Source organism: Micromonospora arida (assembly GCF_003857035.1).
Classification (GTDB): domain Bacteria; phylum Actinomycetota; class Actinomycetes; order Mycobacteriales; family Micromonosporaceae; genus Micromonospora; species Micromonospora arida.
Genome location: NZ_QGSY01000148.1, coordinates 1 through 55702, shown reverse-complemented (window position 1 = coordinate 55702; position 55702 = coordinate 1). Strand labels below are relative to the sequence as shown.

Sequence of the window (55702 nt, the reverse complement as noted above, 5' to 3'; positions counted from 1 at the left end):
CCATGCGGCGTACGGGGCCAGCGCGGCGGCCGCGACACGGTCGACACGGGAGGCGCGGCGGAGCAGCATGACGTTGGAGGCGTTGAGCGCGGCGATCTCGGCCAGCGCGACGGTGGGTCTGTGGGCCTTGAAGAACAGCGCGCTCCACCCGAAGTTGAGAGCCAGGTTGAGCCCGTAGGCACGGGTGAACGCGGCGCGGTCGGTTTCGCTGGTGCGGTCCAGCACCCGGGCACCGGCCACCGCGATCAGGGCGTACAGCGGCGTCCATACCAGCGGGAACGCCACGGGCGGGGGTTGCCAGGTCGGCTTGCGCAGTCGCTGGTACCAGCGTGAGGAAGCGTCAGTGACCGTCGCCCCGGCGGCGGCCGTCGCGGTGACCGCCGCCGCGGTCTTGACCAAAGTTGGTACTCGCATGCTGTTCAGCTACCCGACCTACGACGGATCAATCGCGCCCCGTTCACCGGCCGGCGGGCGGTGGAACGAGAGCGAAACGCTGTCGGAGTGTTCAGTTAGCCTCTGCGCCATGCCGATGATCACAATCGCCGATGAAGTGACCGGAGCGCCGAGTGGTCCTGAGTGGACAATGGACGTCTTCGAGGAAGAGGTACGCCTCGGCGAGTTGATTCGGCGGCGGGTCTTTCTGGAGGTCGCGGAGTCCGGCGGGCACGTCGATCCGGAGGAGCGGACCCGGGCGACGCTCGAGGCGTTCGGCCGCAACGGCTTCGTGGTGCTGGTCGACGACCGGCAGGTGACGGCCCTGGACGACAAGGTCCACCTGCACGCGGGGTCCCGGATCACGTTCCTCAAGCTCGTCCCGCTGGTGGGTGGCTGATGAGCGACTTCGATCCGGAGCTGGCGCTACGCGAGCTGATCGCCACCGCCACCGGGTGGTGCGAGCAAGGCGACGGCACCATCTCGTGGTACGACCGTCGGGAGTACGCCAGGCAGGTGGCGGCGCTGTGTGCGTTGGCGCCAGCCGGCAGGGGCCCGGTGCTGCTCGCCGCGCTCAACGACCCGGACGGCCCGTACGATCTCGCACCCGCCCAGCGGGAGCTGCTGCCGGAGGCCACCGAACATGTCCAGGTGCTCGGCGCCGCCCTGGCAGACCTTGATGATGCCGACGCGGATCCGGATCGGTGGGTCGCCGCGGCGCTGACGCTGATCAAGTACCGGCCGCAACGGCCGTACATCGGCGAACCGTGGGACGGTGCCCGTCGGGAAACGTGGGCCCGGGCGGAGAAGTTCCTGGCCGGGCGGCCGGTGTCGGTGCGGCAGGCGGTGTTCGACGCGTTGACGGTGCCCGGGGAGGACAGCGACGGGCGGATCAAGCTGATCAAAATTGTGCTCTCGGGCGGCGGGCTGGACAGTGCCGGATGGCTCGACCGGCTGAGCGGTCAAGCGTGGCTGGGATTCAACTGGTGGAGCTGGCACCTCAACGACCTGACCTGGGAGTCCATCCAGGCCGAGGCGCGGGCCGGACGTACCCACCCGGCGGCACTGGCGACCTGGCGTCGGACGCGGATCGAGCGCAGCATGTCCGACCTGAGCGACGAAGGCGATCGGATGTGGCCGATCCCCAACGTCGGCGAGCGGTGGGCGGACCGCGCCGTCGCCGACATCGAGGCGATGCCGGAGGAGTGTCGGGCCGCCTGGCACGCGCTGTTGGTCCACTGCCCGCTCGGCGCGGACAAGGCCAAGCCGACGACCGCCTGGCGCAAGACCGCCCGGTCCCTGCTCGACGCGGTCGGCGGCGACGAGTTCACCGCGCGTCTCGACGACTGGCTCCCGCTGGTGGGTCAGGCGCGCACCCTGCCGCTGCGCATGACGACGTGTTGCCCAGGCCACCTGGCGGATGCCTCACCAAGGACGATCGACCGCTACAACGTCGGGCTGCTGTGGGGGCTGATCTGGATGCGGGCGATGCTCCCGCCCTCGGAGGAGACCCTGCGCAGCCTCGGCCACATCGCGGAACGGGCCGCCCGCAAGATTCCCGGGCACGGCCCGGCGAGCCCGAAGCTGGCGAACCTCGCCGCTGCGGCGCTCGTCGACACCGATCACCCCGCCGCCCTCGCGCAACTGGCTCGGCTGGCCTCGCGGTTGACCTACAAGAGCACGCTCCGCATCGTCGAGAAGGGCCTGACCAAGCACGCCGAGGCGCGCGGCATCGGCCGGGAGGACGTCGAGGAGATGGCGCTGCCCGGCTTCGGGCTGCCGCTCGCGGACAAGCTGGGTGACAGCTCGTACGAGGTCGAGGTGCGCGGCATCGATGCCACCGTGGTGTGGCGCAACTCCGACGGCAAGGTGGTCAAAGCTCCGCCGGCCCAGGTGCGCAAGGACCACGGCGAGGAGTTGAAGGAGCTGAAGGCGACAGTCGCGGACATCGGCGCGACGCTGATCGGGACCCGCGACCGCCTGGAAGGGCTGCTGCGGCGCGACCGCGCGTGGACCGTCGAGCAGTGGCGGGAGCGGTTCCTGGACCACCCGCTGGCCCGGACCCTGGCCCGACGGCTGATCTGGACCGTCGACGGCGTCGCCTGCTGCTGGGGCGGCGACGCCCTGCGGACCGTGGACGGCACGGTGTTCGAGCCCGCCGGCGACGCCACGGTACGGCTGTGGCACCCGGTCGACGATCCGGCGGCGGTCCCGGCCTGGCGGGACTTCCTGGCCCGGCACACGATCACCCAGCCGTTCAAGCAGGCGCACCGCGAGCAGTACCTGCTGACCGACGCGGAGCGGGCCACCGGCACGTACTCCAACCGGTTCGCCGCGCACATCGTGCGCCAGCACCGTCTCATCGCGCTGCTGTCCCGGCGGGGCTGGTCGCACGTTCGACACCGCAACGACGGCGCCACCTACCAGGACCCCCGGCTTGCCCTTCCGGACTGGGAGATGCGCGCCGTGCTGCACATCGCCGGGATCGAGGATCAGGGCGACGACCTGATGTTCGACACGATGGGGACCGACCAACTGGTGTTCCTCCGGGGGGAACGCACGCCGGTGCCGCTGGAGGAGGTTCCGGCTGTCGTGCTGAGCGAGGTGATGCGCGACGTCGACCTGTTTGTTGCCGCGTCCGGGGTGGGCAACGACCCGAACTGGTACGACGGTGGTCCCCAGGGCCGGTACCGCGACTACTGGTCGCAGAACAGCTTCGGCGACCTCAATCCGCCCGCCAGGACTCGTCGGGAGGTGCTGGCCGAGGTGATTCCCCGGCTGGCGATCGCCAGCCGGTGCACGTTCACCGACCGGTTCCTCGAAGTGCGGGGTGACCTGCACACGTACCGCATCCACTGCGGCTCGGGCAACATCCTGATCGCCCCGGACGACCGGTACCTGTGCATCATTCCCGACTCGGCCAAGGCGAAGGAGCCGGAGATGTACCTGCCCTTCGAGGGCGACAGCCGGCTCGGCGAAATCATCAGCAAGGCGTTGCTGCTGGCCGCCGACAAGAAGATCAAGGACTCGGTGATCCTGCGCCAACTGTAAGGCGCCGAGTGACGGCGCCGGGCTGAGGCCACGGCGCCGTCACCCGGCAGGTCAGCTGGAGGTCCGCCTCGGGAGCAGCAGCTCCTCGTGATCGAGTTCACGTTCCAGGACGCGGAGTTCCTCGTCCGGCAGTCGGCCGGAGTCGCGCCAGCGCACCAGTTCCTCGCGCTGCGCGTCGATGGCTGTCCGTCGGACCCGAAGCGCCGTCTCGTACGCCGGTGAGGTGGGCAGCTCGGATGAGCCGCTCTGCTCCAGAAGGTCCAGCCGCCCGCGGTAGCGCGCCAGTCGGGCCAGCAGTTGCGTACGGGTGGTGTTGACGGCCACCGCACTGTCCGGTTCCATGGCGGCGACCTCGTCGAGGCGGGCCAGGGCGGCCTCGACCGCCGCCGAGCGGGCCTCGTTGCGTACGCGGGCCTGGTCGGTTTCGTTGGCGCGCAGGCCCAGCATCCGCACGAGCGGCGCGAACGTCAGGCCCTGCCCGACGAGTGTCACCAGGACGACCACGAAGGTGCAGAACAGCAGGAGGTCACGGTCGGGAAAGGGTGCGCCGCTGTTGGTGGTCAGCGGCAGGGTGAAGATCGCGGCCAGGCTGATCACGCCACGGGTGCCGGACCAGCTCAGTGCCACCACTTCCCGGGATGTGAGTCGGCGGGCGTTGCGGTCAGCGCGCTCGATCTGCCGGGCACTCGCGGGTTCGTCGGGGTCGTCCTGCTCGGAAATGCCGCCCAGCCGGGTGTGCAGCGACCGGGGAAGGGACTGGGTCATCACCAGCCACGCGGGGCGCAGCAGGAGCACCACGCCGACCGATATGGCGACAGCGGTGACGATGGTCGACGTGTCGTACTGACGTAGGCCCTTGACGACTTCGGGAAGCTGCTGGCCGATGAGCAGGAAGACGAAGCCTTCGAGGAGGAAGTCGACCAGCCGCCACACCGCGCTGGTCTGCAGCCGGGCGGCCCCCGAGGTGAGCTGCGGCGTCTTGTGACCGACGATCAGCCCGGCGACCACCACGGCGAGCACCCCGGAGACGTGCAGTTCCTCGCCCAACAGGTAGGCCACGAACGGTGTCGCGAGCGAGATGGCATTCGACAACAGTGGGTCCGCGGTGAACGGTCGGGCCAGACGTACCAGCCAGGCCACGGCCGCTCCCACGGCGACCCCGCCGACCGCCGCCAGCACGAACTGGGCAACGGCGGACGGGAACGAGAACTCACCACCCACCGCGGCGGCCACCGCGACGCTGAGCATCGTCAGCGCGGTGGCGTCGTTGAGCAGCCCCTCGCCCTGAATGATCGTGACCATCTTCGGTGGCAGGTTCACCCGGCGGCCCACCGCCAGGGCGGCCACCGGGTCGGGCGGCGCGATGGCGGCGCCGACCGCGATCCCGGCAGCGAGCGTCGCCCCGGCGACGAACAGGTGGAAACCGATGCCGACCAGTACCCCGGTGAGGAGCACCAGCAGCACGGACAGGCTGACCACGATGCGGAGGTTCCGGCGGATGTCCAACAGCGAGGAGTCCAGTGCGGCGCTGTAGAGCAACGGCGGCAGCACGATCATGAGCACGAGGTCGGGATCAAGGCCGACGTTGGGGCCGGGTAGCAGCGCGTACACGATGCCGATGAGCGGCAGAAGCGCCGCGGCCGGCAGCCCGGTGCGGGCCGCCACCCACCGCACGACGACGATGACCGCGACAGCGGCGAGCACGAACAACAACATCGAATGGGTGCTCACCTGGTTGATTCCCCTGGATCGGCGCGAGGTTGGTCGGAGCCACCGCGGGTTCGCGGCCGAGCCGGCCGAACGGCGCCGTCGGCGCAGCATGCAGCAGTGACGAGCGTACCCGCCTGGGCACCGGACCTGGCCGGCTGCTGAACACGGCGGCGGCGCGCCACTGACGTTCCCCGGCCGGGCCGGGGACGCCGTCTTCGTCGACGCCACCGCCCCCGGGATCGCCGACCGCTGCTCGCCATACGGGCTCACCGATGCGACCGACCAGGTGATCGGAGGCGGCTGCAACATCAACGGCGTCGGGTACATTGACCGCGTCGACCTCACCGCTGCCGGCACGTACGCCGTACGGGTCGCCGCCGCCCCCGGCGACACCGGACGAGCCGCCATCCGGGTGTACGTGGCCCGGGACGTCGACGGCACACTGCAAGCGAACGGCCCGGAGGTCACCGCGACCCTTGACCACCCAGGCGCGTGGGCCCGGTACCGGTTCACCGGGCAGCAGGGTGAACGCGTCTTCGTCGAGGTGCCAACGAGCACACTTCCCCACCAGTGCTCCCCGCTGGAACTGCGCGACACCGAGAACCGGCTGCTCAGCAGCGGCTGCGTGATCAACGGCGTCGGCGAGATCGACGGCACGCTGCTGCCCGCCGACGGGACGTACACAGTGGTGGTCGATCCGACCGGTCGCACCACCGGCGCGACCACACTGCGGCTGGTCAGCAGCCGCGACCGGGAGGCGACGATCGCCGTGGGCGGTCCGCCGGTCGTCGCCACCGTCGACCGACCCGGCGCGGTCACCACCTACCGTTTCACCGCCGACGCCGGTTCGTCGGTGAGTCTGACCGCGACCGCCTCCGACCTAACGGACCAGTGCGGTGTGTTGGAGCTACGCGCCCCCGACGGCAGCCCGATCACCAGCGGCTGCGTGATCAACGGCGCTGGTGACATCGAGCCGACGACGCTGCCGGCCTCTGGCGCGTACAGGGTGGTGGTGGACCCGTCCGGAGTCGCAACCGGGCAGGTCACGCTGACCCTGCGGTGAGGCGCCCCCGCCCGGTCCGAGTCGATCATGGAGTTGTGGTGGGCCGAAAAGGTCTCCTACCAGGCATAACGGTAACCACGACTCCATGATCGACGGGAGGGACGGGGCTTCGCACTGTCGCGAGCGCTCGTGTCGGGTTCGGGGCGTGCCAGCGTCTCGTCCCGCTGTCAGCGAACGCCGCCAGCTCAACTGGCAGAGCAGCGCACCAGTCAGGTGGCCGTTACCGGCACGGGCCGGTAACGGGCCAGCGTGCAGGCGAGTCCCGCGACCACGGCGACCACCGCGATAAGTCGAGCCGCAGGAGTTGCCAGGGCGGCGGGACCCGACACGGTGAGCAGTTCGACCGCGAGGTGCCCCGGATACAGCCCGACGAAGCCCGTCATGGTCAGTTCGAGGATGGGCTCCAGGACCATGAGGTAACCGAGCACGACCGCCACGGCTCCGATCTGGGCCTGCGTGACGATGGCGAGCGCTGCTCCCAGCAGCGCCCAGGAGCCGGCGGCCACCGCCGAGGCCAGGACGAGGGTCGTCAGCCGACCCGCGGGAGGAGCTACGTCGAGCGTCGCCCACCAGGTCGCGGCGGTGAGGACGCCACCGACGGCACCACCCACCAGGCCCAGGCCGAAGGTGACCCGAAGCATCCGCAGCGTGTACCGTACCGGGCCGCCCAGGGTGAGGACCTCCCCGGCCAACGACCCGAACCGGGCATCCGCGCCGCCGGTCAGAGCACCGAAAAGCCCGGCGAGCGCCGGCACGAAGCCGAGTGCGAGAGACGGGCTCGGATCCAGGTGCAGGAACGCTGTGGACAGGCTCACCATCACGGCGAAGACGACCTCCAGCGCCAGCAGGATCCACGGCCCCGGTACGGACATGGCCCGCAACACGTCACGTCCCAACGCGCTCACTGGATCCGCCCCTTCTCTGCGCCTGGTCGACCGGCAACCGTGACCAGATCGTCGAGGGCCGATCGCAGACCGTCCGACGATGGCCCCGCCATGGAAAGCAGCGGCACCTGGTGAGCGGCGAGCAGTCGCCCCAGTTGAGCCGCGTCACCGTCGTGCACCGTGACCCCCAGGTCGGGCTCTTCGCTGAAGCGTGCGCCCGACTGTGCCAGGACCCGCCGGAGCAGATCCGGTTCGCTGGAGCGCAGGTGCACTGCGACGGCCCGTTCACCGACGAATCCCGCGACGGGACCGGCGTAGGCCAGTCGTCCTTGGCCGAGCACGGCTATCTCGTCGGCGCTGCGCTCCACCTCGTGGAGGTCGTGAGAGGACACCCAGACGCACCCCCCGGCCGCCGCGTACCGTCGAAGCCGGTTGCGCAACCAGTGGACCGCGCCCGCGTCCAGCCCCACGGTCGGTTCGTCCAGCACGAGCAGGCGCGGCTGACCCACGAGCGCCGTGGCGACGGCCAACCGCTGCGCCTGGCCCAGGGAAAGGTCCCCGCAACACACCCGGGAATCGGTCAGTCCGGTATCCGCCCAGGCCCGGTCGAGGTCAGACCGGTCACCGCCGATCGCCGAGACCCGTAGTCGCAGCTCGGTTCGTACCCTCCTACGCGGGTGGGTCAGGCGGGGGCCGAACGATGCCGAGGCCCACCGCGTCGGGTACGGCGGCGGCGTACCAGCCAGTCGGACCGTGCCTGCCAACGGCCGGAGCAGCCCGAGCGCGGCGCGCATCAGCGTGGTCTTTCCGCACCCGTTCGGCCCGACCAGCCCGAACCATCCGCCAGGCGTGAGTCGCAGAGAGACCTCGGACAGGATCGTCCGCGACTTCATCCCGACCGTGACCGCGTCCAGCGCAAGCAACGGTTCCTTCACGTCACGCCCCGGCTGGCACGGTCGTGGGTCGGGGCCGGCTCAGGGTGAGGACGGCGTAGGTGATGACGCCGACGTAGGACAGCACGATGGAGGCGACGATCCAGCCGAACTGGCGGTTGCGCCACTGCACCGAGACGGCGGACACCCAGGAGAGCAGTCCGAGCAGTGAGCCGATCATCATGAGCATCGGTGCGGCCGGTGGCTGACCGTGCACGGCCCGCGCCGCGTGGACGGCCGAAAGGTAGTCGGGCGCGGCGATCAGCCCGCACACCAGGGCGGCGGCGGCTGCGACGAGGGTGACGACCATCCTGATTCTGACGCTCACGTTCTCCTCCTTCAGGAAGCCCGGACACGCCGGTGCTGGGACAGGCCGGGGTTCTGCCGACCGAGGAACTCACCGAGCCGCCCGTCGTCCTCGAGACGGTAGAAACCCGCCCGGCCGCCCCGGTGGTAGAAGGCCACGGCTCCAGCGACTGCGCCCGCTAACAGGACCAGCGGCGCCAGCCAGGTACGCGGGGCGTAGGCGATGCTCAGCACCAGACCCAGCAGCACGACCGGAAGCAGCACCACCGCAACTCGACGGCGGGACCGCTCGGTGACGAACACCGTGCGTCCGCCACCCGTCTCGGCACCGGTCGGGATCCAGATCGCGTGGGCCATCAGGTCGGCGGGAAGGCGGGTGGCCGCGTACCTGCTGGTGTTGTCCATCAGTGACCTCCATGGTCGGGCGGGCTCGACGTGGATCCGTCGAGCGGAACAGTCCGGGCAGCGGGGAAGCGCGCCGCCACCTCGTCGCGGTGCTCGACGTAGACCAGGCTGCGGCCGATGGCGGCGCGCTCCCGCAGGTGTCCACACCACAGCGCCAGGGTTTCGTCGTCGAGACCGTCGACCGCCTCGTCGAGCAACAGCACGCACGGATCGTGGGCCACCGCGAGCAGCAGTGACAGTTGTTGCCGCATTCCGTGCGAGTAACGCCGGACCTCCATGTCGAGGTCGCTCACGACGGCCCAGCCGGCGAACCGGTCCAGCAGTTCGACCTCCCGATCGAGCGGGAAGCCGTGCACCCGGCGGGCGAGTCGCAGATGTTCACGGCCGGTGAGGTAGGTGAACGGCCCGGAGCCAGCCGAGTAGCCCAGATGCTTGCGAGCCGCCACCGGGTCGGTCACCAGGTCGTGGCCGCACACGGTGATGCGTCCGGCCCGGGTCGGTACGATCCCGGCGAGGCACCGCACCAGAGTGCTCTTGCCCGCGGCGTTGCGGCCGGTGACACGTACCGTCGAGCCGGTCGGCACAGTCAGGTCGACGTCGACAAGTACGTCTTTCTGGTCGTATCCGGCGGTGACGCCGTACGCCTCGATTGGTGGGTCCTCTCCCTGCCGTCCGATCGGCCCCTGGGTACGGACGGTGCTCGAACTAGACATGTGAGACGTTCGCCTCCACCAGAGCCGCGACGATCAGCAGCACCAGCGCGTACGCCTGAACGCGGACCCAGCCCGCCCAGGGCACGGGGCGCTGCGCCGAACGGCGTCGTAGGCGCCCGGCGATGTCGAGGCCGAACCGGATGCTCGCGGCGGCGCTGATCAGGTAGGCCGTGATCTCGAAGGGCAGGTGCGGAAGCATGCCGGTGAGGAGAGCGGCCCCGTCGCCGGCGGCGAGTTGCTTACCCACCACCCAGCCCAGCAGGATGCCATTGAGGCCGAGGACCGCTCCGGTGAGCAGGCCGGCCGTGCAGAGTCCACCTGCCAACCACACCAGCACGCCCATGTTGTGCAGGAGGAGATCCCAGGTGGAGGCGTCGCTGGTGCGCGGGGTCAGCGGGGTCGCGGTGTCGGCCCAGGCGGTCCATGCGGCGAATCCGGCCAGGACAAGGTAGATGGCGGCGCTCGCGACAAACGTCAGGCCGAACGGCGCCGGCCGCGCGCGGGGTGGCGCCGTGGTGGGCGCTACTGTCATCGGAAACTCCTTGTCTGGTGGCGGACGAGCAGGTGGCCGGCCAGGGCGATACCGAGGTCGAGTGCCAGCAGTGTGACGGCGACCGATGGTGGGCAGCCGATGACCACCAGCACGGCCGCGGTGATCAGGCGTAGGCCGGTCAGCGCGCTGAGGGCCAGGTAGGCCAGGATCCGACGGCCTCCCCGCGCGTTCGCCGACAGGGCAAACCAGCCGGTGAGGACGAGCGGCGAGAGGACGATCATGGCCAGGCAGGGCCCGGGCAGCCCGACCGCGGTGATGGCCAGCAGTACCGCGAGGAACACCGCCACCGCCACCGCCGCCCCTGCGGTCGCCACCAGGTGTCGCCTCCACGCCAGGGTGCCGGGGGGTAACGGCAACGTGCTGATCCACTCCAGCGTGGGCACGTCGAGTACGGTTCCGGCCCGAACCTGGCGGTAGCCCAGCGTGCTGGCGGGTAGCGCGAGGCCGGTGACCGTGAGCACGGTGGCGGGCAGTGGACCGTCGTCGGCAGCCGCCAGGGCGAGCGCGGCGACCGCCCCGAGAGCTGCCGCCAGCAGAACCACCTCGGCCACGTCGCGTGGCCGGAGGCGGTGCAGGACGAGGTCGGCGCCGACCCGGCGACCCACCGGACCGGTGCCGAGTCGTCCCGCCAGCGGAAGCCGGGCCCCGACGGTGGTGGTGTGCACCGCCCGATCGAGGCGGGTGAGAAACCAGCCTGCCGTGGCTGTCCAGACAAGCAGTACCGCGACGGCGGTAGCCGGGTCCGTGCCGCCCAGCAGGGTGACTCCGGGCGCCGCCAGCACCCGCGCGACCACCGCCAGGGCGCCGTGCGGATCCGGCAACGGTACGGCCGTCGCGATCGTCGCGACGCCCAGCGGGACTGTCACGAAGCCTGGCGATACCGGACCCGACCGACGCGCACCAACCCAGAGCCCGGCCGCCACCGGCAGCAACGGTAGTACCAGCGCCGATATCACGATCTCTGCCTGGTTGAACCAACTGTCCCGGGCAAGGAAAGCGCCGGTCGCGGCGGTGCCGACCAGTGTCACTGTGAACAGTGAGCCGCGAAGCACACCGACGACCAGCAGCAGGACCCGCAGTTGCTGGTGGCTTACCGGTAGCGGTTGGGTCCAGGCCCGGATGTCCTGCACCCGGGCCTGTCCCTCCTCACCGGTGATGATCACGTTGGCGAAGACCAGGAAAGTTCCGACGACGGAGAGCACCGCGACGTTGGCCAGCGCCAGGTGTCCGGCAGCCAGCGCGTGGTTCACCCGGAGGCCGAGGAAGACGAGGATCAGCGCGATCGGAACCAGTTGGGCGATCGCCACCGACGGGCGTCGGCTGAGAAGTCGCTGCACCCGCAACTCGCCCAGCCAGAGCACCATCGCCACTCGCGTCACAGACCCTCCTTCGGCCCGGGGTGAGGGCGGCATGACCCGCCCCCACCCCACGATGTCAGTCGTCGGTTCAGATCGTCACCAGGCGATGGCGGCCGCGGTTCCCATCACCGCGACCAGGCCCGCCACGGTCGCCTCGGCGGGGATGATCCACGGGAAGACCAGAGCAACCTCCCAGCCTCCCCCGACGATGGCGGTGACCGCCGCGCCAGCGACTGCGGCGCTGACGTGGAAATGCTCGACCACTCGGCCGACCGGATTGGCGAGTACGGCGAGGACCGGAAGTGGGAGGAGTGCGAGCGGCTTGCGCGCTCCCGGACGGTCCGTGACAGTTTCCATTTTAAGCTCCTCTGGTTGCGCGACAGGGCTCATCGAATTACCAGCCGATAGCTGCGCCGGTGCCGGCAGCGATGATGATGGCCTGAATGGTGCCGACGAACGGAATTACCCAGGGGAAAACGAAGTCGAGGGCGTATCCGCCGGTTGCGACCGCGCCGACGACTGCTGCTGCGGTGCTGTAGCTCAGGTTGAAGTGAGCCACCACCTGACCGATGGGACCAGCGCCGAGCAGCGCCGATGCCGCCGCAGCCGGAGCGAGTGCCGCCGGCGCGACCTTTCTGGGGAACTGCGATACCTGCATGTCTTCGTCCTTTCGCTGGAACTTTCCGGGCTTCCCGGAGCGTGATTCAGGATGCTGCGTGGACAGCCTTGTCGGCATTCTCCCGACCTCGCTCCCGCACCGCCGATAATTGTCGGTGCGGGATTCATCAAAGTCCCGTCGAAAGCGGTAGTCAACCTTTCGCATGAAAGTGCGGCAGTGGGTCGTACGGTTCGTACGCGACACTTACGCACATTGACGGACGTGCCGGAAGCAGTCGTTCCGACAACGGGGGTGAGTCGGGGGCCGCCACAGCCGCAACTGCGGTGTGAGCCGGTCGGTTCCAGCCCGACGGGGCGCCGAACTGCGTCAGCCGGGTGTGGCCGTGGCGCTCGGGACAGTCGGTCGACCAGTCATATGGTGGGACCGTGCGGTTCATGAGCAGCCGCTTCGGCTGAGGGTGGCCGGAGCCCGGACGCTCGGCAGAGCCTGATTCGGCGCGGAAATCCGCAGTAGACCGGCGACCAGGAGAGTCAACGTCACGTGGCGGTGCCACGCGCCGTACTTGCGCACCTCGTAGTCGTCCAGCCCGGCCCGGTTCCGCGCGTCGAGCAGGCACTCCAGCGTGGCGAACCGTTGATCGGCCGCCCGGACCAGGTGACCGAGTGAGGTGCCATCCGGGGCGTGGCAGTCGAACAGGACCACCTCCGAGGGCGCCCGAACGGTGCGGCCGACGAGCAGCATGCGCCGGAATCCCGGCGCTCCGGGTCCGGTCTCCACAACTGCCCAGTCGGACTGGAGGCCGCTCGGTACGTCACCGTGGATGCGCCGTCGGAACGCATCGGGCGGGATGAGTCGGATCACCTCCTCGATCGCGCCGACCCCCGGCTGCTCCTCGGTCCGGTCGACCTGGAGGACGTACCCGATACCGCGTTTCTCGCAGTAGTCCTTCAGGGATCGTGCGTGCTCGCCGTGACCACCTACCAACCACCGGAAGGGCGCACCGGCCCGGACCACCCGGTCGAGCATCATCGCGGTCAGCTCGGCCTTGGTGGCAAAACCGACGTCCGCCGGTACGCCGGCCAGCTGTCGTCGGACCGGGTCGTCGGCCCAGGGGCGGGGCAGGAAGAGCATCCGGTCGACCAGTGCGCTGCCGAGGTCGGACGCGTAACTGAGAAACATGGCGACCTGGCAGTTCTCGATCCGCCCGGTGCATGGATTGAACTGTTCGGCGACGCCGGCCGACCGGTCACCGCGTTTGGTGAAGCCACCCTCGCCCACGACGAGCACCCCGTCGGGTTCGTTCAACCGCCTCAGCAGGTAGTCCCGGACCTCGCCCTGGACAGCGTCGGTGCCCCAGACCGCCGTGGTAAGCAGGCGCTGGAGTCCGTCCGGACTGGTCAGTCCGGCGTTCACCGCCAAGCGGGCACCGTTCTTGCGCGGCAGATCTCCCAGTAGGCCCCAGAGGTAGTCCTGGGCGTGTTGGCGTACCTCGCGTCGACCGAAGTGCGGGGCGACGCGGCGGAACAGGTGGGTGAAGGAATCCGCGACGGCCTCGGGCAGACGTCCGCTCTGCGGGGGAGGGGCTGTCGGCGTCCGGATCACCATCACCACGGCCAGTCGTCCGCTGTGCCTGGACCCGCGTGACCTCCCACCTCCGTCGAGGTGGCCACCACCGCGTGTTCGAAGTTCCGGACCTCGTCGGGCTGCATCTCGGCCGCCGCGACCAAGGTCGTGACCACGGCCAGGATGGTCGACGCTACGACTCTGCCCACAGTGCTGCGTACGCTCACGTTTACTCCCCGTTGAAACACCTCGAAGCGATGGCAACTATAGTTGTAGATTAGTGATCGTGATCGCGCAACAGCTGCGCAAGAGCCCGCTCGTCGATTGACTGTGGAGCCCGGCAGCAGGTAGAGGCCGCCTTTTTGCCGGGAGATGGTGTCAACTATGGTTGTATTCGACCTTGTCCACTAGCATCTGACTCGCAGGTGCAGCGAGGCGCCCGTCACGGTGGGCAGGACGAGAGGCGGTGTCGGGTGGCGCAGCAACCCGCTTTCGGGCGGCGGTTGAAACGGCTCCGCCAGGCAAACCGAATGTCCCAACGTGACCTCGCTGGCGAGAAGGTCACCGCCAGTTACGTCTCGTTGCTTGAGGCCGGCAGCCGGGTGCCAACTCTCGACGTGGTCGTCCACCTGGCCAACACGCTCGGCGTCACGGTCACCGACCTGCTCGGGCAGGACATCCACCCGCCCAGTCCTGGCAATCGCTTCGAGGAGTCCCTTCTTCTCGCTGACCGGTTGATGTCCGACGCGGCGGACGCGAACGACTACCTGCGCGCCGCCGAGACGTTGCAGGCGGCGTTCGACCGGGCCCGCCAGCAGGGCAACGACCTGCGGGCTTTGGAGATCGGCGTACGCCTGCAACAGGTGCTCGCCGTCATCAACCGCAGCGCCGACCGGGTGTCACTGATCCAACAGATCCTTGGGCTGCCCGGGGCGTGCGCCTCGCCGGACCTGCGGGTCGTACTGAGTAGCGATCTCGCCGCCGCCCTGCGGCAGGCCGGGCGACTCCCGGAGGCGGTGGCGGCGGCACAATCCGCTTTGGAGGCCGGTCTGCCGCCCGCACTGCGTGGCGGTGCTGAGCACGTGAAGTTGCTCGGCGTGCTCACCTCGGTGTTGGTGGAGTTGGGTGAGGCCGACAGGGCCGAGACGCACGTGCTGGAGATGCTCCGCGTCGCGCGTTCCGCCGGGGCTCCCGGGCTGCAGGGCCGCGCACACTGGGTGGCCACCAATGCCTACAGCCGAATGGGCCGCCACGACCTTGCCCGGCACCATCTCACGCAGGCGCACCGGGCCCTGGCCGCGCCCACGATGCCATTGCGGGAGTGGTTGCGGTTCTGCAGGTCGTCCGCAGCGGTCCTGCTCGAAGCCGGTGACGACCTCGACGAGGTGGAGATCTGGCTGACCAACGCCGCGACCAGCGCCCGGATGCTCGGGCTGCCTGGCGAACGTAAGCGGGTGGAGGCGCTGCACGCCAGAATGCAACTTGCCAAGGGCGAGCTGGAGGAGTGCCTCCAAGGCGTGGCGGAGGTGCTTGCCGACTCGGCGGGGATGTCGGTGGTGGATTTGATCCGGCTGCGCCTCGTCCAGGCCGAGGCGCTGTTCCGGCTCGACCGCAGGGCCGAAGCCGAAGCGTTGTACCACTCGCTCGCGTCGCGGGCTGAGGAGGTCGGCGCCCAACGGCTGGCGGCGGACATCTGGCGCCGTCTGGAATCCCTGCCCGTCGGCGGCCCGACGCAACACCACCGTATGCCGAGTCAGCTGGCGGATCCACAGCCCCGTCCTACCGTCGTGTCCTGATCGGCGGCGGTCGTCAATCGCTCGCCGCGACGTTCCGGCGCGACGTTCACCGCCCATGAAACCGCCTACTGCCGGACCACCCGACAGTCCCTCGTCCGCGCCGCCGCGGATCACCTCGCCCGTCAAGGAGGAGCACCACCCAACTGGCCGTCGCCGCCCTCAGACTCACTGTGCGCAACGACTGAAGCCGAGGAGGCATCGTGCTCGCTGAACCCACCGGCAGCCCGGACACGATCCTCGTCTGCATCCGGGGCAACTCAGGCTCGGGCAAGAGCAGCATCGGCCGCGAACTACGACGCCGGCACGGCCGGGGCTGCGCCCTGGTCGAGCAGGACTATCTGCGACGCATCCTGCTGCGCGAGCGCGACAAGCCTGGCGGTGCGGCACCGGCGTTGATCGGGCAGACCGTCCGGTTCGCGCTGGACCACGGGTACCACGTGGTGCTGGAGGGCATCATGCACACCAGCCGCTACCTCAGCATGCTGACCTCTCTGCGGGACGACCACCGCGGCCGCTCGCTGTTCTGCTATCTCGACGTGTCCCTGCCCGAAACCTTGCGCCGGCACCTCACCCGCCCGCAGGCCAGCGAGTTCACCGCCGAGCACCTGAGCGGCTGGTACGCCGCCCATGACGTCCTGGGCTGGCCCGACGAACTCGTCCTACCCGAGACCACCGGACTGGACGAGGCCGTCGAGGCCATCGCCGTTGCTGCCGGGCTGCCCCAGACCGGACGCGACGACGACCTGCTACCGAACCTTCCGCCCCCGTAGCGCAGCCGACCGGCTACCGGTGCCGCTGTTTCGGCGCACCGTTCGCCAACGTCGGTGCCGGTGGTCAGACAGCCCGCCAAGCACGGCGACTGCGACGGCGTGAAGCTCGCCCACCGTGCCCGCACGAGCCAGCTCTCGATGACTGTGAAGTCGTCGTTACGCCGAGCGCGCCAAGTGCGAAGTAGTACGCCGACCGGCCGTCCTCCGTCACGCCACGATGTCCCAGGTCGTTCGGCACTTCTCGTCGGCGCCGTTCGCGCCTTTGCGTTCGCATGCTTCGACATAGACTCTCGTGCCCGCCAGCAGTCTGACGTAGTAAGGCTCGGAGCAGGTGCCGCTGCCGTTCGCCGCGTGGAGCGTGACCTTGGCGTACACGGGCTCCCACCAGATCCGGCCGATGGTACGGCGGCCGTCCGCTGCGCCCTCGTCGCAGGCTCTGAACGCCGCATCGATCCCGGAGTTGGTGTAGATGGCGAAGCCGTTGCCGGCGGAGTACGGGTCGGCCGAATACACGAGGATGGGGTACCCCGCCGAAGCGGTGCTCGTGGTGGCCACGAGCCCGGTGGCCGTGAGCACCAGCGCCATCAGCGTGGCCCCGAACCAGCGTGAACTCTTGCGGATCATCGGCAACCTCCTACCGTCGAAAAACGACCGGTGTGGTCGTCACGATCGATGGTGGGCGCGATCCGTTTGTGAATGACAGACGCGCGGACAGTTCCGAACAGGTCCGAACACTCCGAACATCTCCGGTGCGCCGCTTCTCAGGTCGAATTGTCGTGCAACCTCAGGCCACCGGCTTCGTGGCGATCAGGAGCCGCCTGCCGAACGCGGCGCGTACATGATCAAGGCGACGCCGATCAGGCAGATGCCGGCGCCGATGATGTCCCACCGGTCGGGCCGGAACCTGTCGACGATCACGCCCCAGGCGAGGGATCCGGCGACGAACACGCCGCCGTAGGCGGCGAGGATGCGCCCGAAGTTCTGGTCGGGCTGGAAGGTGGCGACGAATCCGTAGGCGCCGAGGGCGATGACGCCGGCGGCGATCCACCACAGGCCGCGGTGCTCGCGCCAGCCCTGCCAGATCAGCCACGCCCCGCCGATCTCGAACAGGGCGGCGACGACGAACAGCAGGACAGAGCGGACGACGGTCATCCGTGGACCGTACCGGTCGTGGTGAAGGGGATGGGGCAGCATGGCTGCTCGGCGCACTCGACGAGGTCATCGCAGCCGGCCTTCACCGCAGCGCGCAGTGTGCCAGCGATGACCTGCAAATCGGCGATCTTCGCCTCGACCTCGGCGAGCTTTGCCTGGGCGCGGACCTGCAGGCCGGCGTCGGGGTGGCGACCGTGACGGTGCTGGCCCGCGTCGAGAAGTTCGGCGACCTCGTCGAGGGTGAACCCGAGCCGCTGCGCCGCTTTGATCACCCTCAGCACGGTGACCGTTTCGGTTGGGTAGAGGCGGTGCCCGCCCAGGCTTCGGTCTGGTTGGGCGAGCAGCCCGCGGCGTTCGTAGTAGCGCAGCGTCTGCGGGTTCACCCCGGCTGCAGCGGCGACCTGGCCGCTGCGCAACCCGCTCATGCCGTCATCCCGGCGGTTGCTCGCAGCGCGAGCGCGTCGAGGACGTCGACGTGCGCGGCCGGCACCCGCACGTCCAGGCGCAGCGTGCCGGTGTCGGCGGCGAGGTTGAACGAGAAGAACGAGCAGCAGGAGCTTTCCCGGCCGATCAGGTCCCGTGCGATCGCCTCGGCGGTCGGGTCGAGACGCCACAGCAGTTCGGTGGGGGACAGCCGCTGCTGCGCCAGCAGGGCGGTGGCGAACAGGTCGTCGAACTCAGCCAGCCGCAGCGGCCGTTGTCCGCTCGGCAAGGTGCACGACTCGGGCACCCACGCCTGGGAGTCAGTGGTCATACCGACGACGGTAAGCGTGTACCTCGGTACCGGATGCAAGCCCGACGGTCACGACAGACGGCGTTGCCGGCGCCCGTAGACGCCGGCAACGCCCTGGGTCAGTTGGCGTGGGTCAGGCGGGTGGTGATGCGCAGGCCCAGAAGGGTGTCGTTCATCCACGGCACCCGCTCGCGGTGCAGACCGGCGGTCATCTGGTCCGCCCACACCTCGTACCGCTGCATCAGCGTGTTGGCGCGGGACCGCGCGCTGGTGATCAGGCAGTCGCCCAGTGGGTCACCGGGCAGGTTCGACGAGTCGACAGCGGGCTCGCAGGGCACCTTGAGGCTGACCTGGTCGCGCAGTGGGCGGCCGGGGTCGAGCGAGCATGGCGACGATCCGCAGGTCGCGTAGTTCCCGCTCGCCTTGGCATAGGCATTACCGATCTTTGCGTCTGTCGGCATGTTCACCGGGATCTGGTACTGCCCGAACAGGTTCGCGGACAGCACGTCGTCCGAGTCGAGGGCGTTGGGCAGACCCAACCGGGTGTACGCCTGGAGCAGCCGCGCCGCCGTGTTCACCTTCTTCAGGGCGGTGGGCACCGGCCCGCTGACCTGGGTGCTCTGCTCCCGTACCCGGTCGTACATGGACTTCTGCCGGCCCTGGAGGAAGCCGCGCAGGGTCGGCGTCAGCGTGGCGTCCAGCGCCGTGTTGTTGGTGGCCGTCGCGCCGCTCGCGAAGGCGTACCGGCCGGACGGCCACTTCTGGGTCAGGCCCTGCTCGGGCGTGGTCTGGCTGTTACAGCTGAAAAACTCGCAGTAGACCTGGTAGACCTGCTCGTCCGGCCAGGTGTAGTCGGCGGTGCGCGAGTTCTGCCAGGCCGCGGACGAGTTCAGCCGGAACCGGCTGTGGATCTGCAACCGCAGCTTGCCGTAGGAGCGGATCACTCCACCGTTGTCCGTCAGCCGGGTGTGGACCCAACTCGGCGTGTAGCAGTAGCCGACCTCGGGCAACTCCCGTACGCCGGCCGGCGGCTCGTCGTGGCGCGGCGAGTACGCGTACTGGAGTGCCCGCACCATGTTCGACATCAGGTCGTAGCGGACGTTGCTGGGTCGGTCGATCTGCCTGCTGCCCTCACACGCGGGCACCGTCGCCTCGTCGGCCTTGGCCGGCGCCGGGGCGAGCGGCTTGTCGGTGTCCCAGAACAGGTCGTAGTTCTTGGGGGTCTTCACCTGTACGCCGTTGGCGTCCGGCTCGTAGCGAACCTGGACCTCGTTGGTCCGGAAGGCGGCCAGCGCGGTCGACAGCTCATTGGTTGCGGCGACGTACTCGTTTACCAGCCCGGTGATCAGGCTGTTGGCGTTGCCGCTCGCCGGCCGACCGAAGCTGGCCGCGAGGTCGGCGATGCGGGTTCCCTCCGCCTCGATCTGCGCGGCGCGGCCGGCGCTGACCTGGGCCGCGTACGTCGGGTTCTGCAGCATCAACATGGCGTACGCCTGCGCGCCGAGGTTCCACACCGTCGGGTTGCCGACCGGCGTCGACGGTTCGACCATCGACGGGTCACGTCCGTTGGCGACCCGGGCCAGGTAGTTGATCGACCGGGCTTCGCCGAAGCTGTTGAGCACTGTGGTCGGGTCGACCGCCGGGTTGTCGGCGTCGGTCCGGGGCACCACGAAGGCGGCGCCGCTGGCCAGCTGTGTCGAGGTCAGGTGGAACTCGTTCTCCGGGCCGATGAACTCGCCGTACGTCGGGATCGGTTGACCGAAGTTCTCCCGGTAGCCGATGTACTTGTTGATGTCGGCGCGGGCGTCGTGCAGGGTGGCGTCGCCGATCGCGGCCAGCACGGTGGCGGCGATGTCCTCCAGGCGCAGGCCGAGCTGGGCGACCTGCTGCTGGACGAGGGTGATCTGCGCGGTGTTGCCGGCGATCGCCGCGTTCAACTTGTCGAACTGGGCCATCATGTTCGCGTACACCGTGTTGATCTGGGCCTCGACCCGCGCGAAGCTGGCGCGCATCTCGTCGCCGAGGGCCCGTACCTCGTCGCGCAACGCTTTGACCTGGGCCAGGATCTGTGCGTCCAGCGACGGTCCGCTGCTGCCGAAGAGCCCGACGACCGACATCACGGCACCGAAGACGTTGCCGGTCATCGCCAACGTCGCGGTGCTGAAGATCGAGCCCGCGAGGCCGCGGCCGGTGATCGCCGCCGCGTACTTGGAGATCGCGCTGATCGTGGTGAGGACCGCCTCCCCGATCACCTTGGACTTCTTGCCGGCGTCGGGGTCGGCGAACCCGATGATGGTGGAGACCATGCCCACCCCGGCCTTGACGTCGGAGATCGTCTGCTGCCGAGCCTTGTCCCGGTCCTCGGCGGCCTTCTTGGCCGCCGCGGTGCACGCGGCGCTCGGCGGCCCTTCCGGCGGGCACTTCTGGTTGTTCTCGCCGATCTCGAGACGGATCTCCAGGCTCAGGCCGAGCAGCTCCGCGTGCAGGGAGGCCAGCTGCTGCTTGGCCGCCGCGACGTACGCCACCGAGTCGTCCCGCAGGGCCAGGATCGCGTCGAGGTCGACATGCGAGAGTCCGGGATCCTGCCGGAGCTCCTCGTAGGTGCTGGTGACGTCCACCCCGATCGGCTCGCCGAGGACGGCGTTCCAGGCGGTGGCGACGGGCGCGCTGGCTGCCGCTGCCTGTCGGACCGCGGACCACACCGCGGCGAGGGCGTCGTCACGGCCGCGCAGCCACTGGGCGGTCCGCAGCGCGCCGGAGGCGAGTTCCTCGCGGGTGTCCCACGGCTCGACCGTCTTGCCGATCACGGCCCCGACCAGGCCGGTGATCTCCGGCGAGGTCCGGGTGTCGCCGCCGGGCGTGCCGAGCAGGATGTCGACGGACTTGAGCAGCAGGTCCTGCTCGGGCAGCAGGAGGTCGAACGCGGTCAGCGACTCGTTGAGCAGCTGCTGCCGTGCGGTGAGCTGGGTCTGTGCCTGTTCGGCCGTGGCGTTCGGGTGCAGCCGGTGCCACTGGACGAACTCGGCCGACAGCACGACGGTAGTGATCCGAGCGGCGCCCTGGAGATGGATCTCGGCGACCTGGCCGAAGGCCCGGTCGGTGAGCGCTGCCTGAGGGACGGGGACGGGAACGGGATCGGCCGACGCGGGCTCGCCGAAGAGCACGCTCGCTGCGGTGACCGCGACCATCGCCAGCACTGCGGTCCCGCGCCTGGTGCGCGTGGAACGTTTGAATGTCATGCCGCGAACGTATTGAGCTGCCTGAAAGGGCGCTGAAACCGCGCTGACTCGCGCTCAGCCGGCGGCGGGTGACGCGGCAGGCGCGTCGAGGGCCGGTGCCACGACGGCGAACGCCTGGTCCATCAGCTCGGCCAGGTGCTGCTCGTCGTCGCCCGGCTGCCACCGCTGAAGCACCGTGTCGAGGGCCAGCAGTGCCATCCCGGCGGCCATCCGTGGGTAGGGGTCGGTGTGCGGGTCGAGGCGACGGCGGTTGGCCAACTCGGCGGCCAGCTCGGTGCGCCACTCAATCTGGCGTTCCAGCCAGCGGGCGTGCAGGGCGGGGGTGTCCAGGATCAGACGGACGACGACCCGGGCTCGCTCGGAGTGCTCCGGGTGGTCGTTGCAGGCGGCGAGCGGCACCCAGAGAGCGTGCCGCAGCGCGACCGACGGTGGCTCGGCGGGCGGCCGGGCGGCGAGTTCGGTGATGATGTCCGCGCTGGTGTCGGCCAGGAACCGGACGACGACGTCCTCTTTGGACGCGAAGTAGCGGAAGAAGGTGCGTCGCGACATGCCGGCCGCCGCCACGATGTCGTCGACTGTCACCAGGTCGAAGCCCTTGGTAGCGAGCAGCATCAGGGCGGCGTCACGCAGTTCGTCGGCAACGAGCTGGCGTTTGCGTTCGGCCAGGCTGTTGTCCGCACGGGATCTCATCCGCCGATGCTACGTCATTCGGTGCCACATCATGCCCTTGTTGACACCAGGCGCACTACTTGACACCCAGTGCCACCGATAGCACAGTGGGTCGCATGACTGTCAATGGCTGGTCCACTGCACAGATCCCCGACCTGAACGGCCGTACCTTCGTCGTCACCGGTGCCACGGCGGGCCTCGGCCTGGTCACGACCCGGGCGCTCGCCGTCCGCGCTGCGCGCGTCGTGCTGGCCGTCCGCGACGAGGAGAGAGGTCGCCGGGTGGCGGCCGACATCGCCGCAGCCCGACCCGGCGTCGACCTGGAAGTCCGGCGGATCGACCTCGCCGACCTCGACTCGGTACGGGAGTTCGCCGACAGGATGCACGCCGACCATTCCCGGGTGGACGTGCTCATCAACAACGCCGGGGTGATGGCCCTGCCGCGCACCCTCAGCCCGCAGGGTCACGAGATGCAGTTCGCCACGAACCACCTCGGGCACTTCGCTCTCACCGGGCTCCTGCTCGACCTCCTGCTGGCCGGCCGGGAGCCGCGGGTGGTCACTGTCACCTCGGTCAACCACCGGCAGGCGAAGATGCGCTTCGCCGACCCGACCGGCGAGCGGGGCTACTCTCCGATGGGCTTCTACAACACGTCCAAGCTGGCCAACGCCATCTTCGGCTACGAGCTGCACCGGCGGCTCAGCGCCGTGGCGAGCCCACTGGGCAGCTTCCTCGCCCACCCCGGCTACACCGCGACGAACTTGCAGAGCAGCGCCACCACGCCGATCTGGCGACTGCTGCTGGGCCGGATCGGCAACCCACTCCTCGCCCAGCCGGTCGATCGCGGTGTCTGGCCGCAACTGTTCGCCGCCACCGACCCTGACGCGCAGCCGGGCGAACTCGTCGCCCCGGGTGGGCCGGGCGAACTGCGCGGCCACCCCGCGCCGGCAAAGCTCTCCGCGGCCGCGACCGACCCCGAGCACGGCCGCCGTCTGTGGGAGCTGTCCGAACAGGCCACCGGCGTGCGGTTCGGCTCGCTGCGACCGGCGAGCTGATCGCTGGGCACCCAGCGACGTCACATTCCGTCGCGCCAGATCGTCCAGGCGGCGAGCAGACACAACGGAGGAAAGAATGTTCGCTGCCTATGTCACTGTCACCATTCTCGCGTCGATCTTCACCGGCATCGCCGCCGTCACCTACCTGATCGACCACGACTATCCCAAGGCCCAGGCGGACATGAAGCGCGTGCCACGGTCGTGGATACCGCGGTTGGGCATGGCGCTGGCGGCAGGCTCGTTGGGGCTGCTGGCCGGCTTCGCCGTACCGCTGCTGGGCACCCTCGCCGCCGCCGGGCTGGTGCTGTATTTCATCGGCGCGCTCATCGCGCACCTGCGCGTCGGCTCCCGTCAGCTGGTCGGCTGGGCCGTATTCTTCGTCAGCGTGGTGGCCGCGCTGACAGTGAACGTGCTCTACCACTGGTGAATCGTCAGCTCCGACGTGAGGGGCACCGTGGGCGTCGGCATCGCGAGGTGAGCCGGTATTGCCCTGTCATAGGCGGGCATCTATAGTTGCGCGGATCACAACAATCATGGCCGTGGTGACGCGGCCGGGTCGTCGAAGCGCTTCGACGATTCGTCGTTCAGGCCCGTCAGCCGGGTGTCGAGCCTGGTCACGCCGGTCTCGGCGCCCCGCTGGGCGTCTGTCGTACGACATGAGGAGAACCGCATGCGGAACTGGCGCCTTCGGCGCGGAATCACCGCGCTCGCGCTTGCCCTGCTAGCCCTACCGGCCGTTCCCGGCACCGCGCTCGCCGAACCCACCTACCCGTTCCGAGATCCCCACCTACCCGTGAACGTCCGGGTCGACGACCTGCTCAGCCGGCTCACCCAGGACGAGAAGATCTCCTGGCTGCACCAGTACCAGCCGGCCATTCCCCGACTGGGCATCGGCCTGTTCAAGACCGGCACCGAGGCGCTGCACGGGGTGGCCTGGTCCACCGACATCGACAACAACGGCGCGGTGGTCAAGGCTCGCGGCACCGTCTTCCCACAGCCGGTGGGCATGGCGAGCACCTGGAACACCGAGCTGATCCGGCAGGTCGGATCGGCCGTGGGCGACGAGGCGCGCGGCTACCACGCGCAGAACCCCCGGGTCTGGGGGCTCAACCTCTGGGCGCCGGTGGTCAACCTGCTCCGCGACCCCCGGTGGGGCCGCAACGAGGAGGGCTACTCCGAGGACCCGCTGCTCACCGCCGAGATCTCCACCGCGTACGGGTCGGGGATGACCGGCGGTGACCCCAACCACCTGAAGAGCGCCCCGACCCTCAAGCACTACCTGGCCTACAACAACGAGGTCCGACGCGACGTGACCTCCTCGAACGTGCCGCCTCGGGTGCTCAACGAGTACGACCGCGCCGCCTTCAAGCCGGCCATCGCCGCCGACGCGGCGACCGGGATGATGGCCGCGTACAACCTGGTCAACGGCCGTCCGGCCACTGTGGACCCGGACCTGGCCACCGTGGTACGCGACTGGACCGACCAGCCGCTGATGAACGTCACGGACGCCTGGGCGCCGAACAACCTCGTCGCCTCGCAGGGGTACTACGCCACCCAGGCCGAGGGCAACGCCGCGATCATCAAGGCCGGCCTCAACAGCTTCATCACCGACGACACCAACGCCCAGCCCACCATCACCGCCATCAAGCAGGCGCTGGCGACCGGCCTGCTCACCGAGGCGGACATCGACGCCCGGATCCGCGAGATCCTGAACGTCCGGTTCCGGTTGGGTGAGTTCGACCCGGGCGGCGGCCGGTACGGCGGCATCACCCCGGACGTCATCAACAGCCCGGAACACCAGCGACTGGCCCGGAAGGCCGCCGGCGAGGCGATGGTGCTGCTGAAGAACGAGCGGCAGGCGCTACCGCTGGACCCGGCCCGGACCCGCAAGGTGGCGGTGCTCGGCCCGCTGGCCGACACCCTCTACTCGGACTGGTACGGCGGCGACCTGCCGTACCAGGTGACGGCGCTCGGCGGCATCCGCGAACGGCTGGGCAGCTCGGCCAGTGTGAGCGGGCTCGACGGGGCGGACCGGATCGCGCTGAAGGACGTGTCGACCGGCCGGTATGTCTCGGCCACCGGCACCACCGACGCCGACCGCGTCCTCGGGACCGGCGCCACCCCGGCGCTCGTCGCCCAGTTCGACGTGGTCGACTGGGGGCAGGATGTGGTGACGTTGCGCAACGCCGCCAACGGCCGTTACCTCGGCTACAACTGGGGGCCGTTCCTCACCCGCGACGAGCAGCCGAACGGTTGGTACGTCCAGCAGCAGTTCAAGCTGGAGCCGCAGGCCGACGGAACAGTGGTGCTGCGCTACGTCGGCTACGAGACCAAGGAGAGCTGGTTCGGCGCCGACACGTACGTGACCATCGGTGACGACGGCGCCCTCAAGCTCGGCGCATCGACCCCGGCCGCCGCGACCCACTTCAGTCGCGAGGTGATCAGCAGCGGAATCGACCGGGCCGTGGCGGCGGCCAAGGCGGCCGACACCGCCGTGCTTGTGGTCGGCAGTAACCCGTTCATCAACGGCCGCGAGGCGCACGACCGGACCTCAACGGCGCTGAGTGCCGGCCAGGAGGCGCTGGTCAAGGCCGTGGCCAAGGCCAACCCGCGGACCGTGCTCGTGCTCCAGACCAGCTACCCGGTCACCATCCGATGGGAGCAGGAGCACGTACCGGCCATCGTCTGGACCACCCACGCGGGCGCGGAGACAGGTCACGCCGTCGCCGACGTCCTCTTCGGCGACCGCAACCCGTCCGGCCGGCTCACCCAGACCTGGTACCGCTCGGACTCGCAACTACCGCCGGACCTGCTGGAGTACGACATCATCTCGTCCGGGCAGACCTACCTGTACAGCCGCGCGAAGCCGCTCTACCCGTTCGGCCACGGGCTGTCGTACACCCGCTTCCGGTACGGCCAGCTGCGCGCCGGTGCGCAGTCGGTCGCGGCCGACGGCACCATCACGGCCAGTGTCGACGTGACAAACGTCGGCAGCCGGGCCGGGACCGAGGTCGTTCAGCTCTACACCCACCAGCGCACCTCGCGGGACACCACCCCGATCCGCCAGCTCAAGGCATTCCAGCAGGTGAAACTCGCGCCCGGGCAGACCCGTACGGTGACCTTGCGCCTGCCCGCCGCCGACCTGGCGCACTGGGACGTCACCCGCAGTCGGTGGGTGGTCGAGTCGTCCGTCCACGACCTGATGGTCGGGGCGTCCGTCGAGGACATCCGGGCCCGCGCCGCGGTCCGGGTCCGCGGTGAGACCATCCCGGCCCGCGACCTGTCCCGGCCCACCAGGGCGGAGAACTTCGACCGGTACGCGGGCGTCCGGCTAGTCGACGAGACGAAAACCAGCGGTACGGCGGTCGGTGCCACCGCCGCCGGTCAATGGATCTCCTTCGACGGTTCCGCGCTGCGTGCCGGGGCGCGCACCTTCACCGCGAAGGTCGCCAAGGCCGGTGCGGGTGTCGGCACGATCCAGATCCGGATGGGGTCGCCCACCGGTCGGCTGCTGGGCACGGCCACCGTGCCCAGCACCGGCGACGATTACCGGTACGTCAGCACCAGCACCGAGTTGGCCCGGGCCGTCGGCACCCGCAACGTGTACCTGGTGTTCGACTCCCCGCTGCGGCTGGCGGAATTCTCCATCAATTGACCGGAGCCCGGGCCGGGTCGATCGTCGACCCGGCCCGGGCCATTGGTTGGTCAGCTCGCCGTGCAGGTCAGCGCCGGTGTACTGGGCGTGCCGCTCGACGAGCCGAGGAACCCGAACGCGGTGCTCGCGCCGGCGCCCAGTGCCCCGTTGTAGGCGACGTTGCGGGCGGTGACCGCCGACCCCTGGCTCGTGACGGTCGCGTTCCAGGCCTGGGCGACGCTCTGGCCACCGGCGAAGGTCCACGTCACGGTCCAGTTGCTGATCGCCGAGGGTCCCGCGGTGACCCGTACCTCGCCCTGGAAGCCGCCGGTCCACTGGCTGGTCACCGCGTACGTCGCGGTGCAGCCGGCCGCCGGCGGCGGGGTGGTGGGCGGTGGCGTGGTAGGCGGTGGCGTGGTGGGCGGTGGGGTGGTGACGGAACCACCCCAGCCGGCGGTGGAGTCCAGCCAGGCGGCGCGTCGCAGCATCCAGTCCCGCATGACCTGGACCTGCCCCTGCCAGGTGGGCGAGGTCGGGGTGCGGAAGAAGCTGACCGTCGGTGCCGTCAGGTTGGGCCAGCGTTGGAAGTTGCGCTGGGCCGCGTTGGTCAGCGGGGTCGCGAGAGCATTGATCCGGGTCTGGAGCGCGGCGTCGGAGAGCAGGCCCCGTCGCAGCGTCTGCCAGCGCGATCGGGCCTGGTTGACGAACGCGGGGTCGCGCAGCAACTGGGCGAACCAGTCGTTGGCCGACGGTTGCCGGGTCTGCTGGTGCTGCCAGCCCGACACCTGGTCGTTGGCGAAGAATCCACCGACGCCGAAGCTGAGGTCGAAGTCCCACAGCGGACCCGCGAAGATCTTGCTGTCCCGGTCCTTGTAGAAGTGCGAGCTGCGGACGTAGGCGTCCATCTCCCGGCTCAGCTCGTTGACGATCATGAGGTCGATGAAGGAGTCGACGTCGATGTACTTGCGGTATCCGGTGGTCGGGTCGGCGAAGTTCGACGAGTGCAGCACGTCGTTGAACTCCTGGAGGTGACCGCGCAGCCAGTCCCGTTGCTGCGGTTGCAGGGGCGACGGGTCGGCGACCTCAAGGTAGTTCCAGCAGGTTGCCGCCGGCCCGGTGCACGGCAACGTCGGCTCTTCGGCCGCCATCCACTCGAATTTCCAGATGTACCCGCCCTGGATCTTCGGCAGGGTCACGTCGTCGGAGTCCAACTGCTTGAGGTCGAGGCGGTCCTTGGAGTTCTTGATCGTCTCCATGAACATGTAGACGCCCATGTAGTCGCTGGCACCCACCGGTGCGGCGTCCGTGTTGAGGTAGAACTCGGCGAACGCGTAGCGCGGGGCGGGCAGCCCCATCTCGCGCCCGAGGTCGTAGACGAGCGCCTCACGGATCAGCGCCTTGTCGGGGAACGGGCCGCGCAACACCCAGTCGGAGTCGGCGGGCATGCCCAGCACCGGGTAGTCGGCGTCGTCGTTCTCGTTGTCCCAGAACTCGACGCGGAACGGCGTCTTCTCGAATGTCGCCGACGAGTTGCCGCGCAGCCGGAATCCGGCCCGGGTGCTGAGCGTCGGGGCGGCCGCCAACGATGTGGTACCGCCGCCCGTCGGTTCGAAGATCATGGTGGTGGCGTCGAAGTACTCACGGTCTGGCCGGCCGGCACCGTACGAGTCGATCAGTACCACCGGCAGGTCGTGGGCGGTGGTGACGTTCTGGGCGGCGTACATGGCGGTGCCGGGCGCACCCGTCGCTGTTTGGCCGACGAACGCCTGTGCCCGCAACTGGGTGGTGCGGGTGAAGCGCAGCGCCGAGCCCGAATAGAGCGACGACTGGGCGGTGGGCGGCTGGCCGTTGGTGGTGTAGCGGATCTGGGCACCGCTGACCGTGCTGCTCAGCGTCACCGCCACCTCCCCCTGGAAGGTGCCGCTGGGCACCGAGAAGGTGATGTCGCCGACCAGGTCTTCCGCCGCGGCCGGTGCTGCGGCGGCATCGGCGGCCGGGGTGCCGGCGAGGAGTTCGGTGACCGGTTGGGCGGCCTGGGCAGCGGCGACGGGTTCGGCGCCGGCCGGTGGCGAAGACACCACGAGGAAACCTGCGACCAACACGGCGGTGGCGGCGATCCCGGCGGCACGAAGGGCCGCCACCGGAAGACCGGTGTTGCGGGTGTTCATGCGCACGATGCCTCCTGTTCTGATCGGGTGGGAACGGGCAACTCCAGGAGCGCCGAGGACGCGTCGGCGCGGAAATGGCGGCGTAGCGTCCGACGCCACGGCACATCGGGAAGGTCCAGGCGGAGAGCCGCGAGACCGGTGGCGTACTTCGAGATGCGTACGGGCCGGGTCCCGCGCTGCCACAGCGCACGGTCGACCAGCGAGGGGGCCGAATTGGTCTTGGTCTCGACCACGGCGATGCCGGGCAGTCGCAGGGTTTGGTCACCGTCCTGCCAGGTGAGCCCGGTGTCGATGGTGACCCGGCTCGCGGTTGCGGGCAGCAGCAGAGTGGAGCGACGGTAGCTGGTGACCAGCACCGGCTCGAGTGGGCTGCCGCTGAGATTGGACAGGATCGACTCCCGGTCGAGCACATCGTCGACGAACCCCCGCCCGGACCGGACGGTGCGGCGGTCCTCGGCGAGATACGGCAGTCGGTGTTTGGTGACCCGTCCGCGCGCCCCGCTGATCTTCACTTCCAGCCAGCACTGCGCGGAGTCGAGGTAGGTCCGGGTCCGTACCTTGAAGCGCCTGCGCCGCCGGTACGCGGCGCAGTGGTAACTGGCCAGGCAGGGCGTGTCGAAGTACACGGACTCGTACCGGAAGCTGCGTTCGCCATCGATGTCCAGCACCCGGGCGTACGGGGTGAGCTGGTCCAGCAGATGCGGCAACTCGTCCACCGTGATGACGTACTTGCGGTCCACCCTGCACTGCAGCGCTGCCCGGTCGATCACCTCGGCGAGTGCGATCGGCGCCAGCGTCGCCAGCGGTGGCGCGCTCATCGGAGCGCTCCGGCCCGTACCGCCTTGCTGGTGCCGGCAGCCGCGCTGCGCCGGGCGACCGAGTATCGGACGTCGACCACTGTGGTCTCGTTGACCATGTCGAGCCGCTGGACGATGGCGTTGTGTACCCGGGCGTTGAGCAGTTGCTCCAGCTGGGCGACGAGAGCGACGTGATCGGTGACGGCGGAGTCGAGCACCATGATCTGGTGCCGGTAGTGCCGGAGCAGCCGTCGGTGATCGCCGACGAACATCACCGCGACGATGAGTGCCATCAAGCCTCCGCTGAGCCAGACCGAGGTGGTGCTGAGTGCGCCGAGAATGCCCAGTGCGAGAGCGGAGAAGTAGTACGCGACCTCGTGCTGGTCGAGCTCCGTCGACCGGAGTCGGATGATGGAGAGCACTCCGAACAGCGCCAGCCCCAGCCCGAGCCCGGCCCCGACGTCGCTGGCGCTCAGCGCGCTCGCCACCGCGAGGACGCCGACGTTGACCCCCAGATAGGCGACGACCAGGTCGCGCCGGCGGTGCCGGGGGAAGTAGAGCCCGAAGACGAGCAGCGCCACCGCGCAGATGTCGATCGCGAACAGAACGAGCTGCGACATCGCTGGGGTTCCTCCTGGTTCACGCCGGAGCGGACCGACGCCAGGCCGCAGTCGCTGCGTGGCGACCTGCGGAAGGTGGCCGAACCTCCGGGCTACTTTTCGGTAAACTTTCGGTATTTCGTTGGTGACTGTAAGCAGAACATCAATGTAAGTCAATGTGTGATCCGTGCGCACATGCAGGCCCCTGAGCCGGCTGGCAAGGGTGCGGTGCGCCTGACGTGGGCAGGCCCGGGGAGCCACCTCGGCTCAGGCGACCGCCGAAACTTTCGGAGTCTTTCGGGCGTCACGGCGTCTCGATTGATCGGTCCTGGGGTCGGTTCCTGGGGCGGGATGATCGTCGGTCCGACCCGGGGTGGCCGCTGAGCCTCTCGTGCCCGTTGGCCGGTGGCGCCCGGTGGGGCGGGCACCGCCAGTGTCGGCGGGGTTCAGTGACTTCGGTGCCTATGGAGCTGATGCCGCAAACGAATCAAGCAAGGGAATCCGTGGCGGTGGTGTCGGCGACGAACCGTGCTGGCGAACTGCCTGGTGGTGGGCGCGACGAACCGCGAGCGAACCGCCTGGCAGTGGGATCGCGACGACCGCGGGCGAACCGCCTGGCAGTGGGATCGCGACGAACCGTGCTGGCGAACCGCCTGGCGGCGGGATCGCGGGGATCGCGCGGGGAACCGCCTGGCGTCGCGGGGATCGCGCGGGGATCGCGCGGAGGGTCGCGTGAGGGCTTTGTCGCGGGGGCGGTTCGAGGGGGCCGTCTGTCGGTGATGTCGTAGACGATTCAGCTCCAAAGGAAGGCCGGACCGCCGACGGTCCCTGGCCTGGCGGTCCCTGGCCTGGCGGTGGGGCGCCCTCATGGCTCACGACGTTCAGCGCGCCGCGCTGCGGACCAAAGGTCTACGCCGCCGTTCAGCTGCCGATCGCCGAGGTGCGTGCGAGTGGTCGCGGGCAGCGACGACGAGCCCCGTGTCGTCGCTGTGGATTCGTCGGACGACGTCAGCAGGGACGCACTGTCGGCAGGGTTGATCTGCCCGATCCGAGGGCATTTCTGCATAGACGCCCTCCAATTGCCGGTTGCATTGGTCAGACGTGTGACCTACGCTCCCAGTAAGAATTTCGGGGCGGTTAACAAAGAGTGCGGTCGGGGCGACGGAAGTCCCCGCCGGCCCTTAGTGGCGTCGTTGTTCCGTACTCGTCGCTCGATACGCACTTTGGGCACCACATCGACGACCAGTGAGAGGAACAGACGTGAAGTCAGCCATATCCACCGCTCGAATGTCAGTGTTGGCGGTGGCGGCGCTTGTCGCCGCCACACTGCCAGCAGTGCTGACAAACCAACTACCGGCATCGGCCGCGGTCCAGGCGACCTACTATGTCGCCCCGGACGGTGACGACGCCAATCCGGGCACCCTGCAGTCGCCATTCCGGACTCTGCAACGTGCCCGGGACGTCGTTCGTACGGTGAACACGAACATGACCGGCGACGTGAACGTCCACCTCCGTGGTGGAACCTATCCGGTGAGCAGCACTGTCGAATTCGGGTCGAGCGACTCCGGCACCAACGGATTCCGGGTCAGCTACGCGGCCTACGCCAATGAGAAGCCAGTCCTCGACGGCGGCGTCCCGGTGACCGGGTGGAGCCAGCACAGCGGCAACATCTGGAAGGCGCCGCTCGACCGCACCAACAAGCTGCGGGCGCTCTACGTCAATGACAAGCGCGCGTACATGGCGTCGAAGACGATCAGCTCGGCGGGCTGTTACGGGACGTACAACATCACGGCCAACCAGGCCTCGTGGGCCTGGGAGTCGGGCTCGCAGTGCGACGGCGCCAAGTACAGCCTGAACGATTTTCCCGCCGTTCCGCGCAACCAGGACGACATCGAGATCGAGACGGGTACGACCTGGACCACTGCCATCGTGGGCGTCCGCCAGGTGACCACGAGTTCCGACGGTGCGAACCGGGTCGCTCTCTTCCAGCAACCAGGCGCGGCCATCGCGCAGGGCGCGTTCAACGGCAACGCCCAGGTCGGCGGCACCCACAAACTCATGAACGCGTACGAGTTCCTGGACGCGCCCGGTGAATTCTATTTCGACAAGGGCACCAAGACGGTCTACTACTACAAGGCCAGCGCCGAGAACATGTCGACCGCGACGGTCTACGCACCGAACAACGTCACCACGGTGCTCCGGGTCGCCGGCACCTCGACGACCAGCCACGCCCGCAACATCACGTTCTCCGGTCTGACGGTGCGGCACTCGGACTGGAACCTGTTCAACGTCGCCGGTTCGTCCTTCAAGCAGGCGCAGCAGGGCAATCTCGGAGCGCAGGTGTACGCGAAGGGCAACTTCCACGTCTACTACTACCGCAACGTGGATGTCACCCCCGGCATCGTCCAGATCCAAAACGCCGACGGTCTCCTGCTGCAACGCAACCGGATCGAGCACACCGGCGCCGACGGAATCAACATGATCAATGATGTGCAGAGCACCCAGTTGATCGGAAACCACACCAACGACATCGCCGGGTCCGCCATCACCGTCGGTCATCCCCAGCACGTCTACATCGGGGACGGCACGTCGACCAACCGCGAGAAGTACTCCGCGTCAGTCGAGGGGCTGCCGAAGAACATCGACATCAAGAACAACTACCTCTACGACAGCGCGGTTCTGTTCAACGGGCACAGCCCCATCTCCGCGTACTTCGCCGACACCCTCACCATCCAGCGCAACCGGATCGAGAAGGCCCCGTGGTCCGGCATCACGCTCGGCTGGGGCTGGTGGAACTTCGACGGATCGTCGGGCTCGATCGTGCCGAACCGGCCGACCACGACGGCGAGAAACAACACCATCAGCTACAACCACATCATCGACACGGTGCAACGTCTCAGTGACACGGCTCCCATCTACACGCTCGGGAGCCAGCCCGCGACCACCATCACCAACAACTACCTCCAGGGCGTTCCGTCGGGCCACAAGTACGGACTGCACCCGGATGAGGGCTCGGCGTTCATCACCTTCCGCGACAACGTCCTGAGTATCGACAAGAACGTCACCTGGATGATCAATTCGGATGACTTCGGGCGGAAGCACGATCTGAGCATCACGCAGATCTACGGCCCTATCAACAAGGTCTCGAACAAGAATCTGCCGAACAGTACTGTCGCCGACATCCTCGTCTCCTCCGACTATGTCTGGCCGGCTGCGGCGTACGGCATCGCCGCGAATTCCGGCCTTGAGGACGCGTACCGGGACATCATTCCGGCGAGCAATTTCTCCGCACCGAACTATGTGCTGCCGGCCAGCACCTTCGTCACCAGTGCCACCGCGTCGATCCCGATCCGGAGCATCGGTGACGCCACCAGGTCGGTCTGGCTGGCTCCGTACGGCACGACCACCTTCACCGCCGGGGCGACGATGACCAGGGCCGCCGGCACCGCCACATCCATCGCCGTGCCGGCCACTCAGGTCGAGTACCGGCTCTACGTCGTCGACGCACAGGGCAACCGGTCGGCCGAGTCGACAGCAATCGTCCGGCAGCAGCAGGGCGGCGGCAGCGGTACGGGGAGCGGACAACTCGTGGGTGGCCAGTCCGGTCGCTGTGTCGAGGTGCCCAACTCCTCGACCACCAACGGCACTCAGACTCAGCTCTGGGACTGCTCCACCGGCACCAACCAGCAGTGGACCCACACCGCCAGCAAGCAGTTGACCGTGTACGGCAACAAGTGCCTGGACGCCTCCGGGGCGGGCACGGCCAACGGCACCGCGGTCATCATCTGGGACTGCCACGGTGGGCTCAACCAGCAGTGGAACGTCAACACCAACGGCACCGTGACGAACGCCCAGTCGGGGCTCTGTCTCGATGCCAACGGCGCCGCCACCGCCAACGGCACCAAGCTCATCCTCTGGTCCTGCAACGGCGGCACGAACCAGCGGTGGACGCTGCGTAGCTGACCCGACCAGACCCCGGGGCCAGGCCGACACGGGCCTGGCCCCGGCTACTTCTGGGTCGGCGCTGCCGACGTCGCTAGCTGGCGGCCTCCGGCGTGGCCTCGGTCGGCTGGGCGGCCTCGTCGTCCTTGGCGGGCTCCTCCTCGTTCGCCACCTTGACGCGCGTGGGCTCGGTCCAGGAGAACTCGATCTCGACGGACACCTCCGTCTCGCTCTCCCGCTCGATCTCCAGCTCGCACCGCACCGTGTCCGCGACCGTCACCGCACCCGCCGCGCCGTAGAAGAGCCGCCCGTCAGACTCCAGCTGGTTCGCCAGTTGGCGCAGCCAGGCGGCCAGGTCGGAGCGTGACACCGTACGGGAGTCCTCATAGATATCCATGTCGACCATGCTCGCACTCCACAAAGGACGACGTGTGCAGGGCTTCGGCCTCGACCCGAGGTGTCGGCATGATATGGATCTTGCCGGTGGCGGTGGTCCGGAAAATGTCGGCTTCGGAGGTGCTGCCGGACAGCGCGCGGGTAATGCTGGGCGATGAAATCCACCTGGAAGCCCCACGAGAAGCACGGTGGCCTGTCGGACAAGGACAAGCGCGAGCTGCCGGAAACCGTCTTCGCGTTCCCCGGCAAACGCAAGGAACCGATGACCGATGCCAGCCACGTCCGCAACGCCGTCGCCCGGTTCGACCAGGTGCAGGGCGTCACCGACGCCGACCGCGACCTGGCCTTCGAGAACATCCTCGCCGCAGCCAAGCACTACGGTGTCGATGTCGCCGAGACGAACTGGCGCCAACTGGGCAAGCTCCCGCACACCCCGAATCCCGCTCACTGACCGGGCAACCGCACGATTCGGCCCACTCGCCGGATAGTTTCGGCTCCGCCGGGTAAACGGCGCGGATGCCCGCCAAGCAGGAGCCGGCAGCTGACAACGACCCGCCCCGGCACCGGGTCGATCGGATCTGGTCCGCCCTGCGCGAGCGGGTGCGGCACGGGCTACAGGTCCGCGCTTGGCGCTTGCGCCTCTTCGGGCTGCTCGCCGTGCAGGCCGGCGTCGCGGCGTCGATCGCCTGGTTCGTGGGGTATCAGTTCCTGGGCAATCCCGTCCCGGTGCTCGCGCCCACCACCGCGGTCGGCATCGTGGCTGCGTCGATGGGCACGCGCCTGCGGCGCACCGTCGAGCTGCTGGTCGGGGTGATCCTGGGCCTCGCTGTCGGCGACGCACTCATGTCGATGTTCGGCATCGGGCCCTGGCAGACCGGTGTGGTCGTCGTGCTGGCGATCATCGTCGCCGTGCTGATCAAGGGCGGCGGATCCCTACTCACCCAGGCCGGCGGCACCGCGGTGCTCATCGCCACCCTGGAGCCGCCCGTGCGTGAGTTGTCCGTCCCCCGCTTTGTCGACTCTGCCGTCGGCGGGCTCATCGGTCTGGCGGTCGGCCTGCTGTTGGTGCCCATCCACCCGCAGCGGACGATGCAGCGGCTGGCCGAACCAGTCCTCGACCCGACCATCGACGCCCTGCGCAACCTGGCTGCTGCGCTGCGTCGTCGGGACCTTGGCGGCGCCGAGCAGAGTCTGAATGGTTTGCGGGGTCTCGGTTCACGGACGACTGCGCTGGACGAGGGGCTCGGGGCTGCTCAGGAAGTGGTACGACTGGCACCACTACGGTGGCGCCAACGCAGGTCCCTGGCCAAATACACCCGGGCCGTCCACCATCTCGAGCGCAGCCTGTACGGCTGTCGGGCCATCGCGAGGAGACTCACCAAGGCTCTCCGGGACGATGAGCCGATACCGGATGAGTTCGTCGCGGCCATCGAACTGCTGGCCACCAGTGTGCAGACGCTGAGACGCACCAGCACTCCCGAGCGGGCGGATCCGCGTGAGGCGCAAGGGCAGATCCTCACCGCTGTCGAGCTGGTCGGAAAGGCGCAGGGAAAGCCCGCTCCGGATCCCACCCGCCCGCACACCCACCGGCTGGGCTACTCGGGAGCGATCGCCGCGGGTGAGTTCCACACGGCCGCCCACGACCTGCTCATGGCCAGCGGTATGGGCGCCGACGAGGCGGGAGAGCTGGTACGGCAGGCATTGGATCGGGCCGGTTCGGAGTGAGCAGGCGGGCCTGCGGCGCGCACCGCCGCCACGTCGGGAAAGCCCAGCGCGTCACGTCGCCCTGAGGGACGCGAGGACGTCGAGGTAGTGCGGGTTCTTCATGACCCCCAGCACGTTGCCGAACGGGTCGACGACCGCCGCGGTGATGAACCCTTCGTCCCCGTGTGGAGTGATCGGCTGGTACTCCGTGGCACCCAACGCCAGTAGCCGCTCGACGGTGGCGTCGAGGTCGTCGACGCACCAGTGCATGATCACGCCGCCGGGCCCGGTCGCCGCGCCGGCCGGTGCGTACCTGCGGTCGATGATGCCCAGCTCGGCCTGGTAGTCCCCGATGCGGAACTCGGTGTAGGCCGGGCGTCCGTCGGGGCCGGGGCGCATGAAGTACGCCTCGATGCCAAGAAAGTCCGTATACCAGGCCGTGGCCGCCGTCACGTCGTCCGCCCAGATGTTCAGGGTGGCGAATCCTCGCAGGCTCATCAGGTGTCCTCTCGTCGATGTGGTTGCTGTCGACGCTATCGACGATTGCGGAAGGTTTGCTTCCGCAATGAGCGGTAGGTCTCGACCGTGTCCAGCCGCGGACCGCATTTTTCGTCGGCTCCCGGGTAGTCGCCGCCATTGCCCAGGACGAGTGGCGGGGGACAGCGTGGACAGCTACCCGGCAGTCGAGGACCACGGTCTGATCGGTGATCTACAGACCGCGGCGCTGATCACCAAGGACGGTACGGTCGACTGGTTCTGTGCGCCCCGCTTCGACTCACCGAGCATCTTCGGCGCGCTGTTGGATCGCCGTAAGGGTGGCCATTTCCAGCTGTCGCCCGACGGCATCGACTACGCGAGCAAGCAGCTCTACCTGCCCGGTACACCGATCCTCATCACCCGCTTCCACAGTGCGGACGGCGTGGGCGAATTGTTGGATTTCATGCCCGTCACGGGTGAACGGGCCACCAACCGGCACCGGTTGATCCGGCTGGTTCGCATGATCCGGGGCAGCATGCCGTTCCGCTTCGACTGTCAGCCCAAGTTCAACTACGGACGCGATCCGTTTGAGCTTGAGGTGCACCCCGAGGGTGACGTCTTCCGGAGCCAGACACTGACCTTCACCCTCGCCCTCTTCAAGGATGCGAAAGGGCTGGTCGACGCGGGGGCCATCAACCGCGACGCGCAGGGGGTATCGGCTCGGTTCACGCTGCAAGCAGGTGACATCGGCGGGGTGGTCCTGGAGACGGCCTGCCCGCACGCGCCCCGCGCACTCAGCACCGACGAGGCGTGCGAACTACTTGCCGACACCCGCGACTTCTGGCGGCGATGGCTGGACCGTTCCCGCTATCGGGGTCGTTGGAGGGAGGCGGTCGAGCGGTCGGCGATGACCCTCAAGCTGATGACGTACGCACCGACCGGCGCCCTTGTCGCCGCGCCCACCGCGGGGCTACCCGAGCAGATCGGCGGGCAGCGGAACTGGGACTACCGTTACACCTGGATCCGGGACGCGTCCTTCTCCGTGCACGCGTTGCTGAAGCTCGGCTTCACCGACGAGGCCGAGAAATATCTGCTCTGGTTGGACGCGCGCATCCGGGAAGCACGGGACCCCGATCTGCCCCTCCAGATCATGTACAGGGTTGACGGCTCGCCGGACCTGCCCGAGGAGGTGCTCAGCCACCTGGAGGGATACCGCGGGTCGGCACCGGTGCGCATTGGCAACGGCGCGTCGGGCCAACTGCAACTCGACATCCACGGCGAGGCGCTCAACTCCCTGGAACTCGCCGACCGGAATGGCCTGATCGCGCCGTACGAAGGGTGGCGGAAGACGGCAGAGCTGATGGACTGGCTCTGCGAGCACTGGGACCAGCCCGAGGACGGCATCTGGGAGACCCGGTCCGGGCGGCAGGACTTCACGTACGGACGGATGATGTCCTGGGTGGCGCTGGACCGCGCAATCCGCCTCGCGCAGCGCCGTGGGCGCCCCGGTGACACCACCCGTTGGACGACCGAACGCAACACCATCTACGAGCAGGTCATGACACGTGGCTTCCACCCGGGCCGCCAAGCTTTCGTGCAGCACTACCGCACGGACATCCTGGACGCCTCGCTGCTTGCCATGCCTGGGCTCGGCTTCATCTCGCCGATGGACCCGATGTGGGAGTCGACGCTGCGAGCGATAGACGGCGAACTGGTCTCCGACAGCCTCGTCTACCGCTACGACCCGAACGCCTCGCCGGACGGCCTGGCCGGCACCGAGGGCACCTTCAGCATGTGCACCTTCTGGTACGTGCAGGCCCTCGCCCAGGCCGGCCGGCTCGACGACGCCCGGTTGACCTTCGAGAAGATGCTCACCTACAGCAACCCGCTCGGCCTCTACTCCGAGGAGATCGCGCCGACCGGGGAGCAGATCGGCAACTTCCCGCAGGCGTTCAGTCACCTCTCGCTGATCAGCACGGCGACTCACCTTGACGACCTGCTCGATCAGCAGCGCTGACCGTCCATGTCAGAACAGCGTCAGCGGCTCGACCGGGATCGGCTCGGGCAACGCGTCGAGCCCGGGTACGCGTGCCCGGACCTCGTCGTGGAACCGGCGGGCGAGCGCCGGCGCTTCGGCGTTGTCCGGGGTGTGGATGAACATCGTCGGCGAGCGCCCCTCGCGTAGCCAGGTGACTGTCACGTCGATCCAGCGTTGCCACCCCTCGACAGTGCGCGTCGAGTCGTCGCGACCGAGGTAGCGGACGATCGGCCGGTCGGTCAGCGCGACAGTCCGGAGCGGCACGCGGGGCTTCTTGGTCCAGGCGTCCCGCTCCGCGTCGCTGGTCGGCGGGCTCGCGAAGAAGGCGGTCGTGTCGAAGGGGATCCATTCGGCGTGGGCGGCGGCGAGGGTCGCCCCGAGCAGTCGGGCCGCGCGGGCGTCGGTGAAGAACGCGGGATGGCGGACCTCCACCGCGTACCGGTGGGACTGCGGAAGCTGCTCCAGGAAACGGCCCAGGGCCGGGACGTCGGCGGGCGCGAACGAGCCGGGCAGTTGGATCCAGAGGGCGTGGGCGCGTGGGCCGAGCGGTTCGATGGCGTCCAGAAAGAAGCGCAGCGGTTCGTCGACGTTGGTGAGCCGGCGTTCGTGCGTGATGACCTTGGGAAGTTTGAGGACGAACCGGAAGTCGGGATCCGTCTGGGCGGCCCACGAGGCCACGGTGTCCCGGGCCGGGGTCGCGTAGAACGTGGTGTTGCCCTCCACGGCGTCGCACCAACTGGCGTAGTGCCGCAGGCGCTCGGTGGGCGGCAGCCGGTGGCCCGGCCACGACCGGTGACTCCACATCGCGCACCCCACGTGCAGACGCATGACCGCCCTTCCCGCCGGTGAACGCGCTCGACCGGAGCCCACCGTATACGGGCCGGCGGACCCGGCCGGGCCCACCGTGCGGCAGGTAGGGTCCGACGCCATGCGTGTGCTGTTCGCCAGTCTTGCGTCCGTCGGTCATACCTACCCGCTGATTCCGCTGGCCATCGCCACCAGGGACGCCGGGCACGAGGTCCACTTCGCCGCCGGGACAGAGGTGCACGCGCCGCTCGCCGCGCAAGGCCTGCGGCCGTTCCGGCCCGGCGACGCCTTCTACGAGGTGTACGCCGAGGATCTCGCACCGGAGCTGGCGCGGCTGCGGCCCGACCTTGTGGTGCACGAGTGGGGGCTGCCGGGGGCGGCCGTGGCGGCTCACCGGGCCGGGATCCAGGGCCTGTGGCACGGGTTCGGCCGGATGTTTCCCGAGGGCATCGGCCTGGAACTGCCCACCAGGAACGCCGAGGTCGTCGGCCGGCCGCACCTGGACATCTGGCCGCCCTCGCTGCAGGACAAGGACTTCCTCGCCACCGAACGTCGGATCGAGCTGCGCCCGGTGGCCTTCTCCACACCGGCGCCGCTGCCCGAACGGGCGAGCCGTCGCACGTCCCGACCGTTGATCTATCTGACCCTCGGCACCGCGTTCGGCACGCCGGAGCTGCTGCGCAACGCCATCGCCGGCCTGGCGGCGCTGGACGCCGAGGTGGTGGTCGCGGCCGGCCGGGTGCCAATGGAACAACTGGGCGAGATCCCTGACCACGTCAGCGTGCACCAGTGGGTGTCGCAGGCGGAGTTGCTGCCGCTCGTCGACCTGGTGGTGCACCACGGAGGTAGCGGCACCACCCTCGGCGCGCTCGCGGCCGGCGTACCGCAGTTGCTGCTGCCGCAGGGCGCCGACCAGTTCGCCAACGCCGACACGCTCGCCACCGCCGGTCTCGCCCTGCGGCTCCTTCCCGGCGAGGTGGACGCGGTTGCCATCGCCGAACAGGCTCACCGCCTACTGCCGCAGCGCGGCAACGTCGAGCAGCGCGACGCGGCCCGCGCTGTCGCCGAGGAGATCGCCGCCATGCCCTCGCCAGCGGCCGTCGCTGGACTCCTGCCGGAGTACGCCGCCTGACTGCACGCAACATCGTCAACTCAAGGTTGACGAAACGCATGCGTCAACCTATGGTTGACGCATGACAGATCCTCTCCAGATGGGTAACACCGTCAAGCTCGACGACCTGATCCAGGCGATCAAGACGGCGCACACGGACGCGCTCGACCAGCTCACCGACGCGGTCATCGCCGCCGATCACCTCGGCGAGGTCGCCGATCACCTGATCGGGCATTTCGTCGACCAGGCCCGGCGATCGGGTGCCTCCTGGACCGACATCGGTCGCAGCATGGGTGTCACCAAGCAGGCCGCCCAGAAGCGCTTCGTGCCGAAGGCGACCGAGGCGGCCGCGCTCGACCCCAACGCCGGCTTCGGCCGGTTCACCCCTCGCGCCCGCAACGTGGTGATGGCCTCGCAGGAGGAGGCCCGCGCCAGCGGCAACGCCGAGATCGGCCCCGAGCACCTGGTGCTGGGCCTGCTGGCCGAGCCGGACGGGCTGGCTGCCAGGGTGATGGCTGGTCGCGGCGCCACCCCCGAGGTGGTACGGGAGGCGGTCGGTGCCGTCCTCCCGCCACGGGCCGAGCAGGTTCCGGACCTCATCCCGTACGACGCGCGCGGCAAGAAGGCGCTGGAGTTGACCTTCCGGGAGGCGCTGCGGCTCGGGCACAACTACATCGGCACCGAGCACATGCTGCTCGCCCTGCTCGAGCAGGAGGACGGCGCCGGGGTGCTCACCAACCTCGGCCTGGACAAGGCGACGGTCGAGGCCGACCTGGCCGCCGCCCTCGCCGCCGCCGTCGGAAAGAAGTGAGAACCCGAGGTCAGGGGACCTCAGGAAAGCCGTAACGCAGGGCGTGCTCCGGATCGGCCGGGTCGATCTGGCGTACGCCCGCGTCGGCGAGGCGCTTGTTGACCTCGTCGAGTTGCTCGCGCACCAGGCGGGCCTCCTCCTCGGTGACCCGGCCCCGGTGGGGCTTGCCGGCGTGCTCCAGCGTGCCGTAGTCGATCTTCTCGGTGGTCTTGCGGGCCTTGGGCGGGCGAACCCGCTCGGCCGTCTTCAACAGCTGCGCCATCGGCACGTCGGTGGCCATCGCGTCGAACTCGCTGGCGGTCAACACCACTCGGCGGGGCTCGCCGCCACCGTGCCGATCGTGGATCTCCACCACCGCCACGTCCAGCGCGGCGTCGTCGATGTTCTCCACCTCGCCCGGGGTGGCGTCCAACTGCACGGGCCCGGCGACCAGGTCCGGGTGCTCCAGCACGACGACGCGGACCACCTCGTCGTCCTGCTGCAGAACCGTGCCGGTGAAGTCGGAGACGTGGATCGTCTTCTTGCCCATGCGCGGAGCTTCTCCTGTCGTAGGCCGGGATGGCGGACCACAAGAAATTACCCGACAGGTGTGCGAAAGCCGCCGCTGGACCTCCTCCGGTGTGTCGCCCCGAACGTCAGAGGCTGCCCGTCGGGACAACCGACCGATGGTGCCTCAGTGGGAGTTCAGGCGGTGCCGACTGGAGCTGCCGACGGGCAGCTTGTTCAGCCCGGCCCATGACAGGGCACCGCCGCCGATCGTCCGAGGGTTCCGGTAGCGCGGCTGGGGCGGATTGCCTCCGACGGCCTCCGCCGCCTGCCAGAGTCGCTCGGGGTCCTGCTGGTAGTGGTCGCTCGGCTGAATCGGCATGCGTTCACCGTCCCAAACAAAGGTGTCCAGATATGGAAATACATATGACGGTCGATCCGGACGCCCGGTTCCCGCACCCCTTTCCCGCTCGGCCCTGACGTATCCTGCGCCCGGCCCTGCCGTCCGGCGTACGGTGATCCACGACGGGTCGGGTGACGGGGAGGTGCGCATGCTCGACCGGCGACTTCACCTGCACCTGGCCACCTGGCTCGGCCAGTGGCCGGCCGGGCCGGGGTTGCACGTGGTCGCCTCGCATCGGCGGGCCGAACCGGCCTGGGACGGTCGGCTGCGCCCCGCGCTCGCCGTGGACACCGGGCAGAGTGCCGTGCTCTCCGTGCCGCCGGACCGTGTGGCGGCGATCCGCGCGGTGGTTCGCCATAGGCCGGCTCGCTTGCTCGCCGCGCTGCCGGAGGCCGTCGGCCGGCCCGAATTCTGCGTACACGACGGGCCCTTCCGGTGGAGCGTGGCACCCGCCCCGCTGCCCGACGTGGGGGAGTGGACCGAGCCGACCGCCGCCGGGCTGCCGCCGTGGCTGCGGCTCTTCGACCGGCCGGTGCTTGTGGTCCGTGACCCGGACGGCGCCTATCTGGCCGGTGCCGGGATCAAGCGGCACGACGCGTACGGGCACGAGTTGGCCGTCGGCACCGTGCCGGCCGCCCAGGGGCGTGGCCTCGCCCGTCGGCTGGTGGCCCAGGCGGCGCGGCGGGTGCTCGACGAGGGGGCGGTCCCCACCTACCTGCACGAGCGGGGCAATCACGCCTCGGCCCGGGTCGCCGAGGCGGCCGGGTTTCCGGACCGGGGCTGGCGCGCGTACGGGGTCTATCCGCGCTGAGCGGGCATTGGGCGCGGACCGTGGATCCCGGGCCGGATCCACGGTCCGCAACCTCCCCCCAGGCCCCGGTTCCGGGTGTAACGGCCGCCGCTGTGGGTGAGCCGCTACGTGTCGATCACGCTACGTATCGAATCGGCTCGGGGCAAGGTTGAAGCTGTCGGTTCGGAGTGTCGAAAAGTGGACTTGACCTGCTGCTACGCCGGCCGAAGGAGGTCGGCTGGATCAGTGACGGAGCGTGCGAATCAGGTCGAGCACCTGTCGGGTCACCGGCCGCAGCACCCGGAGCCGGGACAGCGCCACGAGCCGGTCGATCAGTGGTACCGCCCCGTCGATGAGCTGGCGGGTCTTGGTCTGGCCCGGCGATCGGTCGTGCACCCAGTAGAGGATCACGCCCATGTACGCGAGCCAGAGCAGCTCGGGCAGCTGCGGGCGCAGCTCGGCGTCGACCTTGGCCGTCGAGCCGGTCAACACCTCGCCGAAGAGGTCGATGGCCGCCTGTCGGGGGCCGGAGGACTCCGCGGAGAAGGGACTCAGCGGGGAGGTTGGCTCCGCCGCCGTCTTGAAGAAGGTCGCGGCGAATCCGTGTGAGGGCGTCAACACGTCGATCCCCGCGTGCAGCACCCCGGCGAGCCGGGGACCGAACGCCTCCTCCCGATCGAGCACGGGCTGCGCGGCGGCCCGGTGCTCGACCTGGGACTGGGCGTAGAACTCCTGAATCAGGTGGTCCTTGGAACCGAAGTAGTAGTAGGCGTTGCCGACCGCCACGCCGGCCTCCTGCGCGATCGCCCGCATTGTGGTCTGGGCGTACCCGCGTTCGCGGAACAGCCGCATGGCGGTGTCCCGGATCAGCTGCCGGGTCTGCTCGCCTCGCGCGGTGGCAGGGTCACCCGCAGTGGTCGTCTGCGCAGGCTGCTCGGTCATCGGGGCCACCGTATCCCGCCGGTTCGTCGGTCGGCTCGGCCCACGGGTCGCGGATCCGCTCGCGGATCGCCGAGGCGGCGGCCACCGTCTGCCGGGCGAGGGGCAGCAGGTGCGGTCGGGCCAGCCGCTCGGCCGTGGACCGATGGTCGGTCAGCGCCCAGAGGCAGGCGAACCAGGCGCCGTCGCCCGCGTACACCTCGCCGGTGTCGGCGATCACGGTGAGGTCGCGCAGTGTCGCGTCGTGGTCCAGGCCCGGGAAGCGCCGCCGGGCCTCGGTGGACCCGGCCGGCACGAACTCCAGGGGTACGAGCTGGGCGCGGGACGACAACCAGCGGCGGGCGGCGCGGCAGAGTGGGCAGGCCGCGTCGAACAGGACGGTGAACCCCCGGATCCCACCGCCGGAGTGAGCGGTGGGATCCGGGAGCCGACCGGCGCCGTCGGTCGGGGGCACGGTCATCGGGTTGGTGGGTTGTTCGTCGGGCCGACGCCCGGTTGCGGACCAGCGGGCTGGGGTCCGGCCGGGTGCGCGACGGTCGGCTGCGGTCCGCCCGGGTACGCGCCGACCATGTGCGATCCGGGTGGGGTGGACGGCATGGGGAGTCGGCCGATCGGGGCGAGCGGGGGATGGGTGGCGAGCTGGCGGAGTCGGTTTCGGCGGTAGCGGCCGAGCGCGAAGACGTTGAAGAAGTGCAGCGCGCCGAGCACCAGCAGCACCAAGCCGATCTTGAGGGACAGTTCCTCCATTGCCTGGCTGGTCGAGTCCACCGGGTCGGGGTGCTTCATCGCCACCGTGACGTAGCCGAGGTTGAGCAGGTAGAAGCCGACCACCAGGAGGCTGTTGACCGCTCGGGCGAGCCGTTCCTCGGCGAACACCTCCTCCAGGAAGACCTGCCCGTTGCGGGAGAGTGCTCGCGCCACCCAGATGGTCAGGCCGACGCTGACCGCGAGGTAGATCACGTACATCCAGACCTTGATGTCCATGTGGACGCCCTTCTTGAACGTGTTCAACTACCGACGTCATCAGACTAGGGTCGATGTTGAACATGTTCAAGAAGTGGCGACCAGTGACTGTGGACACTCCGGTGCGGTGCTGGAGCGCGCCATCCGGCCGCGCCTGAAGCCCGGCCGGATGGCGCCGTGGCTCAGCCGGCCAGGCCGAGCACCTCGGCCGCCGCGCGACCGTTGGCGTGGCTCGCCCCGTAGGTGGTGACGAAGGCGCGGACGCCCGCGGGCCGCCACTGTGCCGGCCAGCCCATCTCCACCACTGTCACCGGGTGCGCCGCCGCCAGGTCGGCGATCAGCTCCGGGCCGCCGGGCAGCCGGTGCAGGTGTCGTCCGACCAGGACGATGGGACGGTCGTCCGCCAATCCGCGCAGCGTGGCCGCGTCGGTCTCGGCGGCGATCACCCGGATCTCCGGCACCCCGTCCAGGTGCGGGCCGAGGCCCCACGGCACCCGCCCCTCGGCGATCGTCGACTCGGTGTGCAGTTGCACCACCAGTGGCTGGTCCAGGCCGCTGAGCAGGCCATCCACCCGGACCGCTCGGCGCGCTGCCGCGTACCCCAGCTCGGGGTAGCCGGTGGCCGGCGACCCGTTGGTGGCCCGGGTCCAGGCGGCGAGGTCGGCGGCGCGGCCGGCCGCCTCCTCGACCCGGGCCCTCGCGAGCCGGCCGTCGGCGAGCGCGTCGACGATCTCGGCGGCCACCCGCTCGACCAGTTCGGCGTCGACCTTCGCGCCGATGCAGAGCAGGTCGGCACCCGCGCCCAGGGCCCGGACCGCAGCCGGCCCGACCCCGCCGGCGGCCACCGCGGCACCCTTCATCTCCAGCGCGTCGGTGATGACGGTGCCGGTGAAGCCGTACTCGGTGCGCAGCAGGTCGACCAGGACGGCTCGGCTGAAGGTGGCCGGGTCGGCGCCGGTGAGCGCCGGCACCCGGATGTGCGCTGTCATCACGGCGCGCGCCCCGGCGGCGACGATGGCCGCGAACGGCGGTAGGTCCCGCTGGCGGAGCAGGCTCAGCGGAGCGTCCACGGTGGGCAGTTCGTGGTGGGAGTCGGTGACGGTGGCGCCGTGCCCGGGGAAGTGCTTGGCGCAGGCGGCCACGCCGGCGGCCTGCAACCCGGCCACGGCGGCGGCCGAGTGGGCGGCCACCCGTACCGGATCCGCGCCGAAGGACCGGGTGCCGATCACCGGGTTGTCGTCGGCGGTGTTGACGTCGACCGTGGGGGCGAGGTTGACGGTGATGCCGAGCGCGGCCAGTTCGGCGCCGATCGACTGGTAGACCCGTCGGGTGAGGGCCACGTCGCCGATCGCACCCAGGGCGGCGTTGCCGGGGTACGGGCTGCCGGTGGCGTGCGCCAGCCGGGTCACGTCGCCACCCTCCTCGTCGATGGCGATCAGCGCGTCCGGCCGACCGGTGCGCAGCGCGGCGGTGCTCGCCGTCACCTGCGCGGGGTCGTGCACGTTGGTGCCGAACAGGGTGTGCCCGGCCAGCCCGTCGGCCAGCAGGTCGACCGCCCAGTCCGGCGGGACCGGTCCCGGGTACGCGGCCAGCAGCGTGCCCAGCGCCAGCCGGCGCAGTCCTGGATCCAACCCCACGTGATCTTCCCCCTTCGCTGCCCCGCGGGTACGAGACGTCGTACCGGTGGTGGTCCTGGCCCTGCCGACTCGGCGGAGCGTCCCACCGTCGAGTGGCCGTTACGCTACGGCTACCCGTTCGCAGGTCGGTTTACAGTTAGCAAAGTTTACTAAAACTAGAGGACGTGTCATGAGTGCGACCCGGCTGCCCGGCACCCCCCGTCTGTTGCGGGCGCTCAACGACCGTGCCGCGCTGGAACTGCTCCTCGAACGCGGCCCGCTGACCCGAGCACGACTCGGCGAGCTGACCGGCCTGTCGAAGGTCACCGCCTCGCAACTGGTCGAGCGGCTGGAGGAGCGCGGCCTCGTCGCGCGGGTCGGCGAGCAGGCCGGCGGGCGAGGGCCGAACGCCCAGCTCTACGCCGTCCGCCCGGGCAGCGCGCACGTGGTCGGAGTGGACGTCGGGCCGGACCGGGTGGTGGCCGCCTGCGCCGACATCACCGGTGCGGTCATCGGCCGGGTGGAGCAGTCGACCCGGGACACCGACGACCCGGTGGGCGTGGTGCACAACGCCGTCGTGCAGGCGGCGAGCAGCGCCCAGGCGCAGCTGAGCAGCGTACGACGGATCGTGCTCGGCACGCCGGGCCTGGTCGACCCCGGCACCGGCGACATCACCTTCGCGTTCAACCTGCCGCGCTGGCACAGCGGTCTGCTCGCCGCGTTGCGGGACGACCTGCACACTCCGGTGGTCTTCGAGAACGACGTCAACCTGGCCGCGGTGGCCGAGGCGCAGTCCGGCGCAGCGCAGGGGCTGTCGGACTTCGTGCTGGTCTGGGTGGGCGCCGGCGTCGGCCTGGCGATCATGCTGGGCGGGCGGTTGCACCACGGCAGCAGCGGTGCGGCCGGCGAGATCGGCTACCTGCCGGTGCCCGGCGCTCCCATCCCGCGCGACGTCTCCCGTCGCGCCAAGCCGGCCTTCCAGCAGTTGATCGGTGCGGACTCGGTGCGCGCGGTGGCCCGCGAGCACGGCTTCCCGGACGCCGCCGCCGCCGAGGCGGTCCGCGCGGCCGTCGCGGCCGGCGCCGACGGCGGCCCGATGCTCGACGAACTGGCCCGTCGGCTCGCGCTCGGCGTGGCCAGCACCTGCGTGGTGCTGGACCCGCCGCTGGTCGTGCTCGCCGGCGAGGTGGGCCAGGCCGGCGGTGCGGCGCTCGCCGACCGGGTGCAGCAGGAGGTCGCGGCGATCACCCTGGTCCAGCCGCGAGTGGTGCCGACCGGGCTGACCGAGGAGCCGATCCTCCAGGGCGCGCTGCGCACCGCCCTGGACGCCGTACGCGACGAGGTGTTCGGCTCCACCGTCGGCTGAGCCCGCTGCGGCGGTCATGTGAAGGAATATTTCACCGCGCGTCCGCAGGGTGCAAGCTCTTGCCGCCTGCTGGTCGGGCTCGGCCCACCGGGCCGCCCATCGAAAATGGGCAGCCCGGTGAAAGCCTCAGATCAGGTCGCGGCGACGGAACACGGCAAATGCCGCCGCGGTCAGCCCGCCAGTGAGCACGAGCAGCACCAGCAGCGCGGTCGGCCAGTTCAGGCTGTAGAAGCTCTCGCAGTAGCCGGTGCCCGTGCTGCCCGCGCAGACCTGAGGGTCGTAGAACCGCGTCCTACCGCTGAGCCACGTTGCGACGTGACTGGAGAGCATCAGCTGATCGGGCCGCCGGGCATCGACGATCTCCAGCACCAGCCGGCCGCCCAACTCCCACAGCACCGCGTACGCGGCGGCCGCCCCCAGCGCCGCCGAGGTGTGCCGACCCAGCGTGGCGATCGCGAAGCCCAGGGCAGAAGCCAGCAGCACCAGCACCAGGCCACGGCCGTGCACCGCACCGAGTGAACGCCAGAAGTCACCATCCAGCTGGCCCGGCAACCCGGCGGTCTGCCCGATCACCCAGAACGTGGCGAGGTAGGCCACCGACGCCAGCAGGGCCAGCACCAGCACCGTACCGAGCAGCGTGCCCAACTTGGCCGCGAGCACCGTCAACCGGCGCGGTCGCCAGAGCAGCAGGTTCACCACACCGCCGGAGTTCAGGTCCGCGCCGATGTAGGAGGCGCCCACCAGAAACCCGAACAGCACCAGGAACGCGATGAGGAAATAGAGCAGCGGCAGCGCCTGCCCAGCGAAGCTGAACACACCCGGCAGGTAGTCGGCGGGGATCGGCAGCCGATCCTGTCGGATCGGATCGATCGACGAGCACTCCTCCGGGAAGTACTGACCCATCTCGCTCTGCGGAAGTGTGCCGTTCTGTCGCGACAGGCACTGCTGGAAGGCGACCTCCATCCCCTGCCGTGCCTCGGCGGCCTGCGCCCGCGCCGAGTTCATCTCGTCCGCGTTCGGCTTGTGGGAACCGGCGAGCGTCGTCGCCGCCGTGACGGCGAACGCCAACACCAACAGGAGGACCATGAGCTGCACGAAGCGACGCGCGGACAGTCGCTCCAACTCGGCACGCACCAGGTTCACGCGTCCACTCCCCGATCGAGGTCGATCACAGCTTCGCCCTGCGGCAGCGACGAGTCGCCGACCTGCCGCGGCACCGACGAATGCTCGTACGCGCCGGTCAGCTCCAGGAAGACGCTCTCCAGATCCGGCCGCAGCGGCGTCAGCTCGCCCACCCACAGATCCTGCTCACCGAGCACCCGGCTGACCACCGTCGGGTCGCTCACCCCGCTCACCACCAACGCTCCGCCGTCCACGACCGCCGTCAGCTCGGCCGCGTGCAGCAGCTCGACGGCCCGCTCCGGCTCGGCCACCCGGACCAGGAACTCGTGCCGGTCGTGGCCCGCCAGCACCTCGTCCACCCGACCGGTCGCGACCCGCCGCCCCCGAGAGATGATCGTGACGTGGTCGCAGATCAGCTGGATCTCGCCCAGGATGTGACTGGACACCAGCACTGTCACCCCGTTGGCCGACAGCGATCGCATCAGGTCCCGCATCTCCCGGATGCCCGCCGGATCCAGCCCGTTCGCCGGCTCGTCCAGGATGAGCAGACGCGGGTCCTTCAACAGCGCGGACGCCACCGCCAGACGCTGCTTCATGCCCAGCGAGTAGCCCTTCACCCGCTCATCGCCCCGGTCGTGCAGGCCCACCAGATCCAGTACCTCGTCCACCCGCGAGACCGGCACACCACCGGCGCGGGCCAACAACCGCAGCGTCCGGTAGCCGGTGAAGTTGCCGAAGAACTGAGGGCTCTCCACGATGGCGCCGACCTGGCCCGCCACCCGGGGCAGCAGCTCCGGCGACGGTTCGCCGAGCACTGTCATCCGGCCGCTGTCGGCGCGTACCAGCCCGAGCAGGGCCCGCAGCGTGGTGGTCTTGCCCGAGCCGTTGGGGCCCAGGAAACCGTGGACCTGGCCCGCCTCGACCAACAGGTCGAACCCGTCCACCGCCACCCGTCGGCCGCTGCGCAGGCTGCGGAAGGTCTTGCGCAGACCCTCGATCTCGATGACCGCGCTCATCCGCGCGGCTCCGTACGTCGGCGGGGCATGGGCCGTCCTTCGGGCTTGGTGATCAACGACACGGCGCTTCACCCTATGGCCGAGGTGCCGCCCGTGGGGGGCACCTCGGCGTTGCGTGGTTGGATGGTGTGGTGACTGGTGACCTGATCCCCGGCGCTGCCGGCGCCGCGCCTGCCGCCGCTTTCGTGGACCCGGATCTGGTGGTCAGCCTCGACGGCGTCGGCGTACGCCGCTCTGGCACCGCCCTCCTCCAGGACCTGACCTGGCGCGTCGAACTCGACGAGCGGTGGGTCGTGCTCGGCTCGAACGGTGCCGGCAAAACCACACTGCTCAACCTCGCCGCCGGTCGGCTGCACCCCACCACGGGTGTCGCGCACGTGCTCGGCGAGCGGATCGGCCGCACCGACGTCAACGAGCTGCGTACCCGGATCGGGCTCACCACCGCCGCGGTCGCCGAGCGGCTCCCCGCCGACGAGCGGGTCAGCGACGTGGTGGTGACCGCCGCCTGGTCGGTGGTCGGCCGCTGGCGGGAGAACTACGACCGTGGCGACGAGGCGCGGGCGCGGGCACTGCTGAGTCAACTCGGCGTCGGTGGCCTCGCCGAACGCCGCTACGGCACCCTCTCCGAGGGTGAGCGCAAGAGGGTGCAGATCGCCCGTGCCCTGATGACCGACCCGGAGCTGCTGCTGCTCGACGAGCCCGCCGCCGGGCTCGACCTGGGCGGTCGGGAAGACCTGGTCGCGCGACTGGCCGAGCTTGCCCACGACCCGGACGCCCCGGCGATGGTGCTGGTCACCCACCACGTCGAGGAGATCCCGCCCGGGTTCACCCACGCGATGCTTCTGCGCGAGGGTGGGGTGGTCGCCCAGGGTCTGCTCACCGAGACGCTGACCGGTGACAACCTCTCCAAGACGTTCGGGCTGCCACTGGTGGTCGAGCGGTCCGGCGACCGCTTCACGGCTCGCGCCGCCTGAGCGTCGGAGAGGCGGAGACGGCCGTGCCGCAGACCCGGGTCGCCGTGGTGGGCAGCGCCAACATGGACCTGGTCGCGATGGCACCCGCGCTGCCTCGACAGGGCGAGACCATGCTCGGCACCGACTTCGTGATGGTGCCCGGCGGCAAGGGCGCCAACCAGGCCGTGGCCGCGGTCCGGGCCGGTGCCTCCTGCGCCTTCCTCGGCGCGATCGGCTCGGACGCCTTCGGCGTCACCCTCAAGGCCCGCATCACCGCGGCCGGCGTGGACACCAGTCAGCTTCGCGTGGTCTACGGCGCCTCCGGAGTGGCGCTGGTGATGGTCAACGCCCAGGGGGAGAACGCCATCGTCGTCACCCCCGGCGCGAACGAGGCCCTGGTCGACCTCACCGAGGAGGAGCTGACCACGGTGCGCGCGGCGGACGTCCTGGTCGCCCAACTGGAGATCCCGGTGCAGACCGTGACCGCCGCCACGGTGGCTGCCCGCGAGGCCGGTACGAGGGTCATCCTGAACGCCGCCCCGGCGCGGGACCTCCCACCCGAGCTGCTCACCGCCGTGGACCTGCTGGTCGTCAACGAGGGCGAGGCGCAGGCGCTCGCCGGCCGGGGTCGGGAGGAGCCGCGCGCGCTGCTCGAGCTGACCCCCCGGGCCGTGCTCACTCTCGGCGGTGAGGGCGCCTGGTACGTCGACCGGGACGGCACCGAGGTGCACGTGCCGGCGGTTCGGGTCGACGTGGTCGACTCCACCGCCGCCGGTGACGCCTTCACCGCAGCGCTGGCCGTCGGCTGGGGCGAGGGGCGCGACCTGGTCGACGCGGTGCGCTGGGCGTCGGCGGCCGGCGCTGCCTGCGTCCGCAAGCTCGGCGCCTCGGTGGCGCTACCGCGACGCGCCGAGATCGACGAGCTGTACGTACCGGCCTGAGCGCGTTCCGCGCTGACCCGGCCTGAGCGCGTCGGCGGGTTACGCCCGCTGGCCCGCACCGGTGCGGAAGGCCCGGCGGTACGCCGAGGGTGAGGTCAGCATGACCCGCCCGAAGTGGTGCCGATAGCTCACCGGCGTGTCGAAGCCCACCGCGCGCGCGACCTGCTCGACCGAGGAGTCGGTCTCCTCCAGCAGGGTCAGGCTGGCGCGGATCCGCTGGTCGATCAGCCAACGGATCGGGCTGGTCCCGGTGGCGCGGGCGAAGTGCCGCAGGTAGGTGCGGGACGACATGTGCGCCTGCCCGGCGAGCTGGGCCACGCTCAGCGGCTCGGCGAGATGGGCGAGAGCCCAGTCGATGCTGCCCGCGATCCGGTCGTCGTCCGGGTCGGCGGCTACCGGTGCCTCGACGAACTGGGCCTGCCCGCCGTCGCGGTGCGGGGGGATCACCAGCCGTCGGGCGACCGCGTTGGCGATCGCCGCGCCGTGGTCGCGTCGGATCACGTGCACGCAGAGGTCCAGCCCGGCCGCGCTGCCTGCACTGGTGAGGAGGTCACCGTCATCGAGGTAGAGCACGTCCGCGTCCACCTCGACCCGCGGGTAGCGCCGCGCCAGCAGTTCCGCGTACCGCCAGTGGGTAGTGGCCCGTCGACCGTCCAGCAGACCCGCCCCGGCCAGCGCGAACGCGCCCGAGCAGATCGACATGATCCGGGCACCGCATCGGTGTGCCTGGCGCAGCGCGGTGATCAGCTCGGGCGACGGGTCAGCGGTCACGTCCGGCACACCGGGCACGATCACCGTCCGCGCCGTGGCCAGCTCGGCCAGACCGTACGGGGTGTGCAGGCTGGCCCCGCCGACCACCGGTACCGGCCCCGGTTGCTCGGCGCAGAGCACCAGGTCGTACCAGTCGACGTCGAACTCCGGCCGGGCCAGCCCGAAGACCTCGGTGACGATGCCGGTCTCGAACACCGACATCCCCGGGTACGCGAGCACGGCGACCCGGTGCGCCGCCGCCGGTCGCCGGGGCGCTGGCAGCGGGCGCGGGCCGGTTGTCGTGGCCGGAATCGGCATGGCGGGATGTTAGCGCATGACGTCGTTCGCGCCACTCGTTCCGAGGTGGCCTGCCGGCGAGGATCGGTGCATGACTTTCACCTTCGCCGTTCCGCCGGCCGATCCGGCCACCGCCGCCGCCTACTTCCGCAATCGGCTCAGCGTCGAGACCGACGTCAGTGACGTGCACGCCGACCTGTCGGCCCGTACCCCGGGTCTGGTGGTCGTCGACTCCCGGGGCGCGGCTGCCTGGGCACAGGGGCACCTCCCCGGCGCGGTGCACCTGCCCACCGCCGAGATCGCGACCCGGGCGGCGGACCTGATCCCGCCGGGCACGGCGGTGGTGACCTACTGCTGGGGTCCGGGCTGCAACGGCGCGACCCGGGCGGCGCTGGAGTTCGCCCGTCTCGGTCATCCGGTGAAGGAGATGCTCGGCGGGTTCGAGTACTGGGCGCGGGAGGGGCTGCCGGTGGTGACGGAGGCCGGGGTGACCCGGCGACCGGTCGACGACCTCATCGCGCCCACCACGACGATCACCTGCGACTGCTGAGTCGGGACGCAGGCCTGCGAGGGTTCAGCCGACGGGCTCGTCGGTGAGCTTCTCGCCGCGTCGGCGCAGCATGCCCAGCCCGGGGATGCCGGCCACGGCGAGCTTGAGGTCGCGGGTCACGTCCAGCAGGTCGTGCAGGTCCGGCCCGACCCGGTCCAGTGTGGCCAGTATCGGCAGGATGTCCGCCGTCAGGTGTTCCTTGAGCTTCGGCAGCTCGTCGATCAGGTGAATCGCCGCGCTGATCTCCTCGTGGCTCAGCTCCTCGACGAACCGGCCGGCCATCGGCGCGGCCCGGCGCAGCGCCGGCTCGTACGCGGCCAGCAGCTCTGCCGCCGTCGCGGCGGCCTCCGTCGCAGTACCCACTGTGGTGGCGGCGCGGTTCGCGACCCGGTCAGCCGCGGCGACCACCGTGCCCGCCGTCCGGGAGACCCGGTCGGCCTCGGCGACCACCACGGCGGCGGCGGAGGCCACCTCGGTGGCCGTGTCGATGGCGGTGGTCGCGGCGGCGCTGATGACGGCCACCTCGCGAACCGCGGCCTCGGCGTCGGTGAGCACCTGGTCGGTCCGGTCCAGGGTCGTCTCGATCCGGTCGACCACGCCGTTGATCCGGGCCAGTAGCGCCTCCACCCCGTCCAGCACCGCGAACGCGCGGGCGGGCACGGCTGCCATCGAGGCGGCCGAGCCGAGCGCCTGGTCGAGAGCGGAGCGGGTCAGGCCGACCACGGCGGCCGGGGTGGGGAGGGGAATCGCCATGGGATCAAGTGTGCGTCGGCCGTGCCACAACCGCCCGTCGGAGCCGGTCAGTGCGGCCGTCGACCGACGGTGTCGGCGCGGGCCACCCGCAGCGCCCACCAGATCAGCGGCACCTGCAACGGCACCCGGCCGTACGCGATGGCCCGCTTCGTCGGGCGTCGTTGCCGCCAGTCCACGGCCATCTTCACGTTCGCCGGCAGGACGGCGACGAAGAGCGCGGCTGCGGCCCGACCGCCGGCCCGCCGGGTGGTCGGGTGCGCCACGGCCGCCGCCACCGCCAGCTCGGCCACCCCGCTGGCGTACGTCCAGAAGCGGGCCGGCCCGGGCAGCGCGCCTGGCACGATCGGGTCGTACACGCCAGGTCGCAGAAGGTGGGTGACGCCGGCCGCGGCGAGCAGCCCGGCCAGCGCGACGGCCTCGCCGCGGCGGGTGGTCATCGATGGTCCCCCTGCTGTTCGACGGCGCGCTGCACGGCCCGGTAGATCTGCCCGAACCGTAGCGCGTCCGGGGTGCGCACCAGCAGGTCCTCCCGACCGTGGTGCTGCACCCACAACTCGTGCACATGATTGCCGCGCTCGTAGGAGCGGTCCAGCCAACCCAACGGGATCTCCAGGAAAGGCATCAACGCCAGCGCCCCCACCGCGCAGGCGGCGAGGATGATCAGCGCCAATTGCCAGTTGCCCCGGTCCTGCGCGGACCAGGCCAGTGACAGCACGCAGACCACCGCGACCAGCGGCGGCAGCGAGAGCAGCAGGACCAGGACACCGCGACCCAGGACCCGGCCGCGTACGGCGAGGGTCTTCTGCCCGCGCGCGTGCCACACGAACGTCACGTCGGACAGGGCGATCACGTGACCGCCCGCCCGGATCGACTCGGAGGTCACCTGCACCGCGTCGTCCCGGTAATAGAGGGTCATCACTAAGCCTAACCACCGCCAGGCAAACCTCGCCTCGCTCGGACCTTGGCACTTGGCCTTCTTCGCAGAGGGTCGGCCCTTCCTCACAGGGGACTCGGCGGAGGCCCTCCGGCGGGTAGAGGTGATGTTGCGGTGGTCCTTTGGAGCTGAATCGTCTGCGATATCACGCGCCTAGTTGCCGCGCCGCGCTGCGGCCTTGCGGCACCGCAGGCCCTCGGTCCGATTCGTTTGCGATATCAGCTCCATAGGCACCGCAGGAACGCTGTGTCCGCGCCCGCGCTTGCTGCGCCTGCCGGGCCTGCGCCCGCGCTTGCTGCGCCTGCCGGGCCTGCGCCCGCGCTTGCTGCGCCTGCC

The 55702-nt window shown here is 69.9% G+C and carries 56 protein-coding genes (1 of these 56 cut by a window edge); 19 read left to right on the top strand and 37 right to left on the bottom strand.

The genetic code is table 11. From position 1 onward, the window contains the following. Window positions 1-414: the 5' portion of a TspO/MBR family protein gene (locus DLJ58_RS10365; RefSeq protein WP_124855194.1), read on the bottom strand. 57 nt of this gene lie to the left of the window's left edge; the window shows 414 of its 471 coding nt (coding positions 1-414); its start codon is at window positions 412-414; its stop codon lies beyond the left edge, outside the window. A gap of 109 nt (window positions 415-523) precedes the next feature. Between DLJ58_RS10365 and DLJ58_RS10360 the strand changes: the two genes are divergently transcribed. Together DLJ58_RS10360 and DLJ58_RS10355 are read left to right on the top strand one after the other, a co-directional pair. Then, entirely contained in the window at window positions 524-832 is a 309-nt protein-coding gene (locus tag DLJ58_RS10360; protein ID WP_124855192.1) for a hypothetical protein, read from the top strand. Then, entirely contained in the window at window positions 832-3483 is a 2652-nt protein-coding gene (locus tag DLJ58_RS10355; protein ID WP_124855190.1) for a DUF4132 domain-containing protein, read from the top strand. Before DLJ58_RS10360 ends, DLJ58_RS10355 begins: the two co-directional genes overlap by 1 nt. A 51-nt stretch (window positions 3484-3534) precedes the next feature. On the opposite strand, the gene DLJ58_RS10350 is transcribed toward DLJ58_RS10355, so the two are convergent. Next, on the bottom strand, window positions 3535-5214 hold the full coding sequence (locus DLJ58_RS10350; protein WP_386998453.1) for a Na+/H+ antiporter: 1680 nt from the start codon (window positions 5212-5214) through the stop codon (window positions 3535-3537). Window positions 5215-5479: 265 nt separating this feature from the next. Here DLJ58_RS10350 and DLJ58_RS10345 point away from each other — a divergent pair, with 265 nt between their 5' ends. After that, entirely contained in the window at window positions 5480-6256 is a 777-nt protein-coding gene (locus tag DLJ58_RS10345; RefSeq protein WP_244218869.1) for a hypothetical protein, read from the top strand. Window positions 6257-6465: 209 nt separating this feature from the next. On the opposite strand, the gene DLJ58_RS10340 is transcribed toward DLJ58_RS10345, so the two are convergent. The 11 genes from DLJ58_RS10340 to DLJ58_RS10290 form a co-directional block, all read right to left on the bottom strand. Further along, window positions 6466-7161, bottom strand: coding sequence for a hypothetical protein (locus tag DLJ58_RS10340; protein ID WP_124855186.1), 696 nt, complete (start codon window positions 7159-7161; stop codon window positions 6466-6468). Further along, window positions 7158-8075 (bottom strand): ATP-binding cassette domain-containing protein, encoded by a 918-nt coding sequence (locus DLJ58_RS10335; RefSeq protein WP_124855184.1) that lies wholly within the window; start codon window positions 8073-8075, stop codon window positions 7158-7160. The genes DLJ58_RS10340 and DLJ58_RS10335 overlap by 4 nt, the downstream gene beginning before the upstream one ends. 1 nt (window position 8076) lies before the next feature. Next, the gene (locus DLJ58_RS10330) at window positions 8077-8400 is read right to left on the bottom strand and encodes a hypothetical protein (RefSeq protein WP_124855182.1); all 324 of its coding nucleotides are present in this window, start codon (window positions 8398-8400) and stop codon (window positions 8077-8079) included. Between the two features lie 11 nt (window positions 8401-8411). Then, on the bottom strand, window positions 8412-8783 hold the full coding sequence (locus tag DLJ58_RS10325; protein ID WP_124855180.1) for a hypothetical protein: 372 nt from the start codon (window positions 8781-8783) through the stop codon (window positions 8412-8414). Next, window positions 8783-9496 (bottom strand): ATP-binding cassette domain-containing protein, encoded by a 714-nt coding sequence (locus DLJ58_RS10320; RefSeq protein ID WP_124855178.1) that lies wholly within the window; start codon window positions 9494-9496, stop codon window positions 8783-8785. Before DLJ58_RS10320 ends, DLJ58_RS10325 begins: the two co-directional genes overlap by 1 nt. Next, window positions 9489-10028 carry a stage II sporulation protein M gene (locus DLJ58_RS10315; protein WP_124855176.1) on the bottom strand — a complete coding sequence of 180 codons (540 nt, stop codon included), beginning with the start codon at window positions 10026-10028 and terminating at the stop codon, window positions 9489-9491. Before DLJ58_RS10315 ends, DLJ58_RS10320 begins: the two co-directional genes overlap by 8 nt. Further along, on the bottom strand, window positions 10025-11428 hold the full coding sequence (locus DLJ58_RS10310) for a hypothetical protein (protein WP_124855174.1): 1404 nt from the start codon (window positions 11426-11428) through the stop codon (window positions 10025-10027). The genes DLJ58_RS10315 and DLJ58_RS10310 overlap by 4 nt, the downstream gene beginning before the upstream one ends. A gap of 75 nt (window positions 11429-11503) precedes the next feature. Next, window positions 11504-11764 carry a hypothetical protein gene (locus tag DLJ58_RS10305; protein WP_124855172.1) on the bottom strand — a complete coding sequence of 87 codons (261 nt, stop codon included), beginning with the start codon at window positions 11762-11764 and terminating at the stop codon, window positions 11504-11506. Window positions 11765-11801: 37 nt separating this feature from the next. Next, window positions 11802-12065: a hypothetical protein gene (locus DLJ58_RS10300; protein ID WP_208740982.1), complete on the bottom strand. Its 264-nt coding sequence runs from the start codon at window positions 12063-12065 to the stop codon at window positions 11802-11804. Between the two features lie 393 nt (window positions 12066-12458). Then, on the bottom strand, window positions 12459-13631 hold the full coding sequence (locus tag DLJ58_RS10295) for an IS701 family transposase (protein WP_244218874.1): 1173 nt from the start codon (window positions 13629-13631) through the stop codon (window positions 12459-12461). Further along, the gene (locus DLJ58_RS10290; protein ID WP_124855168.1) at window positions 13631-13816 is read right to left on the bottom strand and encodes a hypothetical protein; all 186 of its coding nucleotides are present in this window, start codon (window positions 13814-13816) and stop codon (window positions 13631-13633) included. Before DLJ58_RS10290 ends, DLJ58_RS10295 begins: the two co-directional genes overlap by 1 nt. 198 nt (window positions 13817-14014) lie before the next feature. Here DLJ58_RS10290 and DLJ58_RS10285 point away from each other — a divergent pair, with 198 nt between their 5' ends. After that, entirely contained in the window at window positions 14015-15385 is a 1371-nt protein-coding gene (locus DLJ58_RS10285) for a helix-turn-helix domain-containing protein (protein WP_341869900.1), read from the top strand. A gap of 200 nt (window positions 15386-15585) precedes the next feature. Continuing rightward, entirely contained in the window at window positions 15586-16155 is a 570-nt protein-coding gene (locus DLJ58_RS10275) for a kinase (RefSeq protein WP_124855164.1), read from the top strand. A gap of 207 nt (window positions 16156-16362) precedes the next feature. On the opposite strand, the gene DLJ58_RS10270 is transcribed toward DLJ58_RS10275, so the two are convergent. The 6 genes from DLJ58_RS10270 to DLJ58_RS10245 form a co-directional block, all read right to left on the bottom strand. After that, window positions 16363-16779, bottom strand: coding sequence for a hypothetical protein (locus DLJ58_RS10270; RefSeq protein WP_124855162.1), 417 nt, complete (start codon window positions 16777-16779; stop codon window positions 16363-16365). A 183-nt stretch (window positions 16780-16962) separates the two neighbouring features. Continuing rightward, entirely contained in the window at window positions 16963-17307 is a 345-nt protein-coding gene (locus tag DLJ58_RS10265) for a YnfA family protein (protein ID WP_124855160.1), read from the bottom strand. Beyond that, a complete protein-coding gene (locus DLJ58_RS10260; protein ID WP_124855158.1) occupies window positions 17304-17732 on the bottom strand; it encodes a MerR family transcriptional regulator in 429 nt (142 codons plus the stop codon). Before DLJ58_RS10260 ends, DLJ58_RS10265 begins: the two co-directional genes overlap by 4 nt. Then, window positions 17729-18061 (bottom strand): hypothetical protein, encoded by a 333-nt coding sequence (locus tag DLJ58_RS10255; RefSeq protein WP_124855156.1) that lies wholly within the window; start codon window positions 18059-18061, stop codon window positions 17729-17731. Before DLJ58_RS10255 ends, DLJ58_RS10260 begins: the two co-directional genes overlap by 4 nt. A 98-nt stretch (window positions 18062-18159) precedes the next feature. Continuing rightward, entirely contained in the window at window positions 18160-21279 is a 3120-nt protein-coding gene (locus DLJ58_RS10250; RefSeq protein ID WP_124855154.1) for an efflux RND transporter permease subunit, read from the bottom strand. 54 nt (window positions 21280-21333) lie between these two features. After that, a complete protein-coding gene (locus DLJ58_RS10245; protein WP_124855152.1) occupies window positions 21334-21969 on the bottom strand; it encodes an acyl-CoA-like ligand-binding transcription factor in 636 nt (211 codons plus the stop codon). 95 nt (window positions 21970-22064) lie between these two features. Between DLJ58_RS10245 and DLJ58_RS10240 the strand changes: the two genes are divergently transcribed. From DLJ58_RS10240 to DLJ58_RS10230, 3 genes are all read left to right on the top strand, one after another. Then, window positions 22065-23003: an oxidoreductase gene (locus DLJ58_RS10240; RefSeq protein ID WP_124855150.1), complete on the top strand. Its 939-nt coding sequence runs from the start codon at window positions 22065-22067 to the stop codon at window positions 23001-23003. Window positions 23004-23079: 76 nt separating this feature from the next. Next, window positions 23080-23430 carry a DoxX family protein gene (locus DLJ58_RS10235; protein WP_124855148.1) on the top strand — a complete coding sequence of 117 codons (351 nt, stop codon included), beginning with the start codon at window positions 23080-23082 and terminating at the stop codon, window positions 23428-23430. Between the two features lie 243 nt (window positions 23431-23673). After that, window positions 23674-26658 (top strand): glycoside hydrolase family 3 protein, encoded by a 2985-nt coding sequence (locus DLJ58_RS10230; RefSeq protein ID WP_124855146.1) that lies wholly within the window; start codon window positions 23674-23676, stop codon window positions 26656-26658. Window positions 26659-26708: 50 nt separating this feature from the next. Here the strand turns inward: DLJ58_RS10230 and DLJ58_RS10225 are convergent, their stop codons facing one another. From DLJ58_RS10225 to DLJ58_RS10215, 3 genes are read right to left on the bottom strand one after another with little or no spacing between them, the layout of a single operon-like run. Continuing rightward, entirely contained in the window at window positions 26709-28805 is a 2097-nt protein-coding gene (locus DLJ58_RS10225) for a CotH kinase family protein (RefSeq protein WP_124855257.1), read from the bottom strand. Next, window positions 28802-29623 (bottom strand): polyphosphate polymerase domain-containing protein, encoded by an 822-nt coding sequence (locus DLJ58_RS10220; protein ID WP_124855144.1) that lies wholly within the window; start codon window positions 29621-29623, stop codon window positions 28802-28804. Before DLJ58_RS10220 ends, DLJ58_RS10225 begins: the two co-directional genes overlap by 4 nt. Then, the gene (locus tag DLJ58_RS10215; RefSeq protein ID WP_124855142.1) at window positions 29620-30222 is read right to left on the bottom strand and encodes a DUF4956 domain-containing protein; all 603 of its coding nucleotides are present in this window, start codon (window positions 30220-30222) and stop codon (window positions 29620-29622) included. Before DLJ58_RS10215 ends, DLJ58_RS10220 begins: the two co-directional genes overlap by 4 nt. A gap of 1266 nt (window positions 30223-31488) precedes the next feature. On the opposite strand from DLJ58_RS10215, the gene DLJ58_RS10210 reads away from it, so the two are divergent. Further along, window positions 31489-34164, top strand: a complete 2676-nt coding sequence (locus DLJ58_RS10210) for a ricin-type beta-trefoil lectin domain protein (RefSeq protein WP_244218868.1) — start codon at window positions 31489-31491, stop codon at window positions 34162-34164. A 73-nt stretch (window positions 34165-34237) separates the two neighbouring features. On the opposite strand, the gene DLJ58_RS10205 is transcribed toward DLJ58_RS10210, so the two are convergent. Continuing rightward, a complete protein-coding gene (locus tag DLJ58_RS10205) occupies window positions 34238-34540 on the bottom strand; it encodes an amphi-Trp domain-containing protein (protein WP_158629565.1) in 303 nt (100 codons plus the stop codon). A 153-nt stretch (window positions 34541-34693) separates the two neighbouring features. Between DLJ58_RS10205 and DLJ58_RS10200 the strand changes: the two genes are divergently transcribed. Together DLJ58_RS10200 and DLJ58_RS10195 are read left to right on the top strand one after the other, a co-directional pair. Further along, window positions 34694-34990 carry a DUF6582 domain-containing protein gene (locus DLJ58_RS10200; protein ID WP_124855136.1) on the top strand — a complete coding sequence of 99 codons (297 nt, stop codon included), beginning with the start codon at window positions 34694-34696 and terminating at the stop codon, window positions 34988-34990. Window positions 34991-35055: 65 nt separating this feature from the next. Beyond that, window positions 35056-36264, top strand: a complete 1209-nt coding sequence (locus DLJ58_RS10195) for an FUSC family protein (protein ID WP_124855134.1) — start codon at window positions 35056-35058, stop codon at window positions 36262-36264. Window positions 36265-36315: 51 nt separating this feature from the next. On the opposite strand, the gene DLJ58_RS10190 is transcribed toward DLJ58_RS10195, so the two are convergent. Continuing rightward, complete coding sequence (locus DLJ58_RS10190; protein WP_124855132.1) at window positions 36316-36741, bottom strand: VOC family protein; 426 nt, start codon at window positions 36739-36741, stop codon at window positions 36316-36318. A 166-nt stretch (window positions 36742-36907) separates the two neighbouring features. Here DLJ58_RS10190 and DLJ58_RS10185 point away from each other — a divergent pair, with 166 nt between their 5' ends. Next, complete coding sequence (locus DLJ58_RS10185; RefSeq protein ID WP_124855130.1) at window positions 36908-38737, top strand: glycoside hydrolase family 15 protein; 1830 nt, start codon at window positions 36908-36910, stop codon at window positions 38735-38737. 9 nt (window positions 38738-38746) lie between these two features. On the opposite strand, the gene DLJ58_RS10180 is transcribed toward DLJ58_RS10185, so the two are convergent. After that, window positions 38747-39562, bottom strand: coding sequence for a DUF72 domain-containing protein (locus DLJ58_RS10180; RefSeq protein WP_208740993.1), 816 nt, complete (start codon window positions 39560-39562; stop codon window positions 38747-38749). A gap of 124 nt (window positions 39563-39686) precedes the next feature. On the opposite strand from DLJ58_RS10180, the gene DLJ58_RS10175 reads away from it, so the two are divergent. Beyond that, window positions 39687-40697, top strand: a complete 1011-nt coding sequence (locus DLJ58_RS10175; protein ID WP_124855126.1) for a glycosyltransferase — start codon at window positions 39687-39689, stop codon at window positions 40695-40697. A gap of 61 nt (window positions 40698-40758) precedes the next feature. Next, window positions 40759-41487, top strand: coding sequence for a Clp protease N-terminal domain-containing protein (locus DLJ58_RS10170; RefSeq protein ID WP_124855124.1), 729 nt, complete (start codon window positions 40759-40761; stop codon window positions 41485-41487). Window positions 41488-41497: 10 nt separating this feature from the next. Here the strand turns inward: DLJ58_RS10170 and DLJ58_RS10165 are convergent, their stop codons facing one another. Beyond that, entirely contained in the window at window positions 41498-42016 is a 519-nt protein-coding gene (locus DLJ58_RS10165) for a hypothetical protein (RefSeq protein ID WP_124855122.1), read from the bottom strand. 144 nt (window positions 42017-42160) lie between these two features. Further along, complete coding sequence (locus DLJ58_RS10160; protein ID WP_124855120.1) at window positions 42161-42355, bottom strand: DNA repair protein; 195 nt, start codon at window positions 42353-42355, stop codon at window positions 42161-42163. Between the two features lie 169 nt (window positions 42356-42524). Between DLJ58_RS10160 and DLJ58_RS10155 the strand changes: the two genes are divergently transcribed. Next, window positions 42525-43187 carry a GNAT family N-acetyltransferase gene (locus DLJ58_RS10155; RefSeq protein ID WP_124855118.1) on the top strand — a complete coding sequence of 221 codons (663 nt, stop codon included), beginning with the start codon at window positions 42525-42527 and terminating at the stop codon, window positions 43185-43187. A 222-nt stretch (window positions 43188-43409) separates the two neighbouring features. On the opposite strand, the gene DLJ58_RS10150 is transcribed toward DLJ58_RS10155, so the two are convergent. From DLJ58_RS10150 to DLJ58_RS10135, 4 genes are all read right to left on the bottom strand, one after another. Beyond that, entirely contained in the window at window positions 43410-44108 is a 699-nt protein-coding gene (locus DLJ58_RS10150; RefSeq protein WP_112582130.1) for a TetR/AcrR family transcriptional regulator, read from the bottom strand. Further along, complete coding sequence (locus tag DLJ58_RS10145; protein WP_124855116.1) at window positions 44071-44565, bottom strand: thiol-disulfide oxidoreductase DCC family protein; 495 nt, start codon at window positions 44563-44565, stop codon at window positions 44071-44073. The genes DLJ58_RS10150 and DLJ58_RS10145 overlap by 38 nt, the downstream gene beginning before the upstream one ends. Then, a complete protein-coding gene (locus DLJ58_RS10140; protein ID WP_244218867.1) occupies window positions 44562-45116 on the bottom strand; it encodes a hypothetical protein in 555 nt (184 codons plus the stop codon). Before DLJ58_RS10140 ends, DLJ58_RS10145 begins: the two co-directional genes overlap by 4 nt. Window positions 45117-45250: 134 nt before the next feature. Continuing rightward, on the bottom strand, window positions 45251-46705 hold the full coding sequence (locus DLJ58_RS10135; protein WP_124855114.1) for a glycoside hydrolase family 3 N-terminal domain-containing protein: 1455 nt from the start codon (window positions 46703-46705) through the stop codon (window positions 45251-45253). 169 nt (window positions 46706-46874) lie between these two features. Here DLJ58_RS10135 and DLJ58_RS10130 point away from each other — a divergent pair, with 169 nt between their 5' ends. Continuing rightward, complete coding sequence (locus DLJ58_RS10130; RefSeq protein WP_124855112.1) at window positions 46875-48050, top strand: ROK family transcriptional regulator; 1176 nt, start codon at window positions 46875-46877, stop codon at window positions 48048-48050. Between the two features lie 126 nt (window positions 48051-48176). Here the strand turns inward: DLJ58_RS10130 and DLJ58_RS10125 are convergent, their stop codons facing one another. Beyond that, entirely contained in the window at window positions 48177-49193 is a 1017-nt protein-coding gene (locus tag DLJ58_RS10125; RefSeq protein ID WP_124855110.1) for an ABC transporter permease subunit, read from the bottom strand. Beyond that, window positions 49190-50188, bottom strand: coding sequence for an ABC transporter ATP-binding protein (locus tag DLJ58_RS10120; protein WP_124855108.1), 999 nt, complete (start codon window positions 50186-50188; stop codon window positions 49190-49192). The genes DLJ58_RS10125 and DLJ58_RS10120 overlap by 4 nt, the downstream gene beginning before the upstream one ends. A gap of 131 nt (window positions 50189-50319) precedes the next feature. On the opposite strand from DLJ58_RS10120, the gene DLJ58_RS10115 reads away from it, so the two are divergent. Both DLJ58_RS10115 and DLJ58_RS10110 read left to right on the top strand, forming a co-directional pair. After that, window positions 50320-51162, top strand: a complete 843-nt coding sequence (locus tag DLJ58_RS10115) for an ABC transporter ATP-binding protein (protein WP_124855106.1) — start codon at window positions 50320-50322, stop codon at window positions 51160-51162. Between the two features lie 23 nt (window positions 51163-51185). Beyond that, window positions 51186-52082: a ribokinase gene (locus tag DLJ58_RS10110; RefSeq protein ID WP_124855104.1), complete on the top strand. Its 897-nt coding sequence runs from the start codon at window positions 51186-51188 to the stop codon at window positions 52080-52082. A gap of 39 nt (window positions 52083-52121) precedes the next feature. On the opposite strand, the gene ftrA is transcribed toward DLJ58_RS10110, so the two are convergent. Then, window positions 52122-53150 (bottom strand): transcriptional regulator FtrA, encoded by a 1029-nt coding sequence (gene ftrA, locus DLJ58_RS10105; protein WP_124855102.1) that lies wholly within the window; start codon window positions 53148-53150, stop codon window positions 52122-52124. Between the two features lie 70 nt (window positions 53151-53220). On the opposite strand from ftrA, the gene DLJ58_RS10100 reads away from it, so the two are divergent. Further along, a complete protein-coding gene (locus tag DLJ58_RS10100; RefSeq protein ID WP_124855100.1) occupies window positions 53221-53679 on the top strand; it encodes a rhodanese-like domain-containing protein in 459 nt (152 codons plus the stop codon). A 24-nt stretch (window positions 53680-53703) separates the two neighbouring features. Here the strand turns inward: DLJ58_RS10100 and DLJ58_RS10095 are convergent, their stop codons facing one another. From DLJ58_RS10095 to DLJ58_RS10085, 3 genes are read right to left on the bottom strand one after another with little or no spacing between them, the layout of a single operon-like run. Then, window positions 53704-54432 (bottom strand): hypothetical protein, encoded by a 729-nt coding sequence (locus DLJ58_RS10095; RefSeq protein ID WP_124855098.1) that lies wholly within the window; start codon window positions 54430-54432, stop codon window positions 53704-53706. A 47-nt stretch (window positions 54433-54479) separates the two neighbouring features. Beyond that, the gene (locus DLJ58_RS10090; protein WP_124855096.1) at window positions 54480-54869 is read right to left on the bottom strand and encodes a DoxX family protein; all 390 of its coding nucleotides are present in this window, start codon (window positions 54867-54869) and stop codon (window positions 54480-54482) included. Then, window positions 54866-55348: a DUF6232 family protein gene (locus DLJ58_RS10085; protein ID WP_124855094.1), complete on the bottom strand. Its 483-nt coding sequence runs from the start codon at window positions 55346-55348 to the stop codon at window positions 54866-54868. The genes DLJ58_RS10090 and DLJ58_RS10085 overlap by 4 nt, the downstream gene beginning before the upstream one ends. Between the last annotated feature and the right edge of the window lie 354 nt (window positions 55349-55702).

Excerpts from the sequence above, each read along its gene's own strand:
- DLJ58_RS10215 (WP_124855142.1), bottom strand. The coding sequence starts at position 30,222 with ATGTCGCAGCTCGTTCTGTTCGCGATCGACATCTGCGCGGTGGCGCTG.
- DLJ58_RS10260 (WP_124855158.1), bottom strand. The coding sequence starts at position 17,732 with ATGAGCGGGTTGCGCAGCGGCCAGGTCGCCGCTGCAGCCGGGGTGAAC.
- DLJ58_RS10210 (WP_244218868.1), top strand. The coding sequence starts at position 31,489 with ATGTCAGTGTTGGCGGTGGCGGCGCTTGTCGCCGCCACACTGCCAGCA.
- DLJ58_RS10090 (WP_124855096.1), bottom strand. The coding sequence starts at position 54,869 with ATGACCACCCGCCGCGGCGAGGCCGTCGCGCTGGCCGGGCTGCTCGCC.
- DLJ58_RS10220 (WP_124855144.1), bottom strand. The coding sequence starts at position 29,623 with ATGAGCGCGCCACCGCTGGCGACGCTGGCGCCGATCGCACTCGCCGAG.
- DLJ58_RS10195 (WP_124855134.1), top strand. The coding sequence starts at position 35,056 with ATGCCCGCCAAGCAGGAGCCGGCAGCTGACAACGACCCGCCCCGGCAC.
- DLJ58_RS10230 (WP_124855146.1), top strand. The coding sequence starts at position 23,674 with ATGCGGAACTGGCGCCTTCGGCGCGGAATCACCGCGCTCGCGCTTGCC.
- DLJ58_RS10130 (WP_124855112.1), top strand. The coding sequence starts at position 46,875 with ATGAGTGCGACCCGGCTGCCCGGCACCCCCCGTCTGTTGCGGGCGCTC.
- DLJ58_RS10325 (WP_124855180.1), bottom strand. The coding sequence starts at position 8,783 with ATGGACAACACCAGCAGGTACGCGGCCACCCGCCTTCCCGCCGACCTG.
- DLJ58_RS10095 (WP_124855098.1), bottom strand. The coding sequence starts at position 54,432 with ATGGCGATTCCCCTCCCCACCCCGGCCGCCGTGGTCGGCCTGACCCGC.
- DLJ58_RS10255 (WP_124855156.1), bottom strand. The coding sequence starts at position 18,061 with ATGACCACTGACTCCCAGGCGTGGGTGCCCGAGTCGTGCACCTTGCCG.
- DLJ58_RS10315 (WP_124855176.1), bottom strand. The coding sequence starts at position 10,028 with ATGACAGTAGCGCCCACCACGGCGCCACCCCGCGCGCGGCCGGCGCCG.
- DLJ58_RS10155 (WP_124855118.1), top strand. The coding sequence starts at position 42,525 with ATGCTCGACCGGCGACTTCACCTGCACCTGGCCACCTGGCTCGGCCAG.
- DLJ58_RS10240 (WP_124855150.1), top strand. The coding sequence starts at position 22,065 with ATGACTGTCAATGGCTGGTCCACTGCACAGATCCCCGACCTGAACGGC.
- DLJ58_RS10190 (WP_124855132.1), bottom strand. The coding sequence starts at position 36,741 with ATGAGCCTGCGAGGATTCGCCACCCTGAACATCTGGGCGGACGACGTG.
- DLJ58_RS10165 (WP_124855122.1), bottom strand. The coding sequence starts at position 42,016 with ATGGGCAAGAAGACGATCCACGTCTCCGACTTCACCGGCACGGTTCTG.
- DLJ58_RS10205 (WP_158629565.1), bottom strand. The coding sequence starts at position 34,540 with ATGGATATCTATGAGGACTCCCGTACGGTGTCACGCTCCGACCTGGCC.
- DLJ58_RS10100 (WP_124855100.1), top strand. The coding sequence starts at position 53,221 with ATGACTTTCACCTTCGCCGTTCCGCCGGCCGATCCGGCCACCGCCGCC.
- DLJ58_RS10295 (WP_244218874.1), bottom strand. The coding sequence starts at position 13,631 with ATGGTGATCCGGACGCCGACAGCCCCTCCCCCGCAGAGCGGACGTCTG.
- DLJ58_RS10270 (WP_124855162.1), bottom strand. The coding sequence starts at position 16,779 with ATGATCCGCAAGAGTTCACGCTGGTTCGGGGCCACGCTGATGGCGCTG.
- DLJ58_RS10305 (WP_124855172.1), bottom strand. The coding sequence starts at position 11,764 with ATGGAAACTGTCACGGACCGTCCGGGAGCGCGCAAGCCGCTCGCACTC.
- DLJ58_RS10235 (WP_124855148.1), top strand. The coding sequence starts at position 23,080 with ATGTTCGCTGCCTATGTCACTGTCACCATTCTCGCGTCGATCTTCACC.
- DLJ58_RS10085 (WP_124855094.1), bottom strand. The coding sequence starts at position 55,348 with ATGACCCTCTATTACCGGGACGACGCGGTGCAGGTGACCTCCGAGTCG.
- DLJ58_RS10175 (WP_124855126.1), top strand. The coding sequence starts at position 39,687 with ATGCGTGTGCTGTTCGCCAGTCTTGCGTCCGTCGGTCATACCTACCCG.
- DLJ58_RS10300 (WP_208740982.1), bottom strand. The coding sequence starts at position 12,065 with ATGCAGGTATCGCAGTTCCCCAGAAAGGTCGCGCCGGCGGCACTCGCT.
- DLJ58_RS10245 (WP_124855152.1), bottom strand. The coding sequence starts at position 21,969 with ATGAGATCCCGTGCGGACAACAGCCTGGCCGAACGCAAACGCCAGCTC.
- DLJ58_RS10200 (WP_124855136.1), top strand. The coding sequence starts at position 34,694 with ATGAAATCCACCTGGAAGCCCCACGAGAAGCACGGTGGCCTGTCGGAC.
- ftrA (WP_124855102.1), bottom strand. The coding sequence starts at position 53,150 with ATGCCGATTCCGGCCACGACAACCGGCCCGCGCCCGCTGCCAGCGCCC.
- DLJ58_RS10355 (WP_124855190.1), top strand. The coding sequence starts at position 832 with ATGAGCGACTTCGATCCGGAGCTGGCGCTACGCGAGCTGATCGCCACC.
- DLJ58_RS10320 (WP_124855178.1), bottom strand. The coding sequence starts at position 9,496 with ATGTCTAGTTCGAGCACCGTCCGTACCCAGGGGCCGATCGGACGGCAG.
- DLJ58_RS10170 (WP_124855124.1), top strand. The coding sequence starts at position 40,759 with ATGACAGATCCTCTCCAGATGGGTAACACCGTCAAGCTCGACGACCTG.
- DLJ58_RS10250 (WP_124855154.1), bottom strand. The coding sequence starts at position 21,279 with ATGACATTCAAACGTTCCACGCGCACCAGGCGCGGGACCGCAGTGCTG.
- DLJ58_RS10145 (WP_124855116.1), bottom strand. The coding sequence starts at position 44,565 with ATGACCGTGCCCCCGACCGACGGCGCCGGTCGGCTCCCGGATCCCACC.
- DLJ58_RS10180 (WP_208740993.1), bottom strand. The coding sequence starts at position 39,562 with ATGTGGAGTCACCGGTCGTGGCCGGGCCACCGGCTGCCGCCCACCGAG.
- DLJ58_RS10225 (WP_124855257.1), bottom strand. The coding sequence starts at position 28,805 with ATGAACACCCGCAACACCGGTCTTCCGGTGGCGGCCCTTCGTGCCGCC.
- DLJ58_RS10120 (WP_124855108.1), bottom strand. The coding sequence starts at position 50,188 with ATGAGCGCGGTCATCGAGATCGAGGGTCTGCGCAAGACCTTCCGCAGC.
- DLJ58_RS10265 (WP_124855160.1), bottom strand. The coding sequence starts at position 17,307 with ATGACCGTCGTCCGCTCTGTCCTGCTGTTCGTCGTCGCCGCCCTGTTC.
- DLJ58_RS10160 (WP_124855120.1), bottom strand. The coding sequence starts at position 42,355 with ATGCCGATTCAGCCGAGCGACCACTACCAGCAGGACCCCGAGCGACTC.
- DLJ58_RS10150 (WP_112582130.1), bottom strand. The coding sequence starts at position 44,108 with ATGACCGAGCAGCCTGCGCAGACGACCACTGCGGGTGACCCTGCCACC.
- DLJ58_RS10360 (WP_124855192.1), top strand. The coding sequence starts at position 524 with ATGCCGATGATCACAATCGCCGATGAAGTGACCGGAGCGCCGAGTGGT.